At 34.1% G+C, this 44,990-nt stretch carries 48 protein-coding genes and 3 pseudogenes; 19 read left to right on the top strand and 32 right to left on the bottom strand.

The genetic code is table 11. The features are described 5' to 3' along the window. The 9 genes and pseudogenes from ACZ2M0_RS08830 to ACZ2M0_RS08870 all read right to left on the bottom strand — a co-directional run. Nucleotides 1-190: pseudogene (locus tag ACZ2M0_RS08830) on the bottom strand (IS3 family transposase); the annotation flags it as partial. 58 nt (nucleotides 191-248) lie between these two features. After that, on the bottom strand, nucleotides 249-458 hold the full coding sequence (locus ACZ2M0_RS08835) for a DUF3923 family protein (RefSeq protein WP_490059207.1): 210 nt from the start codon (nucleotides 456-458) through the stop codon (nucleotides 249-251). Between the two features lie 63 nt (nucleotides 459-521). Then, nucleotides 522-1,151 (bottom strand): endonuclease III, encoded by a 630-nt coding sequence (gene nth, locus ACZ2M0_RS08840; protein ID WP_490059208.1) that lies wholly within the window; start codon nucleotides 1,149-1,151, stop codon nucleotides 522-524. Next, on the bottom strand, nucleotides 1,152-1,793 hold the full coding sequence (locus ACZ2M0_RS08845) for a DnaD domain protein (RefSeq protein WP_223901753.1): 642 nt from the start codon (nucleotides 1,791-1,793) through the stop codon (nucleotides 1,152-1,154). A 75-nt stretch (nucleotides 1,794-1,868) separates the two neighbouring features. After that, entirely contained in the window at nucleotides 1,869-3,167 is a 1,299-nt protein-coding gene (asnS, locus tag ACZ2M0_RS08850) for an asparagine--tRNA ligase (RefSeq protein WP_490059209.1), read from the bottom strand. A 67-nt stretch (nucleotides 3,168-3,234) separates the two neighbouring features. Further along, nucleotides 3,235-3,717 (bottom strand): hypothetical protein, encoded by a 483-nt coding sequence (locus tag ACZ2M0_RS08855; protein ID WP_490059210.1) that lies wholly within the window; start codon nucleotides 3,715-3,717, stop codon nucleotides 3,235-3,237. Continuing rightward, a complete protein-coding gene (locus ACZ2M0_RS08860; RefSeq protein ID WP_490059211.1) occupies nucleotides 3,704-6,493 on the bottom strand; it encodes a helicase C-terminal domain-containing protein in 2,790 nt (929 codons plus the stop codon). Before ACZ2M0_RS08860 ends, ACZ2M0_RS08855 begins: the two co-directional genes overlap by 14 nt. 22 nt (nucleotides 6,494-6,515) lie before the next feature. Continuing rightward, nucleotides 6,516-10,163, bottom strand: coding sequence for a helicase-exonuclease AddAB subunit AddA (addA, locus tag ACZ2M0_RS08865; RefSeq protein WP_490059212.1), 3,648 nt, complete (start codon nucleotides 10,161-10,163; stop codon nucleotides 6,516-6,518). Between the two features lie 2 nt (nucleotides 10,164-10,165). After that, nucleotides 10,166-13,639, bottom strand: a complete 3,474-nt coding sequence (locus tag ACZ2M0_RS08870; protein WP_490059213.1) for a PD-(D/E)XK nuclease family protein — start codon at nucleotides 13,637-13,639, stop codon at nucleotides 10,166-10,168. 75 nt (nucleotides 13,640-13,714) lie between these two features. Between ACZ2M0_RS08870 and mvk the strand changes: the two genes are divergently transcribed. The 4 genes from mvk to fni are packed head-to-tail and all read left to right on the top strand — an operon-like array spanning nucleotide 13,715 to nucleotide 17,733. Continuing rightward, nucleotides 13,715-14,623 carry a mevalonate kinase gene (gene mvk / locus ACZ2M0_RS08875; protein WP_490059214.1) on the top strand — a complete coding sequence of 303 codons (909 nt, stop codon included), beginning with the start codon at nucleotides 13,715-13,717 and terminating at the stop codon, nucleotides 14,621-14,623. 5 nt (nucleotides 14,624-14,628) lie between these two features. Beyond that, complete coding sequence (gene mvaD, locus ACZ2M0_RS08880) at nucleotides 14,629-15,588, top strand: diphosphomevalonate decarboxylase (protein WP_490059215.1); 960 nt, start codon at nucleotides 14,629-14,631, stop codon at nucleotides 15,586-15,588. A gap of 36 nt (nucleotides 15,589-15,624) precedes the next feature. Then, nucleotides 15,625-16,707 carry a phosphomevalonate kinase gene (locus ACZ2M0_RS08885; RefSeq protein WP_045928093.1) on the top strand — a complete coding sequence of 361 codons (1,083 nt, stop codon included), beginning with the start codon at nucleotides 15,625-15,627 and terminating at the stop codon, nucleotides 16,705-16,707. A gap of 9 nt (nucleotides 16,708-16,716) precedes the next feature. Continuing rightward, the gene (gene fni / locus ACZ2M0_RS08890; RefSeq protein ID WP_490059216.1) at nucleotides 16,717-17,733 is read left to right on the top strand and encodes a type 2 isopentenyl-diphosphate Delta-isomerase; all 1,017 of its coding nucleotides are present in this window, start codon (nucleotides 16,717-16,719) and stop codon (nucleotides 17,731-17,733) included. A gap of 60 nt (nucleotides 17,734-17,793) precedes the next feature. On the opposite strand, the gene ACZ2M0_RS08895 is transcribed toward fni, so the two are convergent. Genes ACZ2M0_RS08895 through ACZ2M0_RS08910 form a run of 4 tightly spaced genes read right to left on the bottom strand, consistent with a single transcriptional unit; the run spans nucleotide 17,794 to nucleotide 21,677 of the window. Then, a complete protein-coding gene (locus ACZ2M0_RS08895) occupies nucleotides 17,794-18,579 on the bottom strand; it encodes a Cof-type HAD-IIB family hydrolase (RefSeq protein WP_490059217.1) in 786 nt (261 codons plus the stop codon). 15 nt (nucleotides 18,580-18,594) lie between these two features. Further along, complete coding sequence (locus ACZ2M0_RS08900; protein ID WP_490059218.1) at nucleotides 18,595-19,977, bottom strand: RsmB/NOP family class I SAM-dependent RNA methyltransferase; 1,383 nt, start codon at nucleotides 19,975-19,977, stop codon at nucleotides 18,595-18,597. Further along, the gene (locus tag ACZ2M0_RS08905; RefSeq protein ID WP_490059219.1) at nucleotides 19,961-20,935 is read right to left on the bottom strand and encodes a hypothetical protein; all 975 of its coding nucleotides are present in this window, start codon (nucleotides 20,933-20,935) and stop codon (nucleotides 19,961-19,963) included. Before ACZ2M0_RS08905 ends, ACZ2M0_RS08900 begins: the two co-directional genes overlap by 17 nt. Continuing rightward, nucleotides 20,925-21,677: an SAM-dependent methyltransferase gene (locus ACZ2M0_RS08910; protein ID WP_490059220.1), complete on the bottom strand. Its 753-nt coding sequence runs from the start codon at nucleotides 21,675-21,677 to the stop codon at nucleotides 20,925-20,927. The genes ACZ2M0_RS08905 and ACZ2M0_RS08910 overlap by 11 nt, the downstream gene beginning before the upstream one ends. Before the next feature lie 85 nt (nucleotides 21,678-21,762). Here ACZ2M0_RS08910 and lepB point away from each other — a divergent pair, with 85 nt between their 5' ends. Then, on the top strand, nucleotides 21,763-22,341 hold the full coding sequence (gene lepB, locus ACZ2M0_RS08915) for a signal peptidase I (protein WP_490059221.1): 579 nt from the start codon (nucleotides 21,763-21,765) through the stop codon (nucleotides 22,339-22,341). A gap of 56 nt (nucleotides 22,342-22,397) precedes the next feature. Then, the gene (locus tag ACZ2M0_RS08920) at nucleotides 22,398-22,589 is read left to right on the top strand and encodes an LBP_cg2779 family protein (protein WP_046324857.1); all 192 of its coding nucleotides are present in this window, start codon (nucleotides 22,398-22,400) and stop codon (nucleotides 22,587-22,589) included. A 301-nt stretch (nucleotides 22,590-22,890) separates the two neighbouring features. On the opposite strand, the gene ACZ2M0_RS08925 is transcribed toward ACZ2M0_RS08920, so the two are convergent. The 15 genes from ACZ2M0_RS08925 to ACZ2M0_RS08995 all read right to left on the bottom strand — a co-directional run bounded on the left by ACZ2M0_RS08925 (nucleotide 22,891) and on the right by ACZ2M0_RS08995 (nucleotide 35,825). Next, nucleotides 22,891-23,730 (bottom strand): hypothetical protein, encoded by an 840-nt coding sequence (locus ACZ2M0_RS08925; RefSeq protein ID WP_490059222.1) that lies wholly within the window; start codon nucleotides 23,728-23,730, stop codon nucleotides 22,891-22,893. Then, nucleotides 23,730-24,437, bottom strand: a complete 708-nt coding sequence (locus ACZ2M0_RS08930; protein ID WP_490059223.1) for an ABC transporter ATP-binding protein — start codon at nucleotides 24,435-24,437, stop codon at nucleotides 23,730-23,732. Before ACZ2M0_RS08930 ends, ACZ2M0_RS08925 begins: the two co-directional genes overlap by 1 nt. After that, the gene (locus ACZ2M0_RS08935) at nucleotides 24,437-24,802 is read right to left on the bottom strand and encodes a GntR family transcriptional regulator (RefSeq protein WP_109586300.1); all 366 of its coding nucleotides are present in this window, start codon (nucleotides 24,800-24,802) and stop codon (nucleotides 24,437-24,439) included. The genes ACZ2M0_RS08930 and ACZ2M0_RS08935 overlap by 1 nt, the downstream gene beginning before the upstream one ends. A 149-nt stretch (nucleotides 24,803-24,951) precedes the next feature. Next, the gene (locus ACZ2M0_RS08940) at nucleotides 24,952-25,791 is read right to left on the bottom strand and encodes a hypothetical protein (protein ID WP_490059224.1); all 840 of its coding nucleotides are present in this window, start codon (nucleotides 25,789-25,791) and stop codon (nucleotides 24,952-24,954) included. A gap of 51 nt (nucleotides 25,792-25,842) precedes the next feature. Next, on the bottom strand, nucleotides 25,843-26,679 hold the full coding sequence (locus tag ACZ2M0_RS08945) for a hypothetical protein (protein WP_490059225.1): 837 nt from the start codon (nucleotides 26,677-26,679) through the stop codon (nucleotides 25,843-25,845). 44 nt (nucleotides 26,680-26,723) lie between these two features. Further along, nucleotides 26,724-27,533 carry a hypothetical protein gene (locus tag ACZ2M0_RS08950; protein ID WP_490059226.1) on the bottom strand — a complete coding sequence of 270 codons (810 nt, stop codon included), beginning with the start codon at nucleotides 27,531-27,533 and terminating at the stop codon, nucleotides 26,724-26,726. Further along, a complete protein-coding gene (locus tag ACZ2M0_RS08955; protein WP_109586302.1) occupies nucleotides 27,533-28,237 on the bottom strand; it encodes an ABC transporter ATP-binding protein in 705 nt (234 codons plus the stop codon). The genes ACZ2M0_RS08950 and ACZ2M0_RS08955 overlap by 1 nt, the downstream gene beginning before the upstream one ends. 11 nt (nucleotides 28,238-28,248) lie before the next feature. Continuing rightward, a complete protein-coding gene (locus ACZ2M0_RS08960) occupies nucleotides 28,249-28,602 on the bottom strand; it encodes a GntR family transcriptional regulator (protein ID WP_490059227.1) in 354 nt (117 codons plus the stop codon). A 76-nt stretch (nucleotides 28,603-28,678) separates the two neighbouring features. After that, on the bottom strand, nucleotides 28,679-29,443 hold the full coding sequence (locus ACZ2M0_RS08965; protein ID WP_490059228.1) for an ABC transporter permease: 765 nt from the start codon (nucleotides 29,441-29,443) through the stop codon (nucleotides 28,679-28,681). A gap of 18 nt (nucleotides 29,444-29,461) precedes the next feature. Beyond that, on the bottom strand, nucleotides 29,462-30,217 hold the full coding sequence (locus ACZ2M0_RS08970; protein ID WP_490059229.1) for an ABC transporter permease: 756 nt from the start codon (nucleotides 30,215-30,217) through the stop codon (nucleotides 29,462-29,464). 5 nt (nucleotides 30,218-30,222) lie between these two features. Then, nucleotides 30,223-31,110: an ABC transporter ATP-binding protein gene (locus ACZ2M0_RS08975; protein WP_490059230.1), complete on the bottom strand. Its 888-nt coding sequence runs from the start codon at nucleotides 31,108-31,110 to the stop codon at nucleotides 30,223-30,225. A gap of 330 nt (nucleotides 31,111-31,440) precedes the next feature. Beyond that, nucleotides 31,441-32,682, bottom strand: coding sequence for a peptidase T (gene pepT / locus ACZ2M0_RS08980; RefSeq protein WP_223901723.1), 1,242 nt, complete (start codon nucleotides 32,680-32,682; stop codon nucleotides 31,441-31,443). A 13-nt stretch (nucleotides 32,683-32,695) separates the two neighbouring features. Then, a complete protein-coding gene (locus ACZ2M0_RS08985) occupies nucleotides 32,696-33,493 on the bottom strand; it encodes a Nif3-like dinuclear metal center hexameric protein (protein WP_223901722.1) in 798 nt (265 codons plus the stop codon). After that, entirely contained in the window at nucleotides 33,486-34,169 is a 684-nt protein-coding gene (locus ACZ2M0_RS08990) for a tRNA (adenine(22)-N(1))-methyltransferase (protein ID WP_223901721.1), read from the bottom strand. The genes ACZ2M0_RS08985 and ACZ2M0_RS08990 overlap by 8 nt, the downstream gene beginning before the upstream one ends. A gap of 72 nt (nucleotides 34,170-34,241) precedes the next feature. After that, nucleotides 34,242-35,825, bottom strand: coding sequence for an ATP-binding cassette domain-containing protein (locus ACZ2M0_RS08995; RefSeq protein WP_223901720.1), 1,584 nt, complete (start codon nucleotides 35,823-35,825; stop codon nucleotides 34,242-34,244). 181 nt (nucleotides 35,826-36,006) lie between these two features. Here ACZ2M0_RS08995 and ACZ2M0_RS09000 point away from each other — a divergent pair, with 181 nt between their 5' ends. From ACZ2M0_RS09000 to ACZ2M0_RS09015, 4 genes are all read left to right on the top strand, one after another. Then, nucleotides 36,007-36,447, top strand: coding sequence for an 8-oxo-dGTP diphosphatase (locus ACZ2M0_RS09000; protein WP_490059231.1), 441 nt, complete (start codon nucleotides 36,007-36,009; stop codon nucleotides 36,445-36,447). Nucleotides 36,448-36,458: 11 nt separating this feature from the next. Next, on the top strand, nucleotides 36,459-36,590 hold the full coding sequence (locus ACZ2M0_RS09005; RefSeq protein ID WP_490059232.1) for a hypothetical protein: 132 nt from the start codon (nucleotides 36,459-36,461) through the stop codon (nucleotides 36,588-36,590). Nucleotides 36,591-36,859: 269 nt separating this feature from the next. Next, nucleotides 36,860-37,339: a matrixin family metalloprotease gene (locus tag ACZ2M0_RS09010; protein ID WP_490059233.1), complete on the top strand. Its 480-nt coding sequence runs from the start codon at nucleotides 36,860-36,862 to the stop codon at nucleotides 37,337-37,339. 128 nt (nucleotides 37,340-37,467) lie between these two features. Further along, nucleotides 37,468-38,109, top strand: a complete 642-nt coding sequence (locus ACZ2M0_RS09015; RefSeq protein WP_490059234.1) for a hypothetical protein — start codon at nucleotides 37,468-37,470, stop codon at nucleotides 38,107-38,109. Nucleotides 38,110-38,206: 97 nt separating this feature from the next. Here ACZ2M0_RS09015 and ACZ2M0_RS09020 read toward each other — a convergent pair. Further along, nucleotides 38,207-38,926, bottom strand: a pseudogene (locus ACZ2M0_RS09020) (IS30 family transposase); the annotation flags it as partial. 101 nt (nucleotides 38,927-39,027) lie between these two features. After that, the gene (locus ACZ2M0_RS09025) at nucleotides 39,028-39,216 is read right to left on the bottom strand and encodes a helix-turn-helix domain-containing protein (protein WP_490059235.1); all 189 of its coding nucleotides are present in this window, start codon (nucleotides 39,214-39,216) and stop codon (nucleotides 39,028-39,030) included. A gap of 107 nt (nucleotides 39,217-39,323) precedes the next feature. On the opposite strand from ACZ2M0_RS09025, the gene ACZ2M0_RS09030 reads away from it, so the two are divergent. Continuing rightward, nucleotides 39,324-39,569 (top strand): DUF1883 domain-containing protein, encoded by a 246-nt coding sequence (locus tag ACZ2M0_RS09030; protein WP_490059236.1) that lies wholly within the window; start codon nucleotides 39,324-39,326, stop codon nucleotides 39,567-39,569. 1 nt (nucleotide 39,570) lies between these two features. Here ACZ2M0_RS09030 and ACZ2M0_RS09035 read toward each other — a convergent pair whose 3' ends face one another. Together ACZ2M0_RS09035 and ACZ2M0_RS09040 are read right to left on the bottom strand one after the other, a co-directional pair. After that, nucleotides 39,571-39,732, bottom strand: a complete 162-nt coding sequence (locus ACZ2M0_RS09035) for a hypothetical protein (RefSeq protein WP_490059237.1) — start codon at nucleotides 39,730-39,732, stop codon at nucleotides 39,571-39,573. Nucleotides 39,733-39,804: 72 nt separating this feature from the next. Then, nucleotides 39,805-39,999, bottom strand: coding sequence for a helix-turn-helix transcriptional regulator (locus ACZ2M0_RS09040; protein ID WP_490059238.1), 195 nt, complete (start codon nucleotides 39,997-39,999; stop codon nucleotides 39,805-39,807). 160 nt (nucleotides 40,000-40,159) lie between these two features. Here ACZ2M0_RS09040 and ACZ2M0_RS09045 point away from each other — a divergent pair, with 160 nt between their 5' ends. From ACZ2M0_RS09045 to ACZ2M0_RS09080, 8 genes and pseudogenes are all read left to right on the top strand, one after another. Next, nucleotides 40,160-40,492 (top strand): helix-turn-helix domain-containing protein, encoded by a 333-nt coding sequence (locus ACZ2M0_RS09045; protein WP_490059239.1) that lies wholly within the window; start codon nucleotides 40,160-40,162, stop codon nucleotides 40,490-40,492. 2 nt (nucleotides 40,493-40,494) lie between these two features. Further along, nucleotides 40,495-40,788 carry a M48 family metalloprotease gene (locus tag ACZ2M0_RS09050; protein ID WP_490059240.1) on the top strand — a complete coding sequence of 98 codons (294 nt, stop codon included), beginning with the start codon at nucleotides 40,495-40,497 and terminating at the stop codon, nucleotides 40,786-40,788. A 123-nt stretch (nucleotides 40,789-40,911) separates the two neighbouring features. Then, nucleotides 40,912-41,352, top strand: coding sequence for a hypothetical protein (locus ACZ2M0_RS09055; RefSeq protein WP_490059241.1), 441 nt, complete (start codon nucleotides 40,912-40,914; stop codon nucleotides 41,350-41,352). A 63-nt stretch (nucleotides 41,353-41,415) separates the two neighbouring features. Beyond that, a complete protein-coding gene (locus tag ACZ2M0_RS09060) occupies nucleotides 41,416-41,925 on the top strand; it encodes a hypothetical protein (RefSeq protein ID WP_490059242.1) in 510 nt (169 codons plus the stop codon). A gap of 172 nt (nucleotides 41,926-42,097) precedes the next feature. Beyond that, the gene (locus ACZ2M0_RS09065; protein WP_490059243.1) at nucleotides 42,098-43,375 is read left to right on the top strand and encodes an Abi family protein; all 1,278 of its coding nucleotides are present in this window, start codon (nucleotides 42,098-42,100) and stop codon (nucleotides 43,373-43,375) included. A 106-nt stretch (nucleotides 43,376-43,481) separates the two neighbouring features. Next, nucleotides 43,482-43,763, top strand: coding sequence for a tyrosine-type recombinase/integrase (locus tag ACZ2M0_RS09070; protein WP_490059244.1), 282 nt, complete (start codon nucleotides 43,482-43,484; stop codon nucleotides 43,761-43,763). 25 nt (nucleotides 43,764-43,788) lie between these two features. Beyond that, nucleotides 43,789-44,499, top strand: coding sequence for a site-specific integrase (locus ACZ2M0_RS09075; protein WP_490059245.1), 711 nt, complete (start codon nucleotides 43,789-43,791; stop codon nucleotides 44,497-44,499). 170 nt (nucleotides 44,500-44,669) lie between these two features. Continuing rightward, a pseudogene (locus ACZ2M0_RS09080) lies at nucleotides 44,670-44,990 on the top strand (transposase family protein); the annotation flags it as partial.

Consider the following 44,990-nt stretch of genomic DNA (forward strand, 5'->3'; position numbering starts at 1 on the left):
TAAAATTACTTGTATAAGCAGTGAAAGGCTGATCTAAAATAGCTAGACCGTGACGGCCAATTAAAGCTAACAAGTAATTAATATTAGTCTTGCCAACCCGATAACGCTGACTTAGCTCAGCAGGGCTGATTTGATAATCATGCCAAAGATGATAGATTTCAATTTTATCTTGTTTAGATAATTTAGACATAAAAATAACCCCCAAATTTGTCCTAAATTTGGGGGTCACATCAAATCTTTCGACGTTTTTATTTTTTATTGTTTTTCAGTATAAGGTACAAAATGAATTCTATTAAAAAAATAAAGGCAAAAAATATTGTTAAAACAGTTAAGGAAATCAATTTTACATACATAGTATTAGGAACGCCAGTTCCATCATATGGACGAAGCCATAAGAATAAAGCAAAACCCAAAAATAAAATTGCTAAAATAAAATTAGTCGTTTGCCAACCACTCATAGTATAGTCTCCTTTAATATTATTTTGATAAAGAAATTATACTAAATTTTTATTTTTTAAACACTATTTTTCTATTAAATAACTGTAAGGATCATTTTTATCACGTGCTGTCATGGAATAGCGACCGAATAAAATCATTGCGTGATGTGTATGAATCCATTCGTCTTTTGGTAAGATTTCTTCTAACCTTTTTTCTACTTCAAGAGGTTTGGCATTTTGAGGCACTATATGAAATCGTTTTGAAATCCGTGACACGTGTGTATCAACTGCTATTGCTGGTATCCCAAATCCCTCTGCTAAAACAACATTAGCAGTTTTCTCGCCGACTCCAGGCAAAGAGATTAATTCCTTTTTATCTTGTGGTATTTTACTATCATATTTTGAAACCAAAATTTCTGCAGTCTCTTTTAAATGCTTAGCTTTAGAATGATAAAGTCCAATTTGGGAAATATGATTTTCAATCTCTGGAATTGTTGCCACGGCCAAATTCTTAGGTTCAGGATAATCTTTCATAAACTTGGGCATTACTCGATTTACCATCTTGTCTGTTGTTTGAGCACTCATTAACACTGCGCATAGTAAATGAAAGTTATTGTCCCATACCAATTCACTTTTGGCATCAGGATACATTCGGTTGATGCACTCTAACACCTTTCTGGCTTCATTTTTACTAAGTAATTTTTCTGCTTTCATTTAGCGGTTCCTCCTCAAAAACTTTTGAACTTCACTGCTTGTTTTTAGGTTATGTCTTTGCCAATTGAGCAAAATACGATCAACATACTTCAGACTATAGGCTTGAGATAAGACAGCTTCGCGCAGGGCCAACTTAATAATAGCCGGATCGTAGTGATCTACATTAAGCCAAGCGGCAATTTCTTCTCGTTCAATTGGACTTAAATAGCGACCAAATTCAATTTCAAATTGTCGCACTAATTGATTTAATGGACTATTATCAATAGTAGTCTCCGCTTTTTTAACAGGCATTTTTTTATTAGCTGACAAAGTTTTATTTTCCAGCAATTGATCAAGCTTATCGTATAACAAATTAAGATTATATTTGTTTCCAATCATACCGCTGTTGTCAGTAACCTGATCAATTACAATTAAGTCTTTTTCAATTAATTTTTGAATTAAAGCAGTAATTTCTGTAACAGAAAAATTAGTATTTCCTGCAATCTGTTCATTGGTGGGAAAAAAATTGTTTTTCTGAGCAAACATTTCCAATTGGATAATGACCATCATTTCTGCATCGTCAATATTAAGTTGCGGATAATAAGCAAGTAAACCATTTGATAAGGTAGTGGAACCTAAAAAGCGGTAATCATTATAGTGCATATTAATTTCTCCCTTTAAAAAAGTTGAACTAAATCAGTCTTTAGTTCAACTTTCAACTATACTACTCACTTTAATTTAAGGTTCCAGACGATTAATCATTCTCGGGAATGGAATAGCTTCGCGGACATGATCTAATTTGCAAATCCAAGCAATAACACGTTCAAAGCCCATTCCGAAGCCGGAATGAGGCACACTGCCGTATTTGCGCAAATCTAAATACCAGTTGTAATCATTCTCATTTAAACCAGCCTCATGGATTTGTTTGAGCAAAGTTTCATAATCACTTTCACGTTCAGAACCGCCCATGATTTCACCATAACCTTCTGGTGCCAAAACATCTGCACATAGGTATTCCTTAGGATTATCAGGATTTTTCTTCATGTAAAATGGTTTAATTGATGTCGGGTAATTAACAATGAAAAATGGCCGATCAAATTTTTCAGATATAAAAGCTTCGTCAGGAGCACCAAAATCATCGCCCCATTTGAAATCACGTCCATCATCTTGCAAAATTTTTACTGCATCATCATATGATAAGCGCGTGTAGTTACCTTGAGCCGCAGGCTCTAATTTTTGGGGGTCACGACCTAAAATTTCTAATTCATATTGACAATGCTTGAGCACCTGTCCGGTCACATATGACAAAAAACGTTCTTGCAAATCAAGAGACTCATCCTGATGCATCCAAGCCATTTCCGGTTCCATCATCCAAAATTCAGTTAAGTGGCGGCGAGTTTTAGATTCTTCAGCTCTAAAAGTTGGGCCGAAAGTAAAAATCTTGCCAAATGCTTCTGCACCTACTTCGCCGTACAGTTGTCCAGACTGTGATAGGTAGGCATCCCCACCAAAGTATTCGGTATGAAACAACTCGGTAGTTCCTTCAGGAGCAGAATGCATAAAAATGGGAGCATCAAATTTTACAAAGCCTTCATTTTCAAAAAAGTCAACGGTAGCTTTGAAAATGGTATTTCTAATGCGCATAATTGCAAAAGGACGTTTGCTTCTAAGCCATAAATGTCTGTGATCTAGCAAAAATTCAATCCCATGTTCCTTGTTACCAATGGGATAGCCTTCATTGTTAGTAATCAGCTTTAAATCGGAAATTTGAATTTCATAACCAAAATGAGAGCGCTCATCTTGGTGTACAGTTCCCTTAATATAAAAACTGGCTTCTTGATGCAGAGATTTTGCTATTTCAAACACTTCATCAGAAACTGCATTTTTACGAACTACGCCTTGAAAAAAGGCTGTACCATCACGTAATTGTAAAAACACTATTTTGCCGCTTGAACGTTTGTCAGTCAACCAAACGTGCATCCGTACTTCCTGGTCAACATGCTGGCGACAATCTGCTATTGAAATTAATTCTGTCATAAATTTTTATTCCACTTTCCTTATCATAATCAAATTAATGATACCAAAGTTTGATCATTTTAGCGACTCAACCTACTAATTTTCCATCTTTAAAATTATAAAGTTGATAATGATATTCACCGACTATATTTTTAGAACTTACTTCCCATACAGGTTTATTTTTATACCAGCCCAGATTAACTTCTGTAATTCTTTCGTTAGGCTCTTTTGCACTATATTTGTTGCGAATGAGTCCTTCATTTACACCTTTATTTGCTGAATAAAGATAGGCTTTTTTAGAGCCTGGTAAATAGATAAAATAGTAAGTCATATGGTTTTTAGTTAAGCCTTTAAGTGCATAACTATTAACACCACGATTTAAATGATAGTTTTTTTCTGTGTATTTGATAGGAGTCTTTTCGATCGCTATTTTGTTAAGTTCACGGGTTTCTGACCGTTCTGGATTACCTGCCTTATAAAAAATAACAATGAAAGCAAAGTATAAAAAGATCAGAATTATAAATACCCATGCTAAAAATTTAAATGTTTGCTTTGTATCATCTTGTATCATAGTTTGTTAGTTTTTCCTGTAAATTACTTAAAGATGTTTTTTTGACTTTAACTGGAACTGCTGCCAGAAAAACCGGACCATAATCTTTTGACCAGATTCTTGAATCCAGTATTAAAAATTGGCCCTTATCCTGTTCTCCACGAATTAACCTGCCCATCCCCTGCTTAAAGCGAATAATTGCTCGTGGCATTGTATCAGCATGGAAAACATCTATACCTCTGTCAACAAGTTGTCTTTGGCGCAACTTAACTTCCGGCAAATCTGGTGATTCGAAAGGCAATTTGGTGGCTATTACCAAATCAACACCACATTCATGAAAATCAATTCCTTCCCAAAAACTGTCTGCCCCTAAAATAAGTGCTTGCTTGGCGATTGCAAATCTCTTAATAATCCGATTATTTGAACCGGAAACGCCTTGAGCCAAAATTTCAAAATCACGTAAACTGGGAGAATTGATAATAGCACTAAAAACTTTTTTTATTTGTTCTAAATTTGTCATTAGAACTAAAACATGATTTTTATTTGTCAGATCTTTCTCCAAAATCTGGGTTAGACTTTTATCATACTTTGGATCGTTAAAATCGGGAAAATCAGTTACAGATAAGACTTCAAGATGTTTGGCCAACTTAAATGTGCTTGTTCCGATATACTTTTGCGGTGCTAAATCAGTTAAGCCGAGAAGCTTAATGATAAAGTCAAACCCATTATCACTGGTTAAAGTAGCACTAACAAATGATATATGGTCAAAGCGATCATATATTTTATTAAGTTCAGGCGTTGCGTCAAGCATTAACCAACTTAAGTTGGCACTTAAAGGATCTTGCGGATTAGTCAAGGTAATGATAAACCCTTCCGCATCCACATAGGCTTTTTTATGAAGTAAATCCGATAATTGGTAGCTTTTGGTAATATAGTCATCAAGTTGATCGATTTGATCAGAAACTTCACTTAAAATAGCATCCCTATCAATATTCGAACTGTCAGTCTCATTGTACAGCTTAAATAAGATCTGATTTGTATTTTGCCTAATGCCTTCTAATTTTCGCTGTAATTCCGCCAGCTTAGTTAAAAATTGGCTGTTCTTGGGAAACAGGTCTATACCCCTAAAACTGAGAAGTAAATTACCATTAGCCAAAGTATTTTGGCTGACTGCTTTCTTCTTCTTAGAACAGAGTAAACGTTGCAAATGATTAATAACTTTGATCAAATCAAGTATTGCTGGATCTAATTTTTCTAGTAGAAAATTAAACTGGACATCACTGCCATACTGGTTAAATATACTGTCATCAGCATAATAAAGCAAATTGCGCAGGTGATTAAGAAGTCCCCACAATGATTCAAATTGAAACGAGTCATTCCTGGAAGTAATCACATTGTCAACAAATCGATGAGCTTCGTCAATAACGAGGTAAGGATTCTGACCCCAAATTGTATCATTATAGTGATTGGCCAAATAAGCATGATTTGTGACTAAAATGTCAGCTTGCTCTTGCCTTTGTCTGGCTAAATTCCAGAAATCAACATCAGCAAAAATGCTGCCGACACGGGCATCTCCAGGGTGAGCAATCTGAGCAAATAAAGGGGCACGATAATTGGTCAGCTGCAATTCATCTAGATCACCTGTCTGAGTTTCAGTTAACCAAACCAAAATACGCATTTGCAACACCAAAGTTAACTTATTGGGCGTTCCCTGGTATAGACTTTGGTAAAAACCATCCAAATCGAGGTAATGGCTACTGGCTTTTACTTCTTCAGCTTTCAAATCCAACTTGGTTACATTCAGTAATTGGGGAATTTCCTGATCTATTATCTGCTTTTGTAATACTTTGGTGGGAGTGGCAATTACCAATTTTCTGTTTGTGTATAATTGATAGGAATATGAAAACAAGTAGGAAAAGGTTTTACCAGTGCCGTTAGGTGCTTCAATCAATAGTGCTTTTTGCTTAGGAGCAGTCAAAAATTGCTCAATTCGATTGATGAGGTCTACCTGAGGCTGACGATAATTAATTTTATTTTTAAATAATCTCTTCTTGGCCACATCACTTTTGGGGAAAACACTTGACTGTTGATTCTCAGAAGTGATTACTTTTTCTTGTTTTCGTAAAATTATTTGTCGTACCTGCTGATATTGAGAAGGTAACGGCCTTTTTTCTTTGCGTGCGTCATCAGCAATTGTAGTAAAGATCCAAGAAGTGTCACGAATTAGGCCGTGAGCTAAAGAACTGAGTGTATTTAATGTAGCCTGAGGAAGTTTCTCGAGTCGCTCAATTACTTTTATTAATAAAACAGCAGTGCTGTAGGCATCAGAATCTGCTTTATGAGGGTTTAAATGCTTTATTTGCAAATGCGTAGTCAAATCACTTAACTTGTATGACGGTTCAGTGGGAAAGACAATTTTGGCTAACTCTACCGTATCTATTGCACGATTAGTTAATGGTTCATAGCCATGCTGCACTAATTCAAAATTTAAAAATGGCAAGTCAAAATTAACGTTATGAGCTACGAAAACTGTGTTTTTCAAGATTTTAATAATCTTGGGTGCATAATAAGCAAAATCTTTTTCTTGAGCCACATCTTTATTGTGTATGTGGGTCAAATTTTGGACAGCTAGCGGAATTTCGCGGTGAGGATTAATCATAAAAGAGTATGTCTTGACAACTTTCATATTCTTAATAATAGCGCAGCCAAACTGAATGATGTGATTATTTTCTTCACGTTGCGTTCCCGTAGTTTCCAAATCCACTACAGCAAAAACGGTATGCTCGAATGATTTCATTTTGCAATTACCCTCCTTTCTTTTACTTTACTTCCACAACTTTGCAGGCATCTAACAAAACCAAGTATTTAGCCTTCACTTTTTTGTCAGCAAAGGAATTAAGGGCCCTTTCATAAAGGCGTAGTTGACCTAAATATTTCTGCTTGATGTTTTTGATAGCTAATTGCAAATGAGTTTGATCAATATGATCGGTTTTATAATCAAATAATATTATGCCATCTTTTTCGGTAAAATAACCGTCTATTGTACCATGAATTAAAATTTTTGCGTCTGCATCACTGAAATTATTAAATAAACTAGCGGCTGGCAATAGACTCGAAAATTCAATTTCACGGTGCAAGTTTTCTGGTTTTTGCCAAAATTTTTTTGCAAAATCATTATGAACAAACCAATTTATTTTTTCTAAATCTAAGCTGGAAACAATATTGCTATTAAGCTTATTTTGCTTAACTAATTCCTGCACTTCTTCTTTAACTTGGTCTGCTTTGCCTGAGCCATGATAATCATAGTATTGCAGGATCAGGTGCATTGCAGTACCAATCTCTGCTCCTGTAAATCGGGTCTTAAACAGAAAATCAGGTTTAGTATCGATCGGCTGCAAGTAGCGGTTAGTGGAAGAAATTAAGTGCGCATTTTCCAGTTCAGTATCAAGCGGATCGTTAAACGCTTTTTTAATTTCGGATACAGACTGATAAGCAGTTGTCTGACTGGCGTCTTGAAAAGGATAACTAAAATTAAACAGTTTTTTTGTATATTCTTTTAGTGCTGAACTGTTGTCAGTTTTGCTTTCTTGCGGGCTAATATCTTCTTGAAGATGAACTTTTTCGCCTTGGTACTGGATATAAAGCAATTCTTGACTAGTTTCCGAGGCTGAATTGATATCAGTAATTTTTTGACTTAAAAGCTTATCCCATCTGATTGACGGACCGATTAGACTCATAGGATTTGAGGCATTAATCTTACTGCTGAGCGGGAGACGTCCATTTGGATCAACCTCATTTTGCCATTTTTCAATTGTCTGAGGCAATTTCTTTAAATCTGCTACCAAAATTAACTTTTGTTTTGCCCGAGTCATACCCACATATATAATGCGCGCTTCTTCTTCTAAAAGTTGTCTCTTCTTGGACATATTTGCAACAGCCTTAACAAGGGTGTCAGCACGATAATGTTTTTGTTTAATAGTTAAACCTACAGAAGCTGAACTGATAATATAATTGCCGCTTAAATCCCGTTTTTGAAATTGGTGTTGCAAGCCTAAGTAAAAAACAACAGGAAATTCCAACCCCTTGGAACTATGTACTGTCATTAAGCGCACGGAGTTGCCTGCTTCTTTGGTTAAAAGCGGTTGCGCCAGGTCCTTTTGGCTGCGTCTCATTCGTTCGATAAAATTAATAAATTGATACAAACCCTTAAAACCAGCGCTTTCATAAGAAGCTGCTCTTTCATATAAAGCCTCTAAGTTGACTCTGCGCTGCTTGCCATTAGGTAGTGAGGTCATAATTTCAAGCAGGCTGGTCTTTTCATAAATACTCCAAATCAATTCTGAAATTCTGTGCGTTGCCGCAAACTTACGTAAATCTTCAAGCTGATTTAAGAAGTCTTTTACTTTTTGACTAAGTTCGTCACCCACGGCAACATAAGAAGTTAAAGCGTTGTAATAACTGGCATTCTGCGTGTGAATCCTGATAGTACTGAGTTCAGGCTCTGTAAAATTAAACAAAGGTGACCTTAATACAGAAACAAGAGGAATATCCTGGTCTGGATTATCAATGATCCTCAAGTAGTTCATGATAATAGTTAATTCTAAAGTTTGAAAATAATTTTTGGCATCGGTAACCATTATCGGAATATGACTTTTGGCAAACTCTTGCATAATTTCAAGATTATTGCTCCGACTCCGGGTTAAAATAACAATATCACTGTACCTAAAAGGTCTCAAATGACTGCTATTTTGCGAGTTTTTGTCATAAATTAAGAAATTTTCCTCTGTAAATTTTTTAATCCGGTTAATAACCAGCGCAATTTCAGCTGAGTCAATATCGTCAGGATCATCTTCTTGAGACTGGTTTTCGTTGTTATTTTTTTCATGAAATAGTATTTCAGTCGCATCAGGTAGATTTGAAGGATAATATTTGGCACCATAAGTCAGCTGACTCTCATGGTTATAATCAATACCGCCAAAATCAGCTGTCAAAATATTTTTGAATACTTGATTAACAATAGAAATAATTGGCTTAGAAGAACGGAAATTGTCTGACAATAAAATTCTTTCTTCTTTTGCCTGATTTTCTTTAAGAGCTGCCTCTTGATATTTTTGTAAAAACAAGCTTGGTTCAGCCTGTCTAAAACCATAAATTGATTGCTTAACATCCCCAACCATAAAAAGATTATTTTGACCATCTTTTTTAATTAACTGCAAAATATTTTCTTGCAGCGGATTAATGTCCTGATACTCATCAACCAAAATCTCCTTAAATTTATTTTGATAAAAGGTCCGTGCCATTTGAGAGGCAGAAGTGTCTAGGCTGAGAATTTGGTAGGCTAATTGCTCCATGTCACTAAAATCAAGCAGGTTTTCTGCTCTTTTTAACTGATTAAAACGGTCAATCAGTGCCAGTTCTGCTTTTACAATTGCAGCCATGATTTGCTGACCTTTTTGCATCATAGACAATTGCTCTTTTTCGTCAGTGGCATAAAAAGAGGTAAAGGCCGTAAAAACCTGTTCTTTTACTTCTTTTTTAAAATCAGAGCACTCATCATAAAAGGCAATAATATCTTCGTCCCACTTGGCAGATTTGCGCATACTTCCACGAAAAATGCAGTCACGTAGTTTTTCTCTTTGGTCATCGTAGGCAGCATCATTTTTGAGAGCAGCCAGATAATGGGCAAGACATTTTGCAAATAAGTCAAAACTTTCTTTAACTTTGTGCAGTTCTTTAGTAGCCATGACCGCACTTTGACACAACTTCTCTAACTTATCAACAAGGTTTTGAAAAAGATCGACTAAATAAGGCTTAATTTCTTTCTGCCACAAAGAAGATTGGCTTACTTCTTCTCCCATCTGATATTTTTGCGACAGTTCTTTGAGCCATTCTCGATAATCAGGTTTTGCCATTGCGTAATTATATAAGTCTAACAATAAATTCTGCGGTGATTCGGCATCCCTGTCACCTGCAAAATTGTCATAAAATGCTATGAAGTCCTTATCTTTTTTCTCTAAAAACTCTCCCTCAACTTCTTTTAGTGCTCGCTCGCGCATTAATTCCGCTTGTGAATCGTCAGTGAGTATACTGAAGCTGGGGTCAATGTTAATTATGTAATAAAAGCGGTGGATTACATCCAGACAAAAGGCATCAATTGTAGAAATATTGGAAGAATCAATCAAATTTAACTGTTGACGCAAGTATGAATTTTTTGAAGACTTCTGCATTTCATTTGTTAATACTTCTTTAATGCGTTTTTTCATTTCAGCTGCAGCTGCTTTTGTAAATGTAACTACTAACAGATGATCAACACTCACACCAGAAAGAATTTCTTTCATTAAGCGCTGCACAAGAACGGTGGTTTTGCCACTACCTGCTGAAGCTGACACTAGTATGTCGCGACCATGATCATTAATGGCTTTTTCTTGAACGGCTGTAAATGGAGTTTTTCTCTTTTCTTGAACCATCTTTAATTTCCCTCCTTTAGCCGTTTTTTAATCTTTTCCAGTAGTTCTTCCCTTTTCAGGCTTCCTACTTGATGATATTTATTTTCTTTCAACATAGCATCAAAAAAGAAAATGTCGCGAAAGTCTGAATAAGTTAAGGCATTTTTCCCATTCCCATACTTATAGGGATTTAACTTTATTTTTCCCGCTAAAATTTGACTGGAGGCATCTTTAATAAGTTTTTCGTCATATTTCAGCAATAATTCAAGTTCATCACTATTGAAATAACTGCCACCAAACTTTAAAGTTCCATCTTTTGTAGAACTGACTCCGGCATAAATGGAAGAAGTACTGCGTGGTTTATTTAAGTCAGGCTCAGCCGCGAGCATTAATAGCTGGTCATCATTAATTAAACCAGTATATTTAAGTTTAATTTGACCGTCTAAGTTGGCATCTCTGATCTGCAAATTACTGTCATACAACTTATTGCTATTTAGCCTTTCAGTTTGTCTGGTAACCGTTTGGTAAAAAGCACCTAAAAGTGAGAGTGGGTCAGAACCAGCAAAGAATTTGTGGTTTTGCGTTAAGACGTCTAGATATGAAACCATTTGTAAAGAAATGCCCTGGTAAAATAATCCCAGATCAAATTTTTTAGCGGAAGACTTATAATCAATTACTTGAGCAATTAATTTGTTTTGATCAGGAACCTGAGCTAAATCAACCCGATCTATTTTGCCTCTTAAATTAACGTAATGATTGCCTTCAATGTCCGGTACCTTAAAGTTAAGTCCCTGAACCTGCTCACCTTTTCCAAAACTTAGCTCTGAATATTTAGCACGCAGAGGGGTTTTTGAAACCGCATGATGCCAATTGCTTGCTACTTTACTGGTAGTTTGATCAAGACATTTAAATAAGAACTCATTAAATGGGTCATTTAATAATTGCTGGTATTTGGCTTCACTTTTCATTTTGGTACGTGCAATTTCGAGTAACTGATTAAGTGTTTCATCATCAATTTCTTTTAAATCAAGTGAACGGTCATTTAGTTCCTTAACCAAACGATCAAAAGTTTCGTGGAAATAATTGCCAGCTTGGATAAAATCAAATTCATTTTCAAATCTCTTATGAAGGCGTAAGCCATATGTTAAAAAATATTCGTATGAATTTTCATAAAAAGTTTCTAATTGAGAAACCGACGAATTAAGGTTTGACCCATATAATTTTTGTGCCAAATCAGGACCGATATTTTGGGGTTCATTTATGAAGTTACTTCCCTTTATGACTTTAGCTGTTTTTTGCGGGAAAAGTTTAGCGGTTAGCTTTAACAATTCTTTAACATCAATGTCTTCTTTTGCCTGGTTAAGATAGCTTAGATATCCTAAACTTGCTTGGGGATTGGTTATAAAAGATAACAGTTGGCTATATTCTTCAGGTAAATTGTGTTGCGAAAATTCTGGTGCACCTGCTGTTTTAAACCTTTCATAATAAATTGAAGGCTGCACAGTACTACCCTCATCACTCGCTAAAGAATACGATAAATAAACCTTATCTTGTGCTAAAGCTAGGCAATTACCAAATTGGTAATTTTGATCCCAATTGCTTAGCTGTTGTTTATCTTCAATATAGGAGTCCTCGCCAAAATCTTTTTTTAATTCAGCCAGATTTTCTGTACTTAAAAAGCCTGGAGTATTCTGCATTTGTGGTAAGCCGTTAACTGTTGCCCCCATAATAAAAACTTGTTTGTAGCCACTAACTTGAACGATACCCATTTCGGATAAATTTACGGCGTCCAGAGTAGCTGGAATTTGCGAAAAAGTAGCTTCCTTAAAACCGTTAATCAGTACTGCAAAAAAGCCTGCCAGATCAAAATTATCAGGGTTAATTAATAGATAATCATGCAGCAGATTGATCAAAAGATCCCAAACCTGTTCTGACTGCCGGGCTTCTTGTAAAGCACCATCTTCTTGGGCATCAGCACGCCATTTTTCTAAAACTTCATTGACCTTATTAGTAATTAAAAAATTAAAAAATATCGTAATAGCTTTTTGGGTATCCTTTTCTTCTTTTAAACTGTTAAAAAGCTGCGTAATTTGTTTGATAAAATATTCTTTTAATTTTTCTATTTTATTTACTTCTTCGGGAATTTTGTCTAATCCTATGACCTCTGCTGCCATATATTCAGCAAAGTTTCTCCGCCATAAATTATGGTTGATGCCATGGGCTAGGACAAAATTTTCCAATTGATCAACATCATATACATAAGCCGTTTCATCTTGATACCAGTCAGGTATTATTAAACGGGTTTTCATTATGGCCAGCAAGTTTTGGGTCTGCATAGGCTTAGTCAATAATTGGGCAATATTCTCAATTAAAACCACCAGAGGATGATACTTCATTTCTTGCTGTAAGTCATTAAAGAAAGGAATTTGATTCTGCCGTAAAATTGGGGTTAAATAAGTTTCATATTCATGCAGATTCGGTGCCAGAACCAAGAAATCACGGTAGCGGTAGTGCTGCAGTGCAACTTGCTGGTAAATGGTATGAGCTACGTAATACGCCTCTGCATATCTGTTATCTGCACGCACGAGTTGGACTTGATTAAGATCACCAATGTTGCTAACAGCCCCAGTCCAAAATTCATTGAGCAACTCTCTTTTACTGGGTCTATGATTGACAGCTGTGCTTATTATTTGATGTGCTAGACTATGATTTTTAATATACTGCAATAGCTTATTGATGGTAGTTTGAATAACGTAATCATAGTCTCCCGGTTCAGGTTTAGGGTTAATTTCACCCATTTTTGTTTTAAAAGCCAAAGTAACGCTATGGGCTTTGGCCATTAGTAATTTGACGGTTAGACATTCCTGAAGAGAAAAATGAGAAAAATCGCTAAAGTAAAAGTCTGCTTGATCTAAATTTTTTTGTGTAGCTAAAAATTCATTTAACTGCAGCTGTATCTCGTTTGAGGTAGAAAATTTGCCTGTGATGGCTTCAATGAACGCTGAATAAATAATTTTAAGATCAGAGATCTTATTTTTGGTTTCAAGTTCAAGCGCATCTAGGTCAATATCATCAAGGTTCAAATTACCTTCGCGAACTTGCAAAATTGTGTCGTATAATTGTTTTATTAAGCCTGGATTTAAGTCAGTAGTTTGAAAAAGGTGCAGCTGGTCTTTCTTTTGGTCAATGATTTTTGCAAGCAGCATCGCCGCAGCAGCATTATCAAGTTCTGTTGGCAAACCTTTTTTTGCATCTTTTAAGAAAAACCAAGCTAAGCGAGAAAATGATAGAACCTGTAGATTTTTGACAGACTGTTCAGTCTGCTTTTGACTAGTAGCCACTCTATTTATTGCCCTGACTTCTGTGGTAAACTTAATGTGGTTAGGAACGATGACAAAAGTTTTATGATCAGGAAAGTGCTGATAATTTTGTACTGCTTCCTGTAAAATTTTTTCTTGCATGGGATCGGTTTGGCGACCGACTAAAATCTTGATCATCTGTTCTCTTCTCCTTTGTCATTATTTTAGCATAGGAACCAAAATTTTTTACAAACAATAAGGATCTTAAATAAAATGAAATCAAGTTTTTTAGCACACGGGAAAGTTATTCTTATAGGTGAACATTCAGTAGTTTACGGCTATAATGCGTTAGCGTTGCCAATAAAATCATTGCATATCAAAACTACTGTTGAACCGGCAGAACAAATGTGGATGGATACGGCTCATTATCAGGGGCCTTTTTTTATGTCTCCGGCTGAATATGACGGATTAAAATATGTTGTTAAAACCATGCTGACAAAAGCTGCCAGTAATGAAACTCTGAAAATAACTTATACAGGAGAGATTCCAATAGAACGTGGTTTAGGTTCAAGCGCCACAGTTGCTCTTGCTACAACCAGAGCAATGAATGCCTATTTCAAACTTAACTTAACGGAAAAAGAAATAATTAAAATCACTAATCATGCGGAAATGATCAATCACGGTAAAGCTTCGGGTCTTGATGCTGCAACTGTTAATTCAGATTATCTGATCTTTTTTAATCAAAAAGATGGCCCGAAGTCGCTTAAAGCTAAATTAGGTGCAACTTTACTTATAATGGATACTGGTGAATTAGGCAGTACTAAAAAAGCAGTTAGTCAAGTTCAGGATTTGATGGCAAAAGTCCCCGGTGTAAAAGAAAATATCAAGGAATTAGGCAAATTGGCTGATGAAACTAAATCAGCATGTTTAAAAAAAGACGCTGAAAAGGTAGGTTCATATTTTAATCGGGCACAAGAGATACTCCATTCATTTAATCTTTCAACCGCAAAAATTGATCATTTGCAAAAAATTGCTCTTGCAAATGGTGCATTAGGTTTTAAATTATCTGGTAGCGGACTTGGTGGAATTGTAATTGCCTTGTGTCAAAATCATGAAGATGCTGTCAAAATAGCAGATAAATGTCAAAAAATAGCTACAAATAGTTGGATTGAGGAAATATAATTCTTATGGAAAAAACAGTTCGTGCCCATACAAATATTGCGCTGATCAAATATTGGGGCAAAGCAGATTCAGGTTTACGTTTACCTCTGATGTCCAGTTTGTCAATGACACTTGATAAATTTTATACTGACACCAAAATTTCTGATAGTTCAGAAAACCAATTTTGGTTAAATGGTGTCAAAGAAAATGGACCAAGCAGCAGCCGTGTTTTTTCTTTCTTAAAATTGCTACAAAAAAAATTTGCTGTGACCGGCAATTTAAAAGTCGAATCATATAATCATGTCCCAACGGCAGCAGGATTAGCTTCTTCCAGTTCAGCTTTTGCAGCTTTAGCGGGAGCTTTTTGCCTACATTATGGTTTTAATTTGTCCCCTGTTGAACTTTCCCGTTTGGCTCGTTTAGGTTCAGGATCAGCCAGCAGGTCAATTTACGGTGGTTTTGCTATTTGGCGAAAAGGACACGATGATGAATCATCTTATGCCTATGCTTTAGATGAAAAGCCTGACATAGATTTGCGATTGCTTGTGGTTGAGCTGAATAACCAGCAAAAAGATTTGTCTTCCACTCAAGGGATGAAGCAGGCGCAAACTTCGCCATTTTTTATGCCTTGGATTGCGCGTAATCAAACAGAATTAAAACAAATGATTAGCGCTATTAAAGCAAATGATTTTTCAACTATTGGCAGTTTGGCAGAACTGAATGCTTGTGAAATGCATGCAGTCAATTTAAGTGCACAACCAGGTTTCACATATTTTGAACCCGCAACTATTAAAGCAATCAAACTTGTAGCTGATTTGCGTAGCCAGGGTATAGAATGTTACTTCACAATAGATGCCGGACCTAATATAAAAATCTTAAGTCAATTAAAAAATGTAAAAGATATTACTAATAGGTTTGTATCCGAATTTGATAATGTTAACATAATAAATGCAAGTTTTGGTCCAGGTATTTCATGTCTGAACTAATTAATATAAATTAATTGATTAGGAGATTTAATTCTTTTGATAACAGAACAAGCACCCGGAAAATTATATATTGCTGGCGAATACGCGGTACTGGAACAGGATTGTCCCGCTATCTTAGTCGCAGTTAACCAGTTTATCCGTGTTTCAATTATTAAGTCAAAATCAGGAACTGGATTAATCCATTCTAAACAATATTCTCAAAGTTCGATTCACTGGGTCAGACGGGGAGCAAAAATGGTAATCGACAACCGTGATAATCCTTTTGAATATATTTTGGCCGCCATTTCTTACACGGAACGTTTTTGTTTAGAGCAAAAAGTCAAGATGAAAGTATATGATTTATATGTTAATTCTGATCTAGATTCTTCTGATGGCAAAAAATATGGTTTAGGCTCCAGTGCGGCAGTGACTGTAGCAACAGTTAAAGCAATACTTCGTTTTTATAATGTGCCTTTCAGCAATGAATTAGTTTATAAACTGTCAGCCATTTCACATTATTCTGTGCAAGGTAATGGTTCAGCCGGTGACATCGCTGCAAGTGTTTATGGTGGCTGGATTGCTTTTCAAACTTTTGATAAGCAATGGCTTGCTGATGAATTAGCACACAAATCTTTATCTGAAGTACTGAATGAGGCTTGGCCTGGATTAAAAATTCAGCTTTTGACCCCTCCTGCCGGTCTTAAATTAATGATTGGTTGGAGTCAAAAACCTGCATCCACCTCAAGACTAGTTGATGAAACTAATGCCAATAAAGCCGCTTTAAATGGTCAATACCAGGAATTTATCAGGCTTTCGCGTAAATGTGTTCTTAAAATGATTGCCGGATTTGAGCATAATGATATTCAGTTAATCAAAAAACAAATTCGCGTTAACCGTAAGCTTCTGCAGCATTTTGCGCAAATAAATCAAATTGCTATTGAGATACCGCGTCTTTCTAAACTAATTAACATTGCAGAATCATTTGGTGGTGCAGCTAAAACTTCAGGTGCTGGCAACGGAGATTGTGGCATAGTAATTGCAGACAGGAATACAGATACTGCTTTTCTTGAAGATAAATGGCGGCAAAACGGTATAATGCCTTTGGACTTTCGTGTACACCAAATTCGGGTTGTTGATTAGGGGAAAATTATGTCAATTAGATCTAATCGTAAAGAAGAGCATTTGGATTTGGCACAAAAATTTTATCAAAATGAAAAACCAAATAGTTTTGATCAAATGCATTTAGTGCGCCCTGCACTTCCAGAAACTAAAGTTGATCTTCGGGCAATACAAACTACAATGTTTGGTAAAAAAATTGCGGCCCCCTTTTTTATTAATGCTATGACTGGTGGCTCTCACAGATCTTATCTGATTAATAAAGAATTAGGTCGAATAGCCGAAAAAACAAATATTGCATTAGCATTAGGTTCTGCCAGTATTTTAACTAAAGAACCTGATTTAGTTGATAGCTTTTTGATTGCCAGGCAGCAAGATACTGATGGTGTTTTAATAGCAAATGTTAATGCAAAGACTTCAGCCGAACAAGCTGAAAAGATTGTCATGGAGTTATGTGCTGATGCTCTGCAAATACACCTAAATGTGGTACAGGAAATAGCAATGCCTGAAGGAGATCGAGATTTTTATTGGCTTGATAACTTAAAAGAGTTGCGACAGAAAGTAACAGTTCCAATTATTATAAAAGAAGTTGGTTTTGGGTTAGACAGAGAAACAATTCGTTCCTTAAAAAAAGAAGGCTTTAGATTTTATGACGTTGCAGGAAGTGGCGGAACCAATTTCGCTCAGATAGAAAATGCACGTAATACTAATAATGTTTCTTATTTAAATAATATTGGCTTACCTACTGTAGTTTCGAGTTTAATGGCAGCCAAAGAGCAAGTTGAATTTACCGTCTCTGGTGGTGTACGTAGCCCGTTAGATGTTTTTAAGGGGCTTTGCTTAGGTGGAAAATTTGTAGGAATTTCTAATGTGTTTTTACAGGCATTAATTAAGCATGATGCAGATTACCTGCAAAATCTTATTGAAGAATGGCAATATGAACTTGCCTGTCTTCTTGCAATTTACGGTCAAAACGATCTCTCTGGTCTAACCAAGATTGATAAATATTATGACTTTTCACTAAAAACTATTATTGAGCAGTTATTATAAATAAAAATGAGTACCATAAATTTTTCGGATTTTGGTACTCATTTTTATTTTGACAATAATTTAATTTAATAAACGCCATATTTCCTTTTGAACAGCGCTATCATTACTTGATCCTATTATGTGATTAGCTGCTTTTTTGGCACTTGGGAGAGCTGTTCCTGTAGCATAACTGCTACCAGCATATTTTAACATTCCCACATCATTGCCGCTATCTCCAAAAGAAACCATTTCCTTGGGACTGATGTTGTACTTGGTGCCCAAATATTGCAAACCTCGTGCTTTATTCATGCCTTTTGTCGACATATCTATTGATGTAGCTGAGCCGGAAACAAAACCAATTTGCGGATACTCCCGTTTAAGTTTCGCCAAGAGATTTGACATTCTACTTTCTGGGACATCAAATGTGACTTTAAAAATTTGATCATCCAGATGATTAAAATTCTCAACAACTGTCAGTTTTTCATAATATTTTTTCAAATCCTCTGCATATTCAGGACCATCACTTTTTAAAATATATGCACTGGCAAGACCAGAAACCGTTACTTTTTCATCATATTCTTGAATGATTTGTAAAATCGTCTGCCAATCCTCTGCAGAAAGGCAATCAACATGAATTACTTGTCTGCCTTGAGCTACGAGTGCCCCATTATCTGCAATGTAGTAAAGCTGATTAGCCACTTGCGGAAATCGAGAGTACAAATTTTCAAATTGATTTCCACTTGCAACTACAAACTTTATGCCTCTTTTTTGCATTATTTGGAATTCTTGCAAAAATAACTCTCGATCATAAGTTTGTTGGTCTGTTAACCAAGTTCCATCCATATCGGTAGCGATTAGTTTAATCATTCTTTTATTCTTTCTCTAAATTCGTAATCCTTTAGGATAATAGTTTTTAATAATATGATTGCTGATTTTGCCAAAGCCTAAGATAAAGCTTTTAAAACTGACCAGAATAAAACCATTCATATTTGAATCAGTTTTAATAGTTTCTCCATGCAAATACTTTAAATAATTGTTACTACTTAAGTCAACTACTCTATTCTGCTTTCGTCCTGCTAAGACCATAGCCAGCTGATGTCCTGGCTCAAAACGGTTCTTCTTTAAAATACCCAGCTCAACGCCATTGGCTAAAATTTTAAGATGTATATCAGAATTTGTATTTATAGCAGGAATAAAAACATGATTATTATGTACTTGACATTTAACTTGCCAGTTCTCAATTTCTGATGGCAACTTAAATTTATCTAGTATGCTGGCAATCAAATGTACATCCGATTTGGTTAAAGCAGTTCGTGATTTCTTTTGGTGTTTTGACTTTTTGCTTGTCGACGTGAAGGTTTGTTCCTTAATTTTTTCGTCAAGTCTTAATTTTGCCACATACTGTCCTTCTCCAATATTGGCAGTAGGCCAAAATCGTGCTGTTTTAGCTAACTCAATATTATTATCTGACCATTCTGGATGACCATGGTCAATATATTGTTCATCTATTTTTAGTGGCAATATTGTAAAACCAAAAGTTTTAGTTAGCCAAGAAACTACTTGCTCATTTTCTTCTGGAGCAAAAGTACAAGTTGAATAAATTAGTTCTCCACCTGGCTTAAGCATTTGAACTGCAGCAGACAAGATCTCTTTTTGCCTTTGCTGACAAAAAATTACGTAATCCTGTGACCAATACTCAATAGCTTGAGGGTCTTTGCGAAACATACCCTCACCACTGCAAGGAGCATCAACTAGAATTTTATCAAAATACCGCGAAAAATATTTTGTTAATTTTTCCGGTTTTTCGCTCGTAATTAGCGCATTGACTACTCCCCAACGTTCTAGATTTTCGCGTAGTATTTTTGCTCGACTAAGCGAAATTTCATTTGCCAGCAAAAGTCCCTGGCCTTTTAGTTGTGCGCCAATCGCAGTACTTTTGCCACCGGGAGCTGCACATAAATCAAGAATTTTTTCTCCGGGTTGAGCTTCAAGAAAAAAAGCAGGAAACATTGCAGCAGGTTCCTGTGAATACACTGTTCCGCTCACCCATTCAGGATCTTTTCCACTTATTTTGCCGTAATAAGCATCAGGAATTAGTGGGATTTTTTCACTTTGACTATAAGAAAGAGTTTGATTTTCTTTCAATGAATTAATTCGATATGCGTTTTTGGATTTTTCACTAATTGCATTAAAAAGTTGGTCAGCCTTTTGCTTACCCAAAAGCTTAGTATATTTTTTGATAAAATCTTCAGGCAGTTTTGGCATTATTTTGTTCCTTTCGTAATAAGTGCAGAATACCTAAACCGTATAGAATAGAAATTATTATCCAACTAATCATTAAGAGCCATATTAAATGCTGTGGTTTGGAAACGAATTTACGCCATACCAAAAAGAGATAAGCACCAAAAGTAAGCACAAGCTCAACAAGCAAAATTCTAACCCCATGATTGATTAACCAATTTCGTAACAGACTACCTTTCAGATTTGTTTGTTTAACAGTTTTCCAATCCATAAAGGCTAAGAGTAAGTTACTTGCTGCAGCAATTAACAAAAATAACAATATAAATAAAATTTCACGAATAATTGAAAACTGGTGTATCTGATGATTTTTTACAAAAACCGGTGTCTTAGCTTTTACTTTATAATGCTTAGCGATTTGTTGAATCACTTTATCTGAACTGTCTATTATAATTTGATAATCACGCAGTTTGAATTTGCCTGTTGGCTGTTTTGGACTAGTAGTCAAATAATAACTATTTTGTTTCATTTGCCGATAATGCTTTAAAGTTCCTATTACTGTATAATATTTTTTGTTTATATAAATATATTCGTTTCCTTGTGTTTTTAAAGTAGGAACCCCTGCGTTTAAACCCAGTACTGCAAAAGAAACACGACCTTTAAAATCATCTTTGGTAAAGTATCTTCCAGATTCGGTCGGTAATTTTAACACATCATGATTTGACCACACGAGAGTTTGATTTTTCTTAGATTTAGAAATCATATGAACTTGAATTTTATTCTGAGGAAATCTTTTTTTCAAATAGGTCAAGAAAGACCTAACTTCTTGATCTTTTTTGACTTCAATATAGCGAGTATTATTGCTTAAACCATATGCCTCAAGTAGCTGGTTCGCTTCACGTGACTGCACATTTGACAACATACTGCCGATACCTAAAAAAGATAAAAATATAATGACGATTAAAATAGTTTTCTTAAATTTCATGTGCTATCTCAAAAATGTGTTCATTAATAAAATCAAAACTAGGAAAAGTTTGATTAATTCGTTTTAATTCTTTTGAATGATGTACTAATCCTTTTTGCCAAAAAGCCTCTGAATTGGTCGCTCCGCTCTTTTCGCCTATAAAGAGCAGATGGCTTGTTGCATTCAACTTTTGCCAGGTTGATACAACTTTTGTATCGCTATTACCAAAATTAGGAGCCCAAGAACATATTATTAGATCAACATTACCAAACATTTCAACGGCCTTAGCAGCATCAAAATTTGTGACTGACATAAATGACTTGGAACCAGTGTTTGAAGTTTTTGACCAATCTAAGTTATCTGTGACTGTCATTTTAACACCTACATCAGATAAAGCTTTGCTCCAATATGCATTACCTGCCATAATTTCCAGTCCGGTTTTAATGTTTAAACTGTCTGTAATTGTTTTAACTGTCTGTAAATTAGGTAGCGACCAAACGCCAAAATTTATAGCTAAAAATTGCCTAAAATTATTGATTAACTGGTTAATAGCTCTAAATTGTTTAATTTTAGTTTGCGAAAGACTACCACATATTTCTTCAAATATATCTGGTAAAAACCCCAGTTTTTCTGGCGCTTTTTTTAAAACTTGTTTTTGGCTCACGATAGAAATAATATCATTAATTTCCTTGACTTGATGATGCACTTGTTCAATATTAAGCTGATCATCTAATTGGTTAATTTTACTTAAAAAATTTATCATTATCAAATCCCTATAATGATTTTAACATTCAAACGGAAAGATTTCAGTTATAATAAAGGGTAGCATAATAAAGGAGAAAAAATTTATGGCGAAAAAAGTAACAAAAAAGCAAGACGAAGAGCAAGAAAGCTTAGGTAAATTTATTCTCGACGTTGTCATAATGATGGCAGTTATTTTAGGTGTATTCTATGTTGTATTCCATTTTGTACTTTCTAATGACAGAGTCTCTGGACCGTCTATGCAACCGACTTTTGAAGATAATGACCGTTTGATTGCGGTGCGTAATTTTACTCCTAAGCGTAATGATGTTGTTGTTTTGCTTGCTCCTAAGGCAGCTAATGATCTCCCAGGGGCGTATTACATCAAGCGTGTAATTGGTCTTCCAGGAGATAAACTTGTTTCTAAAAACGATAAAATGTATGTCAACGGCAAGCTTTTACCTGAACCATATCTAGAAAATCATTTCAAAAAGGCTAATAATGCTGAAGGACAGACATATACGACGAATTTTACTTATAAAGTTCCGAAGGGTTACTATTGGGTAATGGGCGATCACCGTGATATATCTAAGGACTCACATATTTTTGGTCCCGTAAAACGACAAAATTTGGTTGGCAAAGTCAAATTCAGATATTGGCCATTTAATAAAATTCAGGGCTTTTAATTTCCTTTGAATTTTAATATTTTTCCGCTAAAATAAATTGTAAAGGAGAATTTATTATGAATCAGCAATTAGAAGAATTATCCGATGCAATTATCGATTTTCAAGTAAAACATCATGTTACTGATACAGATTTAGCTTTTGCAAGTCATTTGTCAGTTGAAAAAATTCACGCAATGAAAACTGGCGAAGGCGAGTTTACTCCTGAAGAAATTAATCAGTTGTACGATTACCTTGCTGCAAATCATTAAAAAGTTATCTATATATTAGCGCCGGCAATGCATCTTATTTCATTGCTGGCTTTTATTTTCGATTATTTGAGAAAAATGGCTATTTATAGGATTGATTTAGGAATTACTTTACTTTTGACTAGTTTAATATCTCTTATCATTTTCAGAAAAAGCAAAAATCTTAAAACTGGGAAAATTTCTGCTTTGACTTCATTGCATTTTGTCTTTTAATCTATTGGCTTTTTTGCTGTTTGTTTTATGGCTCTTTTTTGGCTACTGAAAAAGACGCTAAAAATTTTTAGCGTCTTTTAATATGCAAATTTTATTTCCCCTCCCTAGCCTCAAAGAATTTACTGAAAAGAATTGTATCCAAAAACCAAAAAAGTAAATTGATTGCAAGCATTAAAATTAGAGCTAGAGCCAAATCATCATTTGTTCCTGTGGTTTCCCCTATCATAAATCTAAACGGGAACGAAATTATTTGTAGACCTATATCACTTGCTTTGATTGCAAGCCAGGCTACTAAAATAATTACAAAAACTGCAATTACCCGAAAGTAAGCTTTGCTGAGAGCTTCCGGAAGAAAATCCAAAAGAGCACGACTGGAGTAATTTAAAAAGCTGATAATGAAGTAACCAAAAAATGCGCAGAGAATAGTCATCATGATTGCTCCAAAAAAGTTAAACATAATTTCCAGATCAACTTGTTGCAAATGCCGTCCAATATCAGCAAACATTTCGATTATGGCGGTATGAAACTGACTGTCAAAGGTAAATGTCACAGCACTTAAGATAAAAGCACAAATTATTTCCAGTATCACAAAGAAAAGTAATGCACCAAAAGAACTTAAAATATTATCAAAATAGAGTTTTTTGTCATCAATTGGAACTAAACGCCAAGTTTGATTGCCACTGACACGTTCGTTTTGAAAACAGGTGGTTAAATAAAATATCCCGGTAAAAAGCCACGCTGATAACACAAAAATAGTCAACCATAAAGTAAAGAAGTTGGAAAAAATAGTTCTATTAATGTATACATGACCGTTATTAAAATTGAAAAACGACATTGCAAATGAAGCTACGGTCTGGATAATTAACAGAAGAGAAATCCATTTGGTTTTTAATCTGAAAAGCACCGTAAAATAACGATTAAAAATAGCCATTATTCATCCTCTTCTCTTTGATAAAAACTCTCATAAAATTCCTCTACACTTTGATTATCAGCCCTAATTGCTTCAGTCGACTTTTGCATACAAACAGTTTTATTTTTAATAATAACAACTTCATCCAAAACCGCAGCTATTTCATTGACGAAATGATCTGAAACTAAAATCGTGGATTTTTCTTGCTTCCATAAAATTATCGATTTAATAATTTTTTTGCGAGCCATAGCATCAATGCCGGAAAAGGGTTCATCCAAAAGATATAAATCTGTTTTTCTGGAAAAAGTTAGAGCAATTACCAACTTTTCTTTCATTCCTTTAGACATTTCAGATAAGCGCATGTCAGAATCTAAATTCATGAATTTTCTTAACTGCTCAAATTGCTTTAGATTAAAATCATGGTATAAGATCTGATAAAACTTAACAATATCACTAATTCTTGTTGAATTAGCAAATCCTGTCAGGCCATCAGTAAAAGAAAGATGTGCCTTTCTGTCAGCCTCCTTGGTAAAGCCAGCAACTTTAACGCTGCCTCGATAGTTTTTAGCTACGCCACTAATTATTCGCATTAAAGTAGTTTTGCCCGCTCCGTTTTCACCTAAAAGAGCAACAATTATTCCTGGTTTAAGGGTTAAATTTAAATCAGAAATAATTGTTTTCTGGTTCTTTTTGTAAACTAAGTCTGTTATTTCTAAGGGATTGCCCATTATTTACGCTCCTCTTTAAGATATTCAGTTAAAGATTTGAGAATTTGTTCGTCAGAAACACCTAAAGAGTTCATACTCTGAACAAATTTGTCTAGTTCAGCGTTAATTAATTCCCTTTTCGTTTTTTCAAGTAAAGTAGTATCTTCAGTGACAAAATTACCTTCTCCCCTCTTGGTATACAAAATGCCTTCAAAGTTCATTTGTTGTAAAGCACGTTGTACCGTATTGACGTTTACAGTGAGTTGCACTGCTAGTTCACGCACGGAAGGAATTTTTTTACCGGGCTTCAATTTGCCGGTAATTATTTGTCGATATAGGTATTGCTTAATTTGTAAGTAAATGGGAATGTTATCTTTAAATTCCACAAGTCCACCATCCTTTGGCCGTAATACACCTATAGTACACTATCATAAACCAGATTTATTTTTTCCGCAAACCTTTTAATTGTTGTAATAACTTGCTTTTTTGTGAGAAATTACAAAATTGTAAAAGTAATTTTTTCTTATTTGCCTACCTACTTACGTTCACTGGCTTCATAAAAATGATTAAATAAGAAAACGTTGCTGCCCAACAAAATAAGATTGCAAATTGTGGTTGACAAAATTGCAAAAGGTAAATCACTAGAATAAGCAAGTCCGTAATTAGCTGGATTAAATACTGACAAAAGAATTTTGTAGACAAATATATGTTGAATTTTAAAAAAGAACCAGATCAGTACAAAAATTATGAATAAATGGAGTATCTTTACAAGTGCTCCATTAACGTTGGCGGGTACAAAATCTATTATGGACTGGCTAGCAAAGTTAAAGAAACTGATAACAAAATATAAAAAGAAACAACTTAAAATGGCTAAGACAATCGTACCAATTACAGTCCAGAAAACATTGTAATCAAAATTAGGATGCAGATCCATTAGGAAATCATGAAGTCCTCGTTGAAAATCTTTATCAATCAAAAAAGATAAGAAACCTAGCATAACTGTAGCAACTACTTCAAGCGCAAGCATGTAAATAAAAGATACAAATGTACTTAAAACATTATCAAGATAAAACTGGCTGTCACTTATTCCAGCTAACCGCCAGGTTTGACTGCGATTAAATTTTTCACTTTGCAAAGGAGTTAAAATGAATACAAATAATATGACAAGAAAGGCTAAGATGACAAAATATAATGTCCATTCTGGTATCAGACCGACATTATTTTTTAGATTTTTTTGAATATGCCAATTTGTAACTTCATAATAAGTAAAAAAGGCACACGCGAGAGCTGCAATTATCTGGAAAAAAAGCAATACGTGTAATTTTCTTGTTTTAATTTTAAAAAATCTGTTAAATAACCTGCTAAATTTCGCCATTTTGGACTCCTTATTTTTATTTCTAATTGATAACAAATATTGTTTCACTAGTTACTTTTTTTCTTCTGCTTCAAAGAAAAATTTAAACAATAAAATATTAATAATGAACAATATCAAATTAACAACTACAACGATTACATTAAGATAGGGTAAAGTATTATTGTAAGCCGGATTTAAGTTTAAAAAATTCAAAAGGCTACCTAAAACTTGATCGACAAAAATTTTTTCTACTTTGGTAAAAAGCCAGGCTATTACGATAACAATAAAAATATGTAATAGTTTCACAATTAAGCCGTTTGAAGCTACAGGAAGATAATCCATGATGGCTTTACTGGAAAAATTTAAAAAGCTGATCAATAACGAAATGAAAAAGCAACATAAAAGTAAGAGTAGCATGATATCAAAAATAGAACGAATTGTATTCAGTTCAAAATTTGGTCTAAATTGCTTAAGCATTCTTTCGCATGAATTACGAAAAGCGTTGTCTGTAAAAAATGAAACAGTTAGCAAGATACCAGCAACAATAAAGTTAAGAATAATAAAATAAACAAATGTTGCAAATGTGCTTAAGCTGTTAGCGATGTAAAATTTTTCGTCACTGATTGCAGTTAAACGCCATGTTTGGCTATGGTTAATCTTTTCATTTTTAACAATAATATAAATGAAAAAGAAAATGACAAAAAAGACACCTAATAGACAAAAGCCCATTAACCAGTCAGGTAAAAGCTCAGTATAAAAATTTAAAAATTCACTTATCTTACCTGTTCCAATTAGCAGACCAAAAACAGAAAATGCGAGGGCACCAACTGTTTGAATTATTAAAAATGAATAAACATTTTTTGCTTTTTCTACAAAGAATCTGCCAAACAAACTTTTAAATGAGGTCATACTCTTTCCTCCCTACTACGAAAATATTATAAAAATATTAGGATTTACTTCTCTTCTGCTTCAAAGAAATGATTGATTAAAAAGACGTTGATGCCAAGCATTATTAAATTAGCAACAAACATCATACCTACAACATATTCTAATCCCGCAAGATCAGTCGCTTTTAGTAAAAAAAGATTTACAAAAGAGTTTATCAATACTCTATATAGCTTAACAAGAAGTCCCATTAATATGATAATGATGAATATACGAATAAAAGAAATTAAAATATGACTTGATGCTTGTGGTAAAAAACTTAAAATTGCCTGACTGGAAAAGTTAAGGAAACTAACCAAAAAATAAATAAAAAGAGCAGTTAGAATTACCAACAGTATAATACAAATAAAAGTAAGCAATGTGTCAGTATCTAAATTGAGTTCAAACCGCAGATTTTTGCCAAATTTGGGATATGCAAAAATAGATACAAAGAATAATCCAAGCGCAATGATAAAATCTAAAAAGACAAAATAGATTAGAGAAACAAATGAACTTAAGATATTATCAATATAAAACGTGCCATCGCTGATTGGTGCTAGGCGCCATGTCTTACTTCTATTTAAGCGTTCATTCTGAACGACAGTTAAAATATATAAAATAGGTCCAAACAGGAAAGTAAAAGATGCAAATAAGGCCATCCATCCTGGAAAAAATTCAAGGTTATTGTCCAAATTTAAGTGAAACCTGCCAGAATAAAAACTAAAATAAGTAAAAAAAGCTGATGCCAGAGAACTAATAAATTGCAGGACAACTAGAAGATGAACATATTTGGCTTTTTTTTCAAAAAGTTTGCCAAATAAATGGTTAAACATGACCATTATTCATCCTCCGCATCGTATAAGCCTTCATAGTAGTCTTCAACACTCTTATGATGTTCTCGTATCTCTTCAGTTGATTTATGAGCATAAATGGTTTTGTCCTTGATAATGACAATTTCGTCCAGCATACTAGCGATCTCATTCACAAAGTGATCTGAAACGAGAATTGTTGATTTTTCTGGTTTCCATAAAATGATTGAGTTAATAATTTTTTTACGAGCCATAGCATCAATACCAGAAAAGGGTTCATCCAATAGGTAAAGGTCAACTTTGCGCGAAAATGCAAGTGCAATAATTAATTTTTCTCGCATTCCTTTTGACATCTCAGATAATCGCATTTCAGAATCTAATTTCATAAACTGACGAAGTTGCTCAAATTGTTTGCCATCAAAATCTTGATAAATGATTTCATAAAATTTAACAATATCTTTGATTTTTGTTGAGTTGTTAAAGCCCGTTAGACTATCAGTGAATGATAGTCGGGCTTTTCGTTGAGCCTCTTTACTTTCACCAGAAAGTTTAACGGTTCCACGATAGTTTTTAGCCATCCCACTAATTACCCTCATTAAGGTCGTTTTACCAGCGCCGTTTTCGCCTAAAAGTGCTACTATTTTTCCCGGTTGTAAATTTAAGTTGATATTATTTAAAATTGTCTTCAGATTTTTCTTGTAAGTTAAATCTCTAATTTCTAAAAGATTATCCATTTTTTTACTCCCTACTTTAAATGATTAGCCAAAATAAGATGAGTTTGTTTTGGCGTGATTCCTATGCTTTTCATTTTCTGAACAAACTTACGTTGTTCAGCAACGATCATGTCTCTTTTGATTTTTTCCAATAATTTTTTATCGCTAGTAACATAATTACCCTCTCCCCTTTTATTAACCAGAAGACCGGAATTAATCATTTGTCTAAGCGCTTTTTGAATAGTATTAACATTCACTGTTAACTGCTTTGCTAAATTACGTACAGAAGGTATCATCTGATTTGGCTCAAGCTTGCCGGTGATTATTTGGCGACATAGATATTCTTTTATTTGTATGTATATCGGCAGATTGTCTTTAAAATTCATAATTCTTTTCCAACTGTATTACATTTATAATACACTATAATATTACAATAAACTTAAAAGTTATGCAATTACTTACTTAAAATCTTTTTCTCCGAAAGATTAAATAGCCGGCAATCACAAAAATAAGAATATAGATTAGACTACCAGTTAAAAGCTCTTGATTGTTCAGGTGGGTAGTTAAAACATACATACCATAATTACCAAACTGCCTAGTCAAGTCCACCATATTAAAAGGGTTCCATTTCATAATGTTCACCAGTTTGCCTCCGTTCATTAGGTCTGAAGAAATGCTTTGACCCATGAATGTAATTAGAAGGCTTGCTGTAATTACAATTGCACTACTATTAATTAGACACGAGAGTAAAAAAACAATAGCAATAATTAACATTGTAGTTACTAAATCTACTAGAGAAGCAGTTACCATGTTTAGCCATACCGGCTGATGGTATAGATAAAGTTCTGACCAATTAACTCGATAATTAAATATGGTATAACGCAGACAAATGGTATAAAAAAGAGCTAGCAAATGCAGAAAAACATCGTATAAGAACAAAACAATATACTTCGATAAGTAGACATATATTTTATTCGAAGACTTATATAAGAGTGTTAAAATCGTATTGTTTTGAAATTCCATTGAAAAACAGGTGGCACCTACTATCACTAGGATAAACATGATAAAATCAGAAGAATCAAAAGTTAATGTTAAAATTAGCTTTTTACTTTCATCTGCTAAAGCGAAACCGGTAATAAGCATTAGAAAAAATAATATGATAGCTGCGATCCAAGTAATTTTGCGGTGCACTAATTTATATAATTCCTGCTTAATACTATAAATCATTATAGTGATCTCCTCTCTTTATACTCGTCGATGCTTGAATAGATAATATCCTAGAACCATAAAAACTATGCCGTAAATGATATTGGCTATAATTAGTTCAAGACTTGATAAATTCGATTTTAAGCTAAGGCTTGGATTTGATAATTGCTGGGAAATAAAAATCATATTTAAAAAGTTCCATTTAATAGTACTTATAAAATGGGGAAAGGTTTGCATTAATCCTTTGGAAAAGCTGGCACCAAAAAATGCTAGTACAATTCCAAAACAAACTACTACAGCATTATTTTTAACCAGCATAATGAGCATAAAAGATAAGCCAATGCTAAAAAAAGAATAAATCGATGCTCCTGCCAGGTTAGTTACCAGATCATTTAAAAGATTATTACCATTTTTGTTAACTAACCAATTATATCTGACATTATTAAAGGACATGCTTAAAATCAAGGTAAGTAAAAATGCAATCACTGTTAGGAGAAAACTATAGACTAAGACAACCAAAAACTTGGAAAAGTAAATTTGAAACTTGCTTGAAGTCTTATACTCCAGCATGATAATCGTGTTATTCTTGTATTCCATTGAAAAAATTGCAGATGCCACGGTAATAACTATTAAAGGAATCCACTCAATTGCACCAAATCCGTAGCCAAGGGATTGGCGCGTAATAGGATTAGTAAAAAAGTTGTAAATCATTGTTACAATGAGAATAATCAGACCATACAGAGCAATGTTTTCATGCCTGAATTTATAGATTTCCTGTTTAAAGCTTATAAGCATTCTGTCTATCCCCTTTTCTTTTCCAAGACATCAACTACAATTCGTTCAAGGTTGGCTTCAAGCGGCAAAATTTCTTTTAAGTGAACACCTTCGTTAAATAGCAGATCTTCTATTTTGTATATGTCGTTTTGACTTACTATCAAATAATTTTCATTTTCTGTAAATGTGATCTGGTAAGCAGCAAAAATCTTTTTTGCAAGTTTATTATTTTCAGTAGTCAAATGGAATTTTTGGTGACTAATTTTTTCAAATTCTTTGACCTCTTTATTCAATATAATTTGTCCTCCGGAGATTAAGACAACTCTCGTCATTACTTTTTGTAATTCACTTAAAATATGACTTGAAATTAAAAAAGCTGTTCCTTGATCAGAATATCTTTTGATTAATTTTCTTACTCGAATCGTTGATTCAATGTCAAGTCCGTTCATTGGTTCATCAAGAATTACAACTTGGGGCTGATTTAATAAGGCGATGGCTATGCCTAATTTTTGCTTCATCCCCAGTGAATATCCTTTAGCCTTATTATTAATATATGAATCCATTTGTAATTCGGAAATTAGGTTTGCCATATCTTTTTGATCATGAGCATAAAGGGTCAAATTCTGCATTCCAGTAAGAAATGGGTAAATTGCCGGATGTTCAATTAATGCTCCAACCATTGTTAAAGCATGATGGTCATTTTCAGACACATTTTTGCCATTGACCTCTATTTTTCCTTTAAATTTCATTAAGCCTAAAATGGTTTTCATAATAGTTGTTTTCCCAGCACCATTAGGGCCTATCAAACCGATTATTTCACCAGCTTTAACATCAAAAGTAGCATTATTAACTAGCACTGTCCTGCCCACATAAGTACTAACATTATCAACTTGTAGTGCAATAGAACTTCGCATGATCACTAATCCTTTCTCTTACATTATAATAGTGAACTATTTATCTAATACACTAGTATAATAAAATAAATAATCAACTTTTGCAAGGAGTCTTTTGCCTGTTGTCTTAGAAAAATTTAAGTGTTCCACAAATTATCAATATAAAATTTTAAAAAGAAAAAAGGCACATAAAACCATTTTTGATAATGATCCTATGTACCTAAATTTAAATTTCTATTAATTGTGCATAATTTTACTAACCTTTTGGAAGTTAGATAAACTTTATCAGAATAACCTTTTAATTTTTAATTATTTTGATAAAAAAGATTAACAACGGCCGTTTTTGTTTCACTATTTTTTAGCAGCAGCATTCATTTGTACCATTTTTAGCATAACATCTACTGCTTTTGCCATAGATTCAAGAACGGTATATTCAAACCTGCCGTGCATGTTTTCTTGCCCGGAAAAAAGATCAGGACAAGGTAAGCCTCTATAAGTTAAAAGTGAACCATCAGTGCCACCTCTGACAGGGTCCTCGTTGATCGTAAGTCCTTCAGACTCATATGCTTTTCTAGCTAAGTTAACAATTTCCATATGGTCTTTAAGAATATCGGCCATATTGTAATATTGATCTCTCATGTTAAGCTTAATTCTTTCGGTGCCAAATTCCTTATTCATTTGGTTAACGATTGTTTTAACCTTATTTTTGCGATTTTCAAGACCGTCCCTTTCAAAGTCACGAACAATGTATTCCATTTGCGCATTGTCAACCGTACCAGCAAAATGGGTTAAATGATAAAAGCCTTCTCTTCCTGCCGTTTTTTCAGGAACTTCGTTTTGTGGAAGTTGATTTTGGAAGTTAATGCCAACCTGGATAGCATTGATCATCTGATCTTTAGCTACAGAAGGGTGCACATTTACCCCTTGAATATCAAGGGTAAAGGTTGCAGCAGAAAAGGTACCCCAATCTAACTTTCCGGGAGCCCCGCCATCGACTGTGAAAGCAAAATCAGCACCAAATTCTTCGATGTCAAAATGCTGAGCACCCATACCAATCTCTTCATCAGGAGTAAAGCCAAAGCGAATCTTACCGTGTTTGATTTCTGGGTGGTTTAACAAATATTCTGCCACAGTAACTAATTCCGCTACTCCACATTTATCATCCCCACCCAGCAAAGTGTCACCAGACGCTGTAATGATAGTCTGTCCCGCATATTTCTTTAAGTTTGGAAATTCTGCCGGATCTAAATAAAATTTGGAATCTCCTAGACGAATTTTTGATTTGCCATCATAATTTTCATGAACTTGCGGTTTGACATTTTCCGCGTTAAAGTCTGCGGTATCGCAATGCGCTAAAAGACCCATTACAGGTACATCATAATCTACATTAGCTGGAATTTCGGCAATAACACAGCCTGATTTCTGATTATAATGCACATCAGATAAGCCTAATTTTTCTAGGTCAGGTAGAATTACTTCTTTTTGAAATACTTCTTGGCGTTCGGTTGAAGGAAAACGATCAGAGTGCTCATCAGAGCGTGAATTAACTTTTACATATTTTAAAAATCTTGGTAATAAATTTGGATACTCCATCTTATCTCCTTAATTAAAATAAATCTTGAAATGGGTTAGTCGATACTTCAGATTGGGTGATTTCGACATTCCAAGAGTTTTCTTTATTCCATTCAAGCAACTTTTGATAAATTTTTTCTTTAAAAATCTTTTCAGTGTAGTGACCTGGATCAACTACCGTCAGACCGGCAGAAATCATATCGTGGCCTGTATGGTAATAAACATCTCCTGTAATAAAAGCATCAATATTCTCTTCTACTGCTTGATGCCAATATTTGCCGCCATCACCGCAGATAAAACAAACTGAAGATATAGTCTGCTGATTATCAGCAGTAATTAATCTTACCATTTTTACCTGCATCTTGTCTTTGACGTAATAAGCAAATTCCTTGGCAGATAGTGGCTGAAGCAATCTCCCCTTACGTCCTATGGCAATGCCATCATCATCTGGACAAAAAGGCTCAACGTCTTTCAAACCCAACTCTTCAGCTTGCCAGTCGCTTGAGCCATCTTCAGCTTTATCTGAATTAGTATGAATGGAATAGACCGTAATGCCATGAGCAATTATTTTACCGTACATAGCGTATTGGGGATTGGCAAAATCCAAGTTTGGAGCAGGGCGAAACATCAAGGGATGATGGCTGATAATCAAATTCACTCCTTTTTGAATTGCTTCGTCTACCACTTGTGGTCTGACATCTAAGGTCGTCAATATTTTAGTGACATTCTGCTGCATCGAGCCTATTTGGATGCCAACCGGATCACCTTTACTAGCTATTTCTTCTGGAAAATGTTGCCTTAAAACGGCAACTATATCCTCTACTTTAGTCATTTATTTCTTCCTCGATCATTTTTATTTCTGACTCAATTTTGTGCATATGGACTAAATCTTTTTCTTTAGCCTTATTTAAATTAAGCAGTAATTTCTTGTGATATGCAAGTTGACCTCGCCATTTTTGATAAAAAATTTCATTTTTTTCTGTTAAGATTTCTGGACCAAAAAATAGTTCTTTTTCTGTCAATTTGACAATTTTATTAGTTTTTTCTGCCTTAATTAGTTCGTATGTGTGTCCTGCTTCAGCAATAATTTTTTCTCTTTTTATTTGATAATTATGATTCATTAACCAGTTTCGGACACCGGGCTCACCTATATTTGGCTCAAGGATTAAAGTTTTGAAAATAGAATCTTTTAGCCAAGCATCATTTAAAATCTGCGTTATTAACTTGCCGCCCATTCCGGCAATAATTACTGTATCAATTTGATCAGCAGAATTAATAGTATCAAGTCCTGCCCCAAGCCTAGTTTCAATATTCCCATCTAAACCAGCAGCTGCTATGTCTTTTTTCGCATTCTCTAGTGGTCCAGATGCAACATCACTAGCAATAGCAAACTTAATCTTATTTTCTTTCACTAGTTGAATCGGTAAATAGGCATGATCTGTACCAATATCTGCAATGCGTGCACCACGGTCAACCATTTGTGCCAATGAGTTCAATCTTAAGTTCATTTATATCCTACTTTCTTCATAATAAAATTTTAGCATAATGAATTTTTATTAGATAAAGATAAAATAACGATTCTAAATACTTTTTTTATTAGCTTCTAAATCGATCTTACGATCAAACATGCTTGCTTCATCTGTAGATATGTGATGAGCAACTTCGATCACTGTTCCGGAAAATTCTTTTAAAAAAGTAGCGTGAATTTTTCGAGATAATTTTGTGTCCAATGAGGAAGTAGCTTCGTCTGCTAACAAAATTTGCCTTTTCTTGAGCAGTGCGCGGGCAATTTCTATACGCTGATTTTGTCCTCCTGACAAATTTTTACCTCCAAGGCCAACTTGATAATGATACCCCTTTTTTCTTACCAGTTCTTCTAGGCCAGCTTTAGCAACGACATTATTCAGTTCTTGTTTGGTAACCTTTTGTCCTAAAGTAATATTGTATTCAATCGTGTCATTTAAAATAAAAGGTTGTTGATTGATTAAAGCAAAGAGTTCATGGTCTTTATTCCAATTACCACTAGCCTTTTCTCCATTTATCAGGTAAGAGCCTAAATCCAGCTTATATTTTCCTATCAAGACTTTGAGCAAAGTTGATTTTCCCCAACCTGAAGGAGCCTGTAATAATATTTTTTCCCCCTTTTTGATTACCAAATTTACTTTTTGAAAAATAGTTTGTTTATCAAAATAGATTGTGGCATTACTTAAACTCAAATTATTGAAAACAGGGATTGAACTAATATCGCCAGCGGGTCTTTTATACTTTTGTATTTTTATAAATTTAGTCCAAATGGGAGTGGTCGTTTTAATATCATTAACGCACATAAAAATATTAACTATCGGATTCACGAAATTATTCGAAAGCTGCACAATCATCATAAAAGTACTCAAGGCAATATTTCCTATAGTTATCAAATAAACTCCAACACTAAATGGAATAATCATGCCAAAACAATATGCGGCAAAAGAGGTTAATTCGTTTGCAATGCCCTTGGATAAATTCGTTGATTGTAAGGCGTCCTCCATTTCGCGAGCGCTTTTTATTAAGCGTTTAGCAATAGAATTTTCTGAATTATATAAAGAAAAAATGGTTGTGCCGTTAATCGTTTCCGTAACGGTAGCGGTATAATTACTATTTGCCCTTTCCCATTTTTTAGAATTAGCAGAAATTTTTTTACCGGCAAAATTTTGAACTAAGGCTGGAATTATTGCTGCAATAAAAAAGACCAAAGAAATAAACCAAGATGTAATCACTGCAGTGATAATAGCGGTCAAAAATTTTAAGATGTAATTAAAAATTTTTAATTCGGCAACAACTTTATTAGTCTCAATTTGTTTAAGGTCGTTTGTCATAAATGAAGTATCAAGTTTAGCTTGATCATTAATATTAACGATATGATCAGTTGCTATCTCTTTGATTTTGATGTTAATATCATGGATCAAATTTAAAAAGGAATACTGAAAAAGTATTCCAATTATACTGAAAATAATTAATCCGCTAATGGCGAATAAAGTTAATCCGAGTAAATTTCCCGTAGGCTTTTGAGCAAAGGAAATGAATACTTTTAATAGATAAGCTAAAAATACTGACTGAAATGAATCAAGAATTGAAATAATTAGAAAAAGAAAAAGTTTCCATTTCTTTGCATATTTGATAGCCATGTTATCCCCCCTAAAACTTAAAACAGTATTACAAGTATAATGGAACAAATTAATAAATGCCACAAAATCCCTAGTATAATTTTAATTTGCCGGCAAAAAAGTGAGAAAAATTTTCTTTTTCTTTCTAAATTGCTATTTTATAATTGATAATAAGATTTAAAAGAAAGAGATTTTTGACTTAATGGATAGAACTGAACCTGTTACTTTGACAAATATGTGCATGATTAAAAAAAACGATAATATCTTAGTTTTGGATCGTAATGACCCTTATTGGCCAGGATTGACTTTTCCGGGTGGTCATGTGGAAAATCACGAATCTTTTTATGATTCAGTAGTGCGCGAGGTTAAGGAGGAAACGAATTTAGATATTAAAAATCCTCGTCTTTGTGGAATTAAACAATTTTATGATGAAAACGACCACCGCTATCTTGTCTTTTTTTATATTGCCACTAAATTCACCGGTAAAGTCAAGGCATCAAGAGAAGGTAAATTAACCTGGATGACTAAAGAAGAACTTTTCAAACATAAATTAGCATATAATTTTGACAAGGATCTATTAGTTTACTTTAACCAAAATATTGATGAACATATATTAGATGGTGAGCGAGACGAATTATTCTGAGGAGTATACAAATGCTGTCGGAAAAAGGAATTAAGCGTTGGCACCCTGGACAAATAATTGTTCAAGAAATTTTGCTTATTGTGGCACTTGTGCTATTTTTAAAAATCAACCCCCTAACCAAGAGTAGACTTGGAGCAGAGTAGTTCTGCCGGTTTTATTCATAGCATAATAATAATAATAAGTGTGTTAAAATATGATTGTAAAAGTAATTTGAAAATAATTTAAGATTAAAAAAGAGGCCTATAGTATGAAAACTTTTAAAAAACCTTTGGCATGTATTAGCTTGCTTATATTTGGAGTAGGAATTACTGGCTCAAATTTTATTTAAGCGAATCAAGTTAAGGCAGATACTGACTACATTACACCTTCTAAGCCATGGAGGTACAAATATAATTCTGCTTATTACTATGACTTGTCAACTTCGAGTTATTATCAAGATGTTTGGAATAGTGCGATTAATTCGTGGATTAGTAACGGATTTTATTGGCAGAAAGCTTCAAATAGTTCGAAAACTACTTTAAGTAGTTATGATGGATCCGATGATTTGAGTATAGCCGGAAAAACAAATACGAAATATAATACAAGTACTGGACAAATCATTAGTAATCAAGTTCTTTTAAATAGAGCTGCACTTACAGCTTATGGTTATTCAAAGAGTGAACGTGTTAATGTCGCTGAACATGAATTAGGACATGCACTTGGACTTGCTCATAATGAGCCAGACAGCATATCAGTTATGAACCCTGCTAACAGATCTTATAGTATTCAAGATTGTGATGTTCGTGGTATGAATGCAATCTATTCTACACCTGCCCAATTCTCCGTGAGAGATTCAGGAGATATTATAACTGTTACTACTTATATGAAAATTGTGCCAAAGAGCAACCGTTAGTGTAAGTGTAATGGATTAATTGATTTTTAATTACTTTTACACACGTTGTCCCTTAATTAAGCATTTAACTAAGGGACTTTTTTAAAGTCGTAAATTTATGTTGGTTTCAGAAGGGAGTTGCAAATAATATGCGACTGAGCAAAGAAAAATTAGTATTAGGATGTATAACATTATTAGGGTTATGCATTTTTGGGAGTCAAATATCTCATGCAAAAACAGTTCCTCAAATAAGTAAAACGACTTTGACTTTCAATAAGAAGGACAATGAAGCTAAACTAAAAGGTAAAGCTAAAGGTATTAAAAAGTTAAAGGTGCTATATAATAGAAATGTAATTAAAACAGTTAATATTAGTAAAAAAGGACGCTTTTCTTCAAATTTGAAATTTAGTGGCTATAAAGATGTTATCTTATGTGGTTTAAATAAGTCTGGTAAAGAAATAGTAACTAGACGAAAACTAAGCAGTAAAAATTATGCTTCACCTAAACCGAGGATCAATGAGATTGAACGAAAAAATGGTGCAATTTATGTTGACGTGAATGCCAATGAAAATAGTACTCTTATTTTTTATTATAATGGGAAGAAAATTTATACAACTAGAATGAATAAAACAAATTCTCATGACATAACAGTAGCTTTTTCAGATTTTAATCTTACTAATGATTCAAAATACATTTTTGTTAAACAAAAGCAAGTAGGTAAAAAGATTAGTCCGGCCATCAAAACATTAATTCCGGATGAAGGGCAAGCTATCGTTTCAACGTATAATTAGACAAAACAAGGGTTCAATGTCATTAAGTTAAGCAAAACTTTTAATTTAAAAACTGCAATTTTTTAAATTCGAAATTTGCAATTTTAAGTTGAACACCCTACTTGATCTGATAGATGCAATCTAATCTTCTTTCGTATAATCCATCGGGTGTGTGGTAGGCTAAGATCTTGCGGGGCAGGTTATTGCACCATTCCTCAATGCCATAGATTTGCCTTAAGTCATAATCCTTGATGCACTTGCCTTTAGGAATGAAGCGCCGGATTAGCCGGTTATGCCGCTCAACCCCGCCCTTCTCACAAGAAGTATAAGGGTGCGCGTAGTAGACCAGCGTCTGCGCTGCTTCTTCTAACTGGGCTAAATCCGCAAATTCAGAACCATTATCCGTGGTAATGGTCTTAAAGACTTCGTGCCAGTGTTCCTGGTATTGGCTGCGCAAGGTTTTAAAGGCCGCCATCACGCTGGCAGCCGTCTTATCCTTAATCGGGATAATCATGAATTTGCGGGTCATGCGTTCATACAGGGTTAAGAGGACCTGGTCATCTTTGGTTTTATGTCCTAAAACTAAGTCGCACTCCCAGTGACCAAACTCGCGGCGCTGGTTAATAGCAGCAGGACGTTCACTGATACTGCGGCCCAGCTGGCGTTTATGCCAGCGTACCCGTTTAGCTTTCGTCTTGCGGCTTAAGCATTCGGGCAGATCCGTCGTTTTAACCCGTAATAAACCAAGTTCCACATAATGATAAAGCGTCTTGGTGCAGACTGTTTCATTCCGGGTAAAGGCGCGACCGGCGCAGGCATCAAGCGACCAGCCCTGCTTTTAGCATCCTCATAGACAACAGCTAGTGCCTTGGTAAACATCTCCAATGCTTGCCGCGGAATTTGCTGCTGTTCCAATCCATACATAGCTTTACACCTCCTTTAAAAATCATCTCTTAATTCATCTAAGCTAACGCCCAGTGCATCAGCTATCTTACAGGCATTGCTAAATGGCATATCAGCAACTTTTTTATAATTTGCAATAGTGCTCCAAGGTATCCCAGTTAATTTTGATAGCCCGTAAATACTGATCTTTTTACTATTCATTATTCTTTCAATCTTCTTCCACATCTTGTATTGCTCCTATTTGATATCCACAATATCTAGTGATAAATTATAATCATATTTCTGAAATCCCAATATTTCAAAATAAATTATTTACGGAAGGAGGAATTCCTATGAACCAAATTCCATATTGTGATAGTAATGGTGTTGTTTCCGTTACCGTTCAATTGCAGCATGCATCTAACGTTTTTCTTGTCGATCAGCAAAATTTTAATGCTTATCGAACTGGACAAAGCTTTAGGTATATTGGTGGTTTTTATGATCACACGCCTATTCAGCTCAGAGCAAACGGTGTGGGCCGATGGTACTTAATCGTCGATAATGGTTCCGGCGAACAATTTAGTTATCGATGGAACTAATTTAAATAGTTGCATTATTTTTATAGAATTCTTTTACTTTGATAATTACCTCTTCAAAATTTTTATAAGTAAAAGAGTTATTTTTTAATTCGCTTGTAACTTTCTCTGCTAGCATGTCTTCAATTTTTTTATTGACACATTTAGTAATATTTAAATCTTCCATTTGTTACTTATCTCCTAATTAAGTCGCTATCTTTTTTTAAATCGGTGACTTTTTCTATTACAATTTAATCGTTTAAGGTGGCAAAAAAATAATATCAGAAAAGCTTACATCAAACACCTTCTCAATTCTCTTAATGGTTAATACATCAGGGTATGTTCTTCCGTTTTCATAGTTTCTCCATGTCTCTTTGCCTACACCAAAAGCTTTTGCAGCCTCAACTTGTGTTATATTTTTGTTTGCTCTAAGACTTTTAAGAGTTAATTTCATATCTAGTTCACCTCTAATCACTCTTTATTATATTACGATTTAATCGTAAGTAAAAATTACGACAAAACAATAATTTTTTAGTGAAAATGTACAATTTAATTGTATAATGTTTTAAAAGAGGTGCGTTAAATTGACTCACTCATCAAATAGGAAACAAATTATGGCAAAAAATATTCAGCACTACATGGACAAAAAATCTATTTCTAGAAAAAATCTTGCTGATGATTTAAATATAAGTTATACAACACTATCTTCTTGGCTGCAGGCTGATTCATATCCAAGAATTGACAAAATTGAATTATTAGCAAAATATTTTGGAATTAGCGCTTCCTCGTTAATTGAAGACTCAGAAAATAATAAAAAGAGTCAACTTCAAACAATCGATTTAAAAGAGGAACCAAAAGTCATTGCCTATGGCGGCAAACCAATCTCGAAAGATGACATGGAAATAATCAAGGCGATTTTAGAACGGCATTTGAATGGCGGCGATTAGCAATGGAAGAAGACTTAAACACGTACTTATTTAAGTATGCAAATCAGCGTGGTATTACATGTGTCTGGGAACCATTGAATGATCACAAGCCAGCTTATGCAGTAGTTAACTACAACTTAATAATTGTTAATCAAAATTGGTATAAACAGACAGAGATACCTTTTATAATTGGTCATGAAATAAGTCATGTTTTAAATGAAGATATAGTTTGCAACTGTCAGGGGCGTTATGCTGTCTATCCCTATGAGTTAAAGGCCGATAGAAATTCAACTACTCTTTACGTTATGTCAGCGTGATCACAGAATCTGGAATACTTATTGAGCAATATGGCATCCCAACAAGAATGCTTGATTATGCAAAGACAATTTTTGCAAAGAATAGAAGCTTAATTTTAGAAGCGTAAATTAACAGGAGATTTTATGAATAATAAAGATGACAATAAGTTGCCGAAAAACCTGAAGAGAATAGCTGCTGACGATTTTTTGCTTATTTCGCTGCTCTATTCCTACAATGTCGATTCAGATAGCTTTAGATCAGCCAATATTATCAGATATGTTAAAATCTATCATCCTTCAGAATATGAAAGGACCCACACCCTGTTTGCATTGAAGTGCAATGACAAAAACCTGGAGCCTAAAATAAGGCTTGATGAAATTATGGTCATTCATCCCCAAAACACGGGCGAACTAGGTGATTATGTCTTATACAATGGGCCACTCGGAACGTTAGTTGGAAGGATGTGCACACGTAAGGGTGTGAACGGAATTAGCTTTAAAGATAACGCATCAGAATGGCATCCTGGTCGAGGTGAAGACCTGGTAATTTATGGCAAAGTAATCAGTGTAATGAGAGAGTTATAATTCTATATCCACCACGCAAGTGACGCTAAACCTGCGGCAGAAATGATTTTCTAGGAGGAAAAAATGAGTAAATCGAAAAAAGGCTTTACTGCTTTAGCTGTTTCTGCATTAGTCCTATCACTTTTTGGATGTTCCAACAATAAGAGTACTGAGTCCTCAAACAAAACGATCAAGAAAGAAAAGAAAGCAACAAAGAAGCCAGCTGCTAAGCCAAAAAAGAAAGCCTTGACCAAAAAACAAAAGGCAAAAAAGAAACAAAAATCTTTTCAGTTAAAAGATTCTCAAAAGTCAATGACTAGTGAGCTGCCTAATACTCCTGTAGTAAAGGATTATGTTTTAAAAATTAAATATCATGGTGATGGTGACGTTGATATTTCAGTAAACAATTCTTTTAATTCGCTAACTGAAGACGAAAAAGACACGGTTGCTGAAAAAGTTAATACTTTTGTAACTTCGTATGCTGAAGATCTAGAAGCTGAAGCCGATCCGTATTGCTTCCTAACATTTATTCACAATGGCAGCTTGGTAGGTCATTCAAAGCAATTTAGCCATAACGAATATAAGTGGCAATAACTTAAGTATCAAAAAAGCCTTTAAGAAATCGTGTTCGTAAAGGCTTTTCATAAAAATAAAAGATTGACAGCTAGGATAATAAATGATAATATTTGTTTTAGTTTGAGAGGTACTTCGGTTTGAAAGTACACGAGAAAACTCCTTGCTGTTAATAGCTTGGAGTTTTTTTCGTATGGAAGATAATTTTAATTTTGATAAACCTTATAAAACAAGTACACAATTAATTGAAATTTTGAAATCAAGAAATTTAGTTATTAATAATGATTCTTTAGCAATTGATCTACTTAGTTCATATGGATATTATCCTTTGATAAATGGATACAGCAAACCCTTTTTTAAGCCTGATAATCCTAAAATTTATCAAGATGGAACATCAATAGAAGATATATATTCCTTATATTTAATTGATTCTCAAATTCAGGAAATTTTTTTATCTAATGTATTAAAAGTTGAAAAACATTTAGCAAATACCATAGGTAATCAAGTGGCTAAACACCTTGGCGTAGATAACAATCCTGATAATCCAGAATCATATTTAAAAGCAAATAACTACATTACTAAAAATAGAAATAGTGTTATACGGTTCATACATAATAATGTAATACCTACCCGTGACAATCCAACTGCATATTATCGAGAGCATAAAAATCACATACCGCCATGGATATTAACTCAAAATATGATGTTTGGAACCTTAATCAGATATTATAAAATTCAACAAGAAAAAATAAAAACTTCTATTGTAAACGAATTGATTCTTCCAGTTCATACTAAACCAAATGGATATGAAAATATGAATATTAAAAAAGCTATGTTTCAATTCTCTTTAGAAATTTTAAGTCAATTTAGAAATGCTTCTGCTCATTCAAAACCTGTATATATGTTTCAATCACATGTTGATAACCTTCCTCCAACATCTGCTCTAGAAGTATATTTGGGAAACAATATTTTTTTTGGTAGTAAAAGTGACGAAATATCTTTAGAAAAAAAGGGACTTTATGGTGCTTTGCTTTATCTATTGCTGTTAACAAGCGATTCATACCAGAGAATTTATATTTTAAATAAATTGGAACTAATTGAAAAATCTTATCTGGATGAAAATAATAATAATGCTAAAATGGCAAATAATTATAAATTGTATTTAAAAGCAGCAAATCTGCCTACTGATTATTTAAATAAATTGCGTAAGGCAAGTAGCTATATTAATTCCAGTAAAAATTATGTTACTAGTACATTTGATGGCAAAACAATGAACTTTATTATGCACTTATATTTGCCTCCAGCTAGATCAGGAGAAATGAAAAAAGTTTACGTAGCACAAGGAGAAAATATCTATCACTTTAATGAAAAATGTTCTCAAATAATAAATAAAAATACTACTTCTTTTACATTGCTATCGGCTAAAAATGAAAACATGGAACCATGCAAATTTTGTTGTAACAATATTTAGAAAGAAGGCTTTTCAATTGCCAAAACGTGATAAATAGATCAAAGAAATAACACTCAAGAGCGGTGAGAAATACTATAAGTAGAACACTTACATTGGTCTTGATCAAGTGACCGGCAAGCGCGTATTTTCAAACGGCACCTACGACAACTACAACGACGCCAAGAATGCTTACGACAAGGTGTGGCTTGAGGGTACAAAGCCCAAGCAGAAAAACGTAGATGACGTTTTCAAATTGTGGTTTGACATTTATACAAATGAAGTCAAAGAGTCATCCGCTAATAAAGTAAATGCTACTTATCAAGTTCATATTAAGTCCTGGTTCGGCGATGATTATATTGATCAAATTAGTAGTGAAAAGTTTCAAGCTTTTGCCAATAAAAAAGCCTAAGAAATAGTAAAGTACCGGGAAGTCATTGCTCGCTTTAATCAAATTTATAAATAATGCAGCTGCCATGAAATATTGTAAGCCAGAAGACAATCCAGTTAACATAATTATCGTTCCAAAGAGAACAACTCGCAAGAGACGAAATATCAAAAATAACTTCTACACGCTCTCTGAATTGAAAGAATCTTTAGATGCTACTAAAAATTATGACTTTAGATATTACACATATTTTATGCTTCTTTCTACAACGGGATTACGCAAATCAGAAGCTCTAGCGTTGCAATGGTCCGATATTGATTTGGATAAAAAAACAGTGAATGTTAATAAAACTCTTTCCACTGGGATAAGAAACAAACTAATCATTCAATCACCAAAAAGCGCTGATCCAAACCGTGTTGCGGTACTTACAGATCACATGGTTAGCGTATTGAAAGAATATCATAAAAATGAAAAAATACTTTTTCCCATTATTTTTCATAAAGAGTCAGGAAATTACCTTAATCTATCTAGACCACAAGCTTGGTTGAAATCAATTTATGCCGCTAACCCTCAATTAAAAAAACATATTACAGTTCATGGCTTTAGACACACTTATGCTACCCATAATAAAGGAGAAGATATGACTGATGTACAAGCCGTAATGGGACATGCTAATGTTTCAATGACGAGACATTATACACATTCAACTCCAGAAGGTAGAAATAGAGTAAGAATTTACATGAACGATTTAGGTCTTTAAATAATCTTTTCGAACTTTTTTCGGCTCTATAATTTATCCTGTTGATGACTTATCCATGTGGTAAGCTGTTAATGGGTTTTTTATTGCATAAAAAAAGAGGACATTTTCCTCTTGCTTCGTGTAATAAAATATTAACTTCACCCAATATTTTTTTATAGAAGGTTTGAATTATGTCCTCTCTCGATAATTATATTAAATTTGCGCTTGATATTAAAGATCAAAACATTGTTTTTGAAGATTATTTCTTCCGTTTGGTTAACGGCTATAAGCAGAAGGTTTACCAAGCTGTCTTATTGCAGCCCAGTTGTCCCTTTTGTAGCTCGCAGGAGCTGCGGCACAATGGCCGTTTGAAAACCGAAATCCGCTATCCTGCTGCCAATGTCAGCCAGTCATTATTAGACTTTTTAAGCAGAGAGTCTGGTGTCGCACCTGCAATAAACGCTCAATGGCTCAATCTGACCTGGTAGGCAAATACTGCTGTATTTCCCAGC

It is taken from the genome of Lactobacillus sp. VURO6/B1 (VP7), assembly GCF_058139575.1.

Excerpts from the sequence above, each read along its gene's own strand:
- ACZ2M0_RS08835 (WP_490059207.1), bottom strand. The coding sequence starts at position 458 with ATGAGTGGTTGGCAAACGACTAATTTTATTTTAGCAATTTTATTTTTG.
- nth (WP_490059208.1), bottom strand. The coding sequence starts at position 1,151 with ATGAAAGCAGAAAAATTACTTAGTAAAAATGAAGCCAGAAAGGTGTTA.
- ACZ2M0_RS08845 (WP_223901753.1), bottom strand. The coding sequence starts at position 1,793 with ATGCACTATAATGATTACCGCTTTTTAGGTTCCACTACCTTATCAAAT.
- asnS (WP_490059209.1), bottom strand. The coding sequence starts at position 3,167 with ATGACAGAATTAATTTCAATAGCAGATTGTCGCCAGCATGTTGACCAG.
- ACZ2M0_RS08855 (WP_490059210.1), bottom strand. The coding sequence starts at position 3,717 with ATGATACAAGATGATACAAAGCAAACATTTAAATTTTTAGCATGGGTA.
- ACZ2M0_RS08860 (WP_490059211.1), bottom strand. The coding sequence starts at position 6,493 with ATGAAATCATTCGAGCATACCGTTTTTGCTGTAGTGGATTTGGAAACT.
- addA (WP_490059212.1), bottom strand. The coding sequence starts at position 10,163 with ATGGTTCAAGAAAAGAGAAAAACTCCATTTACAGCCGTTCAAGAAAAA.
- ACZ2M0_RS08870 (WP_490059213.1), bottom strand. The coding sequence starts at position 13,639 with ATGATCAAGATTTTAGTCGGTCGCCAAACCGATCCCATGCAAGAAAAA.
- mvk (WP_490059214.1), top strand. The coding sequence starts at position 13,715 with ATGAAATCAAGTTTTTTAGCACACGGGAAAGTTATTCTTATAGGTGAA.
- mvaD (WP_490059215.1), top strand. The coding sequence starts at position 14,629 with ATGGAAAAAACAGTTCGTGCCCATACAAATATTGCGCTGATCAAATAT.
- fni (WP_490059216.1), top strand. The coding sequence starts at position 16,717 with ATGTCAATTAGATCTAATCGTAAAGAAGAGCATTTGGATTTGGCACAA.
- ACZ2M0_RS08895 (WP_490059217.1), bottom strand. The coding sequence starts at position 18,579 with ATGATTAAACTAATCGCTACCGATATGGATGGAACTTGGTTAACAGAC.
- ACZ2M0_RS08900 (WP_490059218.1), bottom strand. The coding sequence starts at position 19,977 with ATGCCAAAACTGCCTGAAGATTTTATCAAAAAATATACTAAGCTTTTG.
- ACZ2M0_RS08905 (WP_490059219.1), bottom strand. The coding sequence starts at position 20,935 with ATGAAATTTAAGAAAACTATTTTAATCGTCATTATATTTTTATCTTTT.
- ACZ2M0_RS08910 (WP_490059220.1), bottom strand. The coding sequence starts at position 21,677 with ATGATAAATTTTTTAAGTAAAATTAACCAATTAGATGATCAGCTTAAT.
- lepB (WP_490059221.1), top strand. The coding sequence starts at position 21,763 with ATGGCGAAAAAAGTAACAAAAAAGCAAGACGAAGAGCAAGAAAGCTTA.
- ACZ2M0_RS08920 (WP_046324857.1), top strand. The coding sequence starts at position 22,398 with ATGAATCAGCAATTAGAAGAATTATCCGATGCAATTATCGATTTTCAA.
- ACZ2M0_RS08925 (WP_490059222.1), bottom strand. The coding sequence starts at position 23,730 with ATGGCTATTTTTAATCGTTATTTTACGGTGCTTTTCAGATTAAAAACC.
- ACZ2M0_RS08930 (WP_490059223.1), bottom strand. The coding sequence starts at position 24,437 with ATGGGCAATCCCTTAGAAATAACAGACTTAGTTTACAAAAAGAACCAG.
- ACZ2M0_RS08940 (WP_490059224.1), bottom strand. The coding sequence starts at position 25,791 with ATGGCGAAATTTAGCAGGTTATTTAACAGATTTTTTAAAATTAAAACA.
- ACZ2M0_RS08945 (WP_490059225.1), bottom strand. The coding sequence starts at position 26,679 with ATGACCTCATTTAAAAGTTTGTTTGGCAGATTCTTTGTAGAAAAAGCA.
- ACZ2M0_RS08950 (WP_490059226.1), bottom strand. The coding sequence starts at position 27,533 with ATGGTCATGTTTAACCATTTATTTGGCAAACTTTTTGAAAAAAAAGCC.
- ACZ2M0_RS08955 (WP_109586302.1), bottom strand. The coding sequence starts at position 28,237 with ATGGATAATCTTTTAGAAATTAGAGATTTAACTTACAAGAAAAATCTG.
- ACZ2M0_RS08960 (WP_490059227.1), bottom strand. The coding sequence starts at position 28,602 with ATGAATTTTAAAGACAATCTGCCGATATACATACAAATAAAAGAATAT.
- ACZ2M0_RS08965 (WP_490059228.1), bottom strand. The coding sequence starts at position 29,443 with ATGATTTATAGTATTAAGCAGGAATTATATAAATTAGTGCACCGCAAA.
- ACZ2M0_RS08970 (WP_490059229.1), bottom strand. The coding sequence starts at position 30,217 with ATGCTTATAAGCTTTAAACAGGAAATCTATAAATTCAGGCATGAAAAC.
- ACZ2M0_RS08975 (WP_490059230.1), bottom strand. The coding sequence starts at position 31,110 with ATGCGAAGTTCTATTGCACTACAAGTTGATAATGTTAGTACTTATGTG.
- pepT (WP_223901723.1), bottom strand. The coding sequence starts at position 32,682 with ATGGAGTATCCAAATTTATTACCAAGATTTTTAAAATATGTAAAAGTT.
- ACZ2M0_RS08985 (WP_223901722.1), bottom strand. The coding sequence starts at position 33,493 with ATGACTAAAGTAGAGGATATAGTTGCCGTTTTAAGGCAACATTTTCCA.
- ACZ2M0_RS08990 (WP_223901721.1), bottom strand. The coding sequence starts at position 34,169 with ATGAACTTAAGATTGAACTCATTGGCACAAATGGTTGACCGTGGTGCA.
- ACZ2M0_RS08995 (WP_223901720.1), bottom strand. The coding sequence starts at position 35,825 with ATGGCTATCAAATATGCAAAGAAATGGAAACTTTTTCTTTTTCTAATT.
- ACZ2M0_RS09000 (WP_490059231.1), top strand. The coding sequence starts at position 36,007 with ATGGATAGAACTGAACCTGTTACTTTGACAAATATGTGCATGATTAAA.
- ACZ2M0_RS09005 (WP_490059232.1), top strand. The coding sequence starts at position 36,459 with ATGCTGTCGGAAAAAGGAATTAAGCGTTGGCACCCTGGACAAATAATT.
- ACZ2M0_RS09015 (WP_490059234.1), top strand. The coding sequence starts at position 37,468 with ATGCGACTGAGCAAAGAAAAATTAGTATTAGGATGTATAACATTATTA.
- ACZ2M0_RS09025 (WP_490059235.1), bottom strand. The coding sequence starts at position 39,216 with ATGTGGAAGAAGATTGAAAGAATAATGAATAGTAAAAAGATCAGTATT.
- ACZ2M0_RS09030 (WP_490059236.1), top strand. The coding sequence starts at position 39,324 with ATGAACCAAATTCCATATTGTGATAGTAATGGTGTTGTTTCCGTTACC.
- ACZ2M0_RS09035 (WP_490059237.1), bottom strand. The coding sequence starts at position 39,732 with ATGGAAGATTTAAATATTACTAAATGTGTCAATAAAAAAATTGAAGAC.
- ACZ2M0_RS09040 (WP_490059238.1), bottom strand. The coding sequence starts at position 39,999 with ATGAAATTAACTCTTAAAAGTCTTAGAGCAAACAAAAATATAACACAA.
- ACZ2M0_RS09045 (WP_490059239.1), top strand. The coding sequence starts at position 40,160 with ATGGCAAAAAATATTCAGCACTACATGGACAAAAAATCTATTTCTAGA.
- ACZ2M0_RS09050 (WP_490059240.1), top strand. The coding sequence starts at position 40,495 with ATGGAAGAAGACTTAAACACGTACTTATTTAAGTATGCAAATCAGCGT.
- ACZ2M0_RS09055 (WP_490059241.1), top strand. The coding sequence starts at position 40,912 with ATGAATAATAAAGATGACAATAAGTTGCCGAAAAACCTGAAGAGAATA.
- ACZ2M0_RS09060 (WP_490059242.1), top strand. The coding sequence starts at position 41,416 with ATGAGTAAATCGAAAAAAGGCTTTACTGCTTTAGCTGTTTCTGCATTA.
- ACZ2M0_RS09065 (WP_490059243.1), top strand. The coding sequence starts at position 42,098 with ATGGAAGATAATTTTAATTTTGATAAACCTTATAAAACAAGTACACAA.